Source organism: Bacillus sp. FCW2 (assembly GCF_021228595.1).
GTDB classification, from domain to species: Bacteria; Bacillota; Bacilli; order Bacillales; family Bacillaceae; genus Bacillus; species Bacillus velezensis.
Genome location: NZ_CP089436.1, coordinates 624,539 through 682,209, shown reverse-complemented (window position 1 = coordinate 682,209; position 57,671 = coordinate 624,539). Strand labels below are relative to the sequence as shown.

At 38.6% G+C, this 57,671-nt stretch carries 58 protein-coding genes and 1 pseudogene; 24 read left to right on the top strand and 35 right to left on the bottom strand.

Going from position 1 to position 57,671, the window contains the following annotated elements:
- Positions 1-12: 12 nt before the first annotated feature.
- From K3G25_RS03440 to K3G25_RS03415, 6 genes are all read right to left on the bottom strand, one after another.
- Positions 13-285: a YlbG family protein gene (locus K3G25_RS03440; RefSeq protein ID WP_014417705.1), complete on the bottom strand. Its 273-nt coding sequence runs from the start codon at positions 283-285 to the stop codon at positions 13-15.
- Between the two features lie 58 nt (positions 286-343).
- The gene (locus K3G25_RS03435) at positions 344-793 is read right to left on the bottom strand and encodes a regulatory iron-sulfur-containing complex subunit RicF (RefSeq protein WP_003154472.1); all 450 of its coding nucleotides are present in this window, start codon (positions 791-793) and stop codon (positions 344-346) included.
- Positions 794-863: 70 nt separating this feature from the next.
- Positions 864-1,103 carry a YlbE-like family protein gene (locus tag K3G25_RS03430; RefSeq protein ID WP_003154475.1) on the bottom strand — a complete coding sequence of 80 codons (240 nt, stop codon included), beginning with the start codon at positions 1,101-1,103 and terminating at the stop codon, positions 864-866.
- Positions 1,104-1,118: 15 nt separating this feature from the next.
- Positions 1,119-1,529 (bottom strand): YlbD family protein, encoded by a 411-nt coding sequence (locus K3G25_RS03425; RefSeq protein ID WP_007409691.1) that lies wholly within the window; start codon positions 1,527-1,529, stop codon positions 1,119-1,121.
- A gap of 163 nt (positions 1,530-1,692) precedes the next feature.
- A complete protein-coding gene (locus tag K3G25_RS03420; protein ID WP_029973706.1) occupies positions 1,693-2,733 on the bottom strand; it encodes a CAP domain-containing protein in 1,041 nt (346 codons plus the stop codon).
- Between the two features lie 84 nt (positions 2,734-2,817).
- Positions 2,818-3,261: a CBS domain-containing protein gene (locus K3G25_RS03415; protein ID WP_014417702.1), complete on the bottom strand. Its 444-nt coding sequence runs from the start codon at positions 3,259-3,261 to the stop codon at positions 2,818-2,820.
- Between the two features lie 140 nt (positions 3,262-3,401).
- On the opposite strand from K3G25_RS03415, the gene K3G25_RS03410 reads away from it, so the two are divergent.
- Complete coding sequence (locus K3G25_RS03410; RefSeq protein WP_007409688.1) at positions 3,402-3,761, top strand: YugN family protein; 360 nt, start codon at positions 3,402-3,404, stop codon at positions 3,759-3,761.
- A 33-nt stretch (positions 3,762-3,794) separates the two neighbouring features.
- Here K3G25_RS03410 and ctaG read toward each other — a convergent pair whose 3' ends face one another.
- The 6 genes from ctaG to cyoE all read right to left on the bottom strand — a co-directional run bounded on the left by ctaG (position 3,795) and on the right by cyoE (position 9,767).
- Positions 3,795-4,679, bottom strand: a complete 885-nt coding sequence (ctaG, locus tag K3G25_RS03405; RefSeq protein WP_025649488.1) for a cytochrome c oxidase assembly factor CtaG — start codon at positions 4,677-4,679, stop codon at positions 3,795-3,797.
- 24 nt (positions 4,680-4,703) lie between these two features.
- Positions 4,704-5,036 (bottom strand): cytochrome c oxidase subunit IVB, encoded by a 333-nt coding sequence (ctaF, locus tag K3G25_RS03400; protein WP_007409686.1) that lies wholly within the window; start codon positions 5,034-5,036, stop codon positions 4,704-4,706.
- Between the two features lie 2 nt (positions 5,037-5,038).
- Complete coding sequence (ctaE, locus tag K3G25_RS03395; RefSeq protein ID WP_003154482.1) at positions 5,039-5,662, bottom strand: cytochrome c oxidase subunit III; 624 nt, start codon at positions 5,660-5,662, stop codon at positions 5,039-5,041.
- Positions 5,662-7,530 (bottom strand): cytochrome c oxidase subunit I, encoded by a 1,869-nt coding sequence (gene ctaD, locus K3G25_RS03390; protein ID WP_232489589.1) that lies wholly within the window; start codon positions 7,528-7,530, stop codon positions 5,662-5,664. Before ctaD ends, ctaE begins: the two co-directional genes overlap by 1 nt.
- A 31-nt stretch (positions 7,531-7,561) precedes the next feature.
- Positions 7,562-8,632: a cytochrome c oxidase subunit II gene (gene coxB / locus K3G25_RS03385; protein ID WP_014417699.1), complete on the bottom strand. Its 1,071-nt coding sequence runs from the start codon at positions 8,630-8,632 to the stop codon at positions 7,562-7,564.
- 217 nt (positions 8,633-8,849) lie between these two features.
- Positions 8,850-9,767 carry a heme o synthase gene (cyoE, locus tag K3G25_RS03380; protein WP_003154486.1) on the bottom strand — a complete coding sequence of 306 codons (918 nt, stop codon included), beginning with the start codon at positions 9,765-9,767 and terminating at the stop codon, positions 8,850-8,852.
- A 343-nt stretch (positions 9,768-10,110) separates the two neighbouring features.
- On the opposite strand from cyoE, the gene ctaA reads away from it, so the two are divergent.
- A complete protein-coding gene (gene ctaA / locus K3G25_RS03375; protein WP_017417720.1) occupies positions 10,111-11,037 on the top strand; it encodes a heme A synthase CtaA in 927 nt (308 codons plus the stop codon).
- Between the two features lie 96 nt (positions 11,038-11,133).
- Here ctaA and pyc read toward each other — a convergent pair whose 3' ends face one another.
- The 15 genes and pseudogenes from pyc to K3G25_RS03300 form a co-directional block, all read right to left on the bottom strand.
- Positions 11,134-14,580 (bottom strand): pyruvate carboxylase, encoded by a 3,447-nt coding sequence (gene pyc / locus K3G25_RS03370; RefSeq protein ID WP_021493726.1) that lies wholly within the window; start codon positions 14,578-14,580, stop codon positions 11,134-11,136.
- Between the two features lie 75 nt (positions 14,581-14,655).
- Positions 14,656-15,867: an FtsW/RodA/SpoVE family cell cycle protein gene (locus K3G25_RS03365; RefSeq protein WP_017417718.1), complete on the bottom strand. Its 1,212-nt coding sequence runs from the start codon at positions 15,865-15,867 to the stop codon at positions 14,656-14,658.
- 204 nt (positions 15,868-16,071) lie between these two features.
- Complete coding sequence (locus tag K3G25_RS03360; RefSeq protein WP_003154494.1) at positions 16,072-16,353, bottom strand: Fpa/YlaN family protein; 282 nt, start codon at positions 16,351-16,353, stop codon at positions 16,072-16,074.
- A gap of 107 nt (positions 16,354-16,460) precedes the next feature.
- A pseudogene (gene glsA / locus K3G25_RS03355) lies at positions 16,461-17,117 on the bottom strand (glutaminase A); the annotation flags it as partial.
- Positions 17,098-18,807 carry a recombinase family protein gene (locus K3G25_RS03350; protein WP_127010380.1) on the bottom strand — a complete coding sequence of 570 codons (1,710 nt, stop codon included), beginning with the start codon at positions 18,805-18,807 and terminating at the stop codon, positions 17,098-17,100. The gene K3G25_RS03350 and the pseudogene glsA, both read right to left, overlap by 20 nt.
- Before the next feature lie 266 nt (positions 18,808-19,073).
- The gene (locus tag K3G25_RS03345) at positions 19,074-19,523 is read right to left on the bottom strand and encodes a hypothetical protein (RefSeq protein WP_101293919.1); all 450 of its coding nucleotides are present in this window, start codon (positions 19,521-19,523) and stop codon (positions 19,074-19,076) included.
- Positions 19,523-20,056 carry a hypothetical protein gene (locus tag K3G25_RS03340; RefSeq protein ID WP_101293918.1) on the bottom strand — a complete coding sequence of 178 codons (534 nt, stop codon included), beginning with the start codon at positions 20,054-20,056 and terminating at the stop codon, positions 19,523-19,525. Before K3G25_RS03340 ends, K3G25_RS03345 begins: the two co-directional genes overlap by 1 nt.
- Positions 20,044-20,232, bottom strand: a complete 189-nt coding sequence (locus tag K3G25_RS03335) for a hypothetical protein (RefSeq protein ID WP_101293917.1) — start codon at positions 20,230-20,232, stop codon at positions 20,044-20,046. The genes K3G25_RS03340 and K3G25_RS03335 overlap by 13 nt, the downstream gene beginning before the upstream one ends.
- A gap of 32 nt (positions 20,233-20,264) precedes the next feature.
- Positions 20,265-20,846 carry a hypothetical protein gene (locus K3G25_RS03330; protein WP_101293916.1) on the bottom strand — a complete coding sequence of 194 codons (582 nt, stop codon included), beginning with the start codon at positions 20,844-20,846 and terminating at the stop codon, positions 20,265-20,267.
- A gap of 79 nt (positions 20,847-20,925) precedes the next feature.
- Positions 20,926-21,483: a hypothetical protein gene (locus K3G25_RS03325; protein ID WP_101293915.1), complete on the bottom strand. Its 558-nt coding sequence runs from the start codon at positions 21,481-21,483 to the stop codon at positions 20,926-20,928.
- Between the two features lie 6 nt (positions 21,484-21,489).
- On the bottom strand, positions 21,490-21,768 hold the full coding sequence (locus K3G25_RS03320) for a hypothetical protein (protein WP_101293914.1): 279 nt from the start codon (positions 21,766-21,768) through the stop codon (positions 21,490-21,492).
- Between the two features lie 16 nt (positions 21,769-21,784).
- Complete coding sequence (locus K3G25_RS03315) at positions 21,785-22,132, bottom strand: hypothetical protein (protein ID WP_014471796.1); 348 nt, start codon at positions 22,130-22,132, stop codon at positions 21,785-21,787.
- 188 nt (positions 22,133-22,320) lie between these two features.
- Positions 22,321-22,479 (bottom strand): hypothetical protein, encoded by a 159-nt coding sequence (locus K3G25_RS03310; RefSeq protein WP_157829251.1) that lies wholly within the window; start codon positions 22,477-22,479, stop codon positions 22,321-22,323.
- Between the two features lie 224 nt (positions 22,480-22,703).
- A complete protein-coding gene (locus K3G25_RS03305; protein WP_157829250.1) occupies positions 22,704-22,847 on the bottom strand; it encodes a hypothetical protein in 144 nt (47 codons plus the stop codon).
- Between the two features lie 29 nt (positions 22,848-22,876).
- Positions 22,877-23,842 (bottom strand): AimR family lysis-lysogeny pheromone receptor, encoded by a 966-nt coding sequence (locus tag K3G25_RS03300; RefSeq protein ID WP_101293912.1) that lies wholly within the window; start codon positions 23,840-23,842, stop codon positions 22,877-22,879.
- Positions 23,843-24,385: 543 nt separating this feature from the next.
- On the opposite strand from K3G25_RS03300, the gene K3G25_RS03295 reads away from it, so the two are divergent.
- The 9 genes from K3G25_RS03295 (at position 24,386) to K3G25_RS03255 (ending at position 32,210) form a co-directional block, all read left to right on the top strand.
- Positions 24,386-25,282 (top strand): hypothetical protein, encoded by an 897-nt coding sequence (locus K3G25_RS03295; RefSeq protein WP_127010382.1) that lies wholly within the window; start codon positions 24,386-24,388, stop codon positions 25,280-25,282.
- A gap of 344 nt (positions 25,283-25,626) precedes the next feature.
- Positions 25,627-28,473 (top strand): hypothetical protein, encoded by a 2,847-nt coding sequence (locus tag K3G25_RS03290; RefSeq protein ID WP_232489588.1) that lies wholly within the window; start codon positions 25,627-25,629, stop codon positions 28,471-28,473.
- A 404-nt stretch (positions 28,474-28,877) separates the two neighbouring features.
- A complete protein-coding gene (locus K3G25_RS03285; RefSeq protein WP_101293910.1) occupies positions 28,878-29,072 on the top strand; it encodes a helix-turn-helix domain-containing protein in 195 nt (64 codons plus the stop codon).
- 10 nt (positions 29,073-29,082) lie between these two features.
- Positions 29,083-29,652: an HNH endonuclease family protein gene (locus tag K3G25_RS03280; RefSeq protein ID WP_224960742.1), complete on the top strand. Its 570-nt coding sequence runs from the start codon at positions 29,083-29,085 to the stop codon at positions 29,650-29,652.
- Positions 29,653-29,690: 38 nt separating this feature from the next.
- The gene (locus K3G25_RS03275; protein WP_101293909.1) at positions 29,691-31,013 is read left to right on the top strand and encodes a hypothetical protein; all 1,323 of its coding nucleotides are present in this window, start codon (positions 29,691-29,693) and stop codon (positions 31,011-31,013) included.
- Entirely contained in the window at positions 31,010-31,393 is a 384-nt protein-coding gene (locus K3G25_RS03270) for a hypothetical protein (protein ID WP_101293908.1), read from the top strand. Before K3G25_RS03275 ends, K3G25_RS03270 begins: the two co-directional genes overlap by 4 nt.
- A complete protein-coding gene (locus tag K3G25_RS03265; protein ID WP_014471786.1) occupies positions 31,394-31,555 on the top strand; it encodes an XkdX family protein in 162 nt (53 codons plus the stop codon).
- On the top strand, positions 31,552-32,031 hold the full coding sequence (locus K3G25_RS03260; protein WP_101293907.1) for a hypothetical protein: 480 nt from the start codon (positions 31,552-31,554) through the stop codon (positions 32,029-32,031). The genes K3G25_RS03265 and K3G25_RS03260 overlap by 4 nt, the downstream gene beginning before the upstream one ends.
- Positions 32,032-32,042: 11 nt before the next feature.
- Positions 32,043-32,210, top strand: a complete 168-nt coding sequence (locus tag K3G25_RS03255) for a hypothetical protein (protein ID WP_169061554.1) — start codon at positions 32,043-32,045, stop codon at positions 32,208-32,210.
- Positions 32,211-32,317: 107 nt separating this feature from the next.
- Here the strand turns inward: K3G25_RS03255 and K3G25_RS03250 are convergent, their stop codons facing one another.
- Both K3G25_RS03250 and K3G25_RS03245 read right to left on the bottom strand, forming a co-directional pair.
- Entirely contained in the window at positions 32,318-33,811 is a 1,494-nt protein-coding gene (locus tag K3G25_RS03250; protein WP_127010384.1) for a DUF4062 domain-containing protein, read from the bottom strand.
- Between the two features lie 85 nt (positions 33,812-33,896).
- Positions 33,897-34,775, bottom strand: coding sequence for a tyrosine-type recombinase/integrase (locus K3G25_RS03245; RefSeq protein WP_127010386.1), 879 nt, complete (start codon positions 34,773-34,775; stop codon positions 33,897-33,899).
- Positions 34,776-34,949: 174 nt separating this feature from the next.
- On the opposite strand from K3G25_RS03245, the gene K3G25_RS03240 reads away from it, so the two are divergent.
- The 5 genes from K3G25_RS03240 to K3G25_RS03220 all read left to right on the top strand — a co-directional run bounded on the left by K3G25_RS03240 (position 34,950) and on the right by K3G25_RS03220 (position 47,954).
- Positions 34,950-36,083 carry a GIY-YIG nuclease family protein gene (locus K3G25_RS03240; RefSeq protein ID WP_127010388.1) on the top strand — a complete coding sequence of 378 codons (1,134 nt, stop codon included), beginning with the start codon at positions 34,950-34,952 and terminating at the stop codon, positions 36,081-36,083.
- 745 nt (positions 36,084-36,828) lie between these two features.
- A complete protein-coding gene (locus K3G25_RS03235) occupies positions 36,829-43,677 on the top strand; it encodes a phage tail tape measure protein (RefSeq protein WP_232489587.1) in 6,849 nt (2,282 codons plus the stop codon).
- Between the two features lie 50 nt (positions 43,678-43,727).
- Entirely contained in the window at positions 43,728-44,483 is a 756-nt protein-coding gene (locus tag K3G25_RS03230) for a phage tail domain-containing protein (protein ID WP_106503122.1), read from the top strand.
- 14 nt (positions 44,484-44,497) lie between these two features.
- Complete coding sequence (locus K3G25_RS03225) at positions 44,498-47,137, top strand: DUF7359 domain-containing protein (RefSeq protein WP_161619867.1); 2,640 nt, start codon at positions 44,498-44,500, stop codon at positions 47,135-47,137.
- A gap of 118 nt (positions 47,138-47,255) precedes the next feature.
- Positions 47,256-47,954: a hypothetical protein gene (locus tag K3G25_RS03220; RefSeq protein ID WP_127010393.1), complete on the top strand. Its 699-nt coding sequence runs from the start codon at positions 47,256-47,258 to the stop codon at positions 47,952-47,954.
- Positions 47,955-48,242: 288 nt separating this feature from the next.
- Here K3G25_RS03220 and K3G25_RS03215 read toward each other — a convergent pair whose 3' ends face one another.
- Complete coding sequence (locus tag K3G25_RS03215; protein WP_161619868.1) at positions 48,243-48,818, bottom strand: DUF6037 family protein; 576 nt, start codon at positions 48,816-48,818, stop codon at positions 48,243-48,245.
- A gap of 201 nt (positions 48,819-49,019) precedes the next feature.
- On the opposite strand from K3G25_RS03215, the gene K3G25_RS03210 reads away from it, so the two are divergent.
- Positions 49,020-49,850 (top strand): SHOCT domain-containing protein, encoded by an 831-nt coding sequence (locus K3G25_RS03210; protein ID WP_127010397.1) that lies wholly within the window; start codon positions 49,020-49,022, stop codon positions 49,848-49,850.
- A gap of 80 nt (positions 49,851-49,930) precedes the next feature.
- Here K3G25_RS03210 and K3G25_RS03205 read toward each other — a convergent pair whose 3' ends face one another.
- Together K3G25_RS03205 and K3G25_RS03200 are read right to left on the bottom strand one after the other, a co-directional pair.
- The gene (locus K3G25_RS03205) at positions 49,931-51,064 is read right to left on the bottom strand and encodes a DUF3800 domain-containing protein (protein WP_127010399.1); all 1,134 of its coding nucleotides are present in this window, start codon (positions 51,062-51,064) and stop codon (positions 49,931-49,933) included.
- Between the two features lie 33 nt (positions 51,065-51,097).
- Positions 51,098-51,463, bottom strand: coding sequence for a DUF1433 domain-containing protein (locus K3G25_RS03200; RefSeq protein ID WP_014417672.1), 366 nt, complete (start codon positions 51,461-51,463; stop codon positions 51,098-51,100).
- Positions 51,464-51,512: 49 nt separating this feature from the next.
- On the opposite strand from K3G25_RS03200, the gene K3G25_RS03195 reads away from it, so the two are divergent.
- Both K3G25_RS03195 and K3G25_RS03190 read left to right on the top strand, forming a co-directional pair.
- A complete protein-coding gene (locus tag K3G25_RS03195; protein WP_127010401.1) occupies positions 51,513-52,937 on the top strand; it encodes a lipase in 1,425 nt (474 codons plus the stop codon).
- 12 nt (positions 52,938-52,949) lie between these two features.
- Complete coding sequence (locus K3G25_RS03190; protein WP_224960729.1) at positions 52,950-53,258, top strand: hypothetical protein; 309 nt, start codon at positions 52,950-52,952, stop codon at positions 53,256-53,258.
- A 33-nt stretch (positions 53,259-53,291) separates the two neighbouring features.
- Here the strand turns inward: K3G25_RS03190 and K3G25_RS03185 are convergent, their stop codons facing one another.
- Positions 53,292-54,008 carry a hypothetical protein gene (locus K3G25_RS03185; protein WP_232489586.1) on the bottom strand — a complete coding sequence of 239 codons (717 nt, stop codon included), beginning with the start codon at positions 54,006-54,008 and terminating at the stop codon, positions 53,292-53,294.
- Positions 54,009-54,510: 502 nt separating this feature from the next.
- Between K3G25_RS03185 and K3G25_RS03180 the strand changes: the two genes are divergently transcribed.
- Complete coding sequence (locus K3G25_RS03180; protein ID WP_088037120.1) at positions 54,511-54,756, top strand: MerR family transcriptional regulator; 246 nt, start codon at positions 54,511-54,513, stop codon at positions 54,754-54,756.
- A 51-nt stretch (positions 54,757-54,807) separates the two neighbouring features.
- Here the strand turns inward: K3G25_RS03180 and K3G25_RS03175 are convergent, their stop codons facing one another.
- Both K3G25_RS03175 and K3G25_RS03170 read right to left on the bottom strand, forming a co-directional pair.
- Positions 54,808-55,089, bottom strand: coding sequence for a hypothetical protein (locus K3G25_RS03175; protein ID WP_057079915.1), 282 nt, complete (start codon positions 55,087-55,089; stop codon positions 54,808-54,810).
- A 125-nt stretch (positions 55,090-55,214) separates the two neighbouring features.
- Positions 55,215-55,451 carry a helix-turn-helix domain-containing protein gene (locus K3G25_RS03170; protein WP_232489733.1) on the bottom strand — a complete coding sequence of 79 codons (237 nt, stop codon included), beginning with the start codon at positions 55,449-55,451 and terminating at the stop codon, positions 55,215-55,217.
- A gap of 136 nt (positions 55,452-55,587) precedes the next feature.
- On the opposite strand from K3G25_RS03170, the gene K3G25_RS03165 reads away from it, so the two are divergent.
- From K3G25_RS03165 to K3G25_RS03150, 4 genes are all read left to right on the top strand, one after another.
- Positions 55,588-55,989 (top strand): hypothetical protein, encoded by a 402-nt coding sequence (locus K3G25_RS03165; RefSeq protein WP_057079913.1) that lies wholly within the window; start codon positions 55,588-55,590, stop codon positions 55,987-55,989.
- Between the two features lie 147 nt (positions 55,990-56,136).
- Complete coding sequence (locus tag K3G25_RS03160; RefSeq protein WP_232489585.1) at positions 56,137-56,502, top strand: hypothetical protein; 366 nt, start codon at positions 56,137-56,139, stop codon at positions 56,500-56,502.
- A complete protein-coding gene (locus K3G25_RS03155) occupies positions 56,492-56,887 on the top strand; it encodes a hypothetical protein (protein ID WP_057079911.1) in 396 nt (131 codons plus the stop codon). The genes K3G25_RS03160 and K3G25_RS03155 overlap by 11 nt, the downstream gene beginning before the upstream one ends.
- Before the next feature lie 194 nt (positions 56,888-57,081).
- Positions 57,082-57,495, top strand: a complete 414-nt coding sequence (locus tag K3G25_RS03150) for a hypothetical protein (protein WP_127010403.1) — start codon at positions 57,082-57,084, stop codon at positions 57,493-57,495.
- Positions 57,496-57,671: the final 176 nt, after the last annotated feature.

Sequence of the window (57,671 nt, the reverse complement as noted above, 5' to 3'; positions counted from 1 at the left end):
GCGGGGATTTTTTTATATGCCGATTTTATAATCGTACTCTTTCGCTTTATCAAGCTTTGATTCAAATTCCAGCTTTAAAAAAGGTTTATAAGAAGGCTCTACCTTCTTCACATAAGAATAAGAAGAAATCTTTTCCATTGTTTTTTCGATTAGATCCATATCGCAATACAGCACAACGTATTTCAGCCGCTTGGAAACATAATGAACGTTGCCGAATTTTCTCAGCATTTTGCTGTGTTTTAAAGAATGCAGATATACGATTATGCCTTGGCGCTTATTTTCCATCATGATCACCCGCCTGACTTTCTGTTCATTTTATGTAAAAGACGAGACGGCCGTCTCGTCAGGAAACTTTGCATCCGCAGCCGCCGCCGGAACCGCACCCGCCGCCGCAGGATGACAGGCCGTCAAAATAAGGATTCCCCGTCGGAACTTTTACATGCTCCGAGACGGCCGTTCCGAGTTCAATGCTGATCTCGTCAAGCAGCGACTGAAGCTCAGTCTCCGCTTTTTTAAATTCGGCCACCTTATCGTTTAAATCCAGTTCCCGCTTCATTTCTCTCATTTTGCGGGAAATCTCTCTATAATCAGGATGGTATTTGCCAAAGCGCTGCACATCCTCATACTGCTCTTTAACGCTCATAAAAGAACGAATGATCCGCCCTGCCTCTTCATCTTCACGGAGACGCTTGTAACAATCGCGGTAATTTTCAGCCGTCTCAGACTGCAGAATCATGCCGGCAAGCTGCTCCGCTTCACTTTGAAGCTTGACGGACTCAATTGTTGCATACATAAATACGCACCTCCAGTTGCTAGTTTACCATGAAACCACCCAATTGGAAAATGCGGCGTTTAAACGCTTTTTAATCCTGTGAACGCATGGCGTGAACCATCTGCATCATCATCTGCGCCATTTGAATCCCGTTTGAGAATTGGCTTACCCGATGCGGTATCGTCTTTTCATAAAAATTCATCATGTCAAGCTGAAAGGAATTGAGATCGTCCGGTTTTCTCGCAAGTCTGCGGTACCAGACGGGACGCTGCCGTATAAACCGTTTCCGTTCCTCATCTGCGGATATGAATTCCTGAACCTCTTTTCGCATACACGATCCCCTTCTTTAATCCTTTCTGAACGAAAAAGGATGTTGTCCGGAGCCTTGCCGGGGCTGCTTCGTGCTGCTCCCCGAAAATTGGCTTAAAAGGCTTTGCAATGATGAAATGGACTGGCTCATTTTATTGATCTGCTCATTCATTTGGTTGATATCCATCTTTTTGACGGCAGTGACCATTTTTGAAACGAAATCGTTTTTTTCAGCTGGTTCCTGTTTGGTTTCCGCGTCGGAAGAAGGCTGAACGGCCTCGTCTTTAAAAGGATCCCATATCGGATCATCCTCGCCCAGAAGAACCCAATTTTCATAGACTTCCTGCCAGCTCCTTTGTTCCTTGCGAACATTTTGGATCAGTTTGGGATGCTTTTTTACGAATTGTTTAAAATCATCGATTGATTGCCGTGATTGCTGATTCGCCACAATTCTCACCCCCTCCGAAAAGTTTTGCCTGCTATAATGTATCGGTTCATTCGCCTTAATGTTCGCCTAAATTGCGAAAAAAAGCAGGTATATTTTTTTCAGCAGGAGCGCCGCTCGCGAAAAAACATAAAAAAACCGCGGGGGACGCGCCCCTCTGCGGTTTTTACTGCCAAGGCTTAATGAAGTTTTGCGTATAATACTTCCGGTCCACGCCGACACCGAGGTGCGTATAATCCGGGCTTAACAGCGCCTTTCTGTGGCCTTCGCTGTTCAGCCAGCCCTCCACGGCGGCAGGACCGTCCACATAGTTGTAGGCAATATTTTCACCGGCCTCCCGGTATTTCACATCGCCTTTTTCTAAGCGGTCCTTCAGAGTCCCGTATTTCTTTGAGACGTGAGAGAAATACTTGTTATCCTTCATGTCCCTGCTGTGGCCGAATGCCACTTTTGCGGCGCCTTCGTCCCATTTCAGCCTTGCCAGTCCGTGTTTCACGCGGATGACATTTGTAATGTCGAGAATCTGCTGCTCACTCGCTCGTTCAATGTCGTTCCATTTTTCATCAGAAACTGGCTCGGGTTCTGTCAGCTTTCCTCTGTACATGACTTCATACGGCCTTTGTTTCACAAGTGTTTCCGCATCAAATGCCCTGATGCTTGACAGATTCCCGTCAAATTTGTCCATGTACAGCTGAACATACATTCCGCCTATCTTGACGGTGGGACGGGTATTGATATCTTCTTCAGAAAACTCGAACCGATACGTGTTTCCCTTGTCAGTCACATTGACAAAAGGAGAAACCTGCGTCGTTTTAAAAACTTCGCCCGTCGATTCGCCGATCTTAAACGGTTTTGCGTTGATGCCGCTTCCCGAAGCGTACAAAGTCACGGCTTTATCATTCAAAATACCGACTTGTACGTATTGGTCTTTCCCCTGGTTGTACACCCACCACTCGTAATCGTAGGCAGAAGGATCTTTCCGGGACGGTTCCCCAAGTTTCTTTTTCACATCGGCGGCAGATTTCCCCATGAGAGAAAGCAGTCCGGATGACGGCATTTTCAGCCGTTTTCCGCTCTCTTCTTCATTGGAAACCTGAGGCTCCTCCTGATCCGTCTTTTTCTGAGGAGCCGATCCATATTGTATAAACAGAACATACGCTCCGTAAATAAGCAAAAGGATAACGAGAGCCCTTGCGATATTTTTCAACCTCTCACCCCCATATGTTCAAACCGTTCTGTTTTTGTTTACTCTTATACAGTACAGCCTATTTGCATCGTCCGTGATTTATGTTTAATGGATAAACCCCTCCGGACCGCCGTCTTCAGAAATGTCAGACAGCGCCCGGCCTGCTTGCTCATTTGATTGCTCGGCCAACGAAAGATCGCCGAGCGTAACAATGCCGACCAGTTTTTTATCCTTTGTGACGGGAATTCTTCTGAGCTGATGTTCAGCCATCAAATGGAGCACCTCCTCCACAGAGGCGTCTTCTTCTGCACTGATAACCCGCTCTGTCATTGCGTCGGTTATTTTTTGAGAGTTCGGCTTTTTTGAAGCAATTCCCCGTAATACGAGATCTCTGTCTGTCACGATCCCGACAAGGGTCGCGCCGTCTTCATCCACTATCGGAATGGCGCCGACATCCGCGTCTTTCATCTTCACCGCAGCTTCATATACATTATCTAATACTGTACAATATTGCAAGTCTGACGTCATGAGCTTATTGATCTTTGTCATTGCGGAATTCCTCCTTTTTTCTGCTACTATTGTCGTCAAATTTTTCTTTTTGCATACTTTCACCGTATGAATCATTGAAAGTGTAACGCTTTCATACTATGATTGTCAGGAAAGGGCATTTTTAAAAGGAGGGGGAAGGTTTGAAGTTTGAAAACAGCGGTCTTGAAGGGGTAACAGCGGAACTCAGCCGCTTGAATGATCTGATGGAAGGCAAAGGACTCATTCTGGCTGGACAATGGGATTATGAAAGAGTGACTTACGACAAAAAGTTTTCAGTACCTGAGGGGACATTTTATCTGCGGATTCAAGGAACGGCAAAAGAGGGCGATGTCGGCGGCAGCCGGGCCGTGATTCAGCTGAAGGCCCCTCTTTTAGGAAAGCATTATTATCCGCACGGCGTAGAATACGGCAGCGCTGAAGAATTTCCGGAACATGTCGTCGCTGAAAGCAAAGCTTTACTGCTTGAATTGGAAGAGTCATTAAAAACAGTGCAAATGTAATAAAAAAGTACAGCATATTCTGCTGTACTTTTTTTACGAGACGGTATGCTCGATATACGGCGGCTCTGACAGCGTATCTTTTTCCCGTTCCGTTCTGACCCACTGAAAAAAGATGACAGCCAAATATGTTCCGTAGACCGCCTCTTGAATGATTTTCATCAGTACTGCACCAAGCTGCTGATCTTCCAGAGGAGGGAGCGTGTTAAACATCTCCGGTCCGGATAAAGGGATCTCCTCCAACAAGTCTAAAGGAACGCAAAGCTTCATTGCTTCGGCCCAAGCCGCCGGATCTGTATACGTGGCATACATGGGCGCCCCGCTGAACATAATGAGCGCGCAGGCCGGTGTTAACAGAATCCCGTCTGCCATAATATACCCCAGCTTCATTAAACCGCTGAGACGGGGCAGACCGTCCACCTTATGCACAAGCGGCCACCACATAAAAAACGCCGTTACAAAGATGAGTCCGTTCATCAGCGTATGATACAGCGAATCCGTTTTGACGAAATCAAATATAAACGGGATGTGATACAGTGAAAAAATACCGTTAAACAGCACTAATGCGATAAGCGGCATTGAAAAGAACGAAAACAGCGGCTTTACGACAGGACGGAAGATCAGTTTTTTCCATGCCCAGCCGGGAATTCCGGAAATCAACAGCGGCGGTACGACTAAAAACAGAACCGCCATCTGCGTCATATGGGCGCTGAACATCACATGGCCCAATAAATCAACCGGACTTCCCGCAGCCGTGTAAAAAAATAGCGCGGAAAGCACAAACAGCACCTTCTCCTTAGCGGCCACACGTCCTTTATGCCGGCTGCACCAGTAAAAGTAAACACCTGTTATCACGGCAGTTATACAAAACAGATACGGGCTCCACATTGCGCGAAACCCGAACATTTCCAAATTAATCAAATCTCTCACTCCCCGCCGCCCCGATTACCACCAAATAATCGTGACAAATGCAAGCACGGTGATAAACGCGACAAATATTCCCGAATACAGAAATAATGACGGCGCTTCATGCCCCTTCTGGCTCATATGCATAAAGTAAAACAGCTGAAAGATGACCTGGATGACCGCAAGCAGGATCAGAAACGGCATCGTAAACCATCCGGCAATGCCGTCAGCAGCCACCGTCAAAAACGCGACAAGCGTAAGGCCGATCATCAAACCGAAGGATATGACCTGATATTTCATCTCCTCGGCATTTTTCTTTTTCCGATATTCGAGATCCGTACTGACAGTCCCTCTGTTTTTGTTATCGTCCATCGTTATCCCACCATCCCCATCAAATATACAACGGTAAAGATAAAGACCCACACGACATCGATAAAATGCCAATATAAGCTGGCCACATAATATTTCGGCGCATTATAAAGGCTGAGCCCTCTTTTCGCATTCCGGATCATAAGCGCGCTGATCCACAACAGCCCGAACGCCACGTGTGCTCCGTGTGTGCCGACGAGCGTGTAAAACGCTGAGCCGAGCGCAGAGCTTGTAATGGTAAAGCCGAATTCGTGAGTGTAATGCATAAATTCATAGATTTCTACCCCTAAAAATCCCGCTCCCAATAATACGGTAACCAGAAGCCACACCTGCATTTTTTTAAAGGAGAAATTTTTCATATGATACATCGCATACACACTCGTTAAGCTGCTCGTTAAAAGAAGCATCGTCGCGATAAACACGATCGGCAGCTCAAACATCTCAGCCGTTGACGGCCCTCCGGCTTTAGATTCCCGTAAAGCAAGAAATGTCGCAAATAGCGAGGCGAACAGAACCGTTTCGCCGCCGAGAAACAGCCAAAATCCCAAAAACTTATTTTTCCCCTCCAGCGTTGCTTTTTCAGGAGAAGCCGGAAAGGTTTCAGCCGTCATTTTTTCCTGCAGCTGCATTACGCCTTCACCCCTTTATCATCATTCGGCAGATCTTCTTTGTGAATATGATAGCCGTAATCATCGACCACAGAGCGAAGCAGCATGGTAAAGAATGTGATGCCGAGCCCTATGAAGATAACCGGAAGCCCCCATGAATAATCGGAGTGGTATAAAAACCCAAACGCTGCGACAAACAGCCCGAAAGATATGATAAACGGCATGATGGAGCCGTTCGGCATATGAATGTCCTCTACAGGCTCTGCAGGCACCATCCCTTCATTTCCGGCCTGCTTTTCAATCCACAGCGGGTCAAGTCCCCGGACAAACGGAAGCTGTTTAAAATTATATTCCGGCGGCGGCGAAGAGACCGCCCATTCAAGCGTACGACCGTCCAGCCACGGGTCGTTCCCGACGTATTTCCCCTTTATTGAGGTATAAATAATATTGACGACGAGTAAAACTGCCGCGCCCGCCATGAAAAACGCGCCGATTGAACTGATCAGGTTGCCGGTATCAAGCCCCTGGCCGGGCAGATATGTGTAAACGCGCCGCGGCATTCCCATCAAGCCGAGGAAATGCTGAATGAAGAAGGTAAGATGAAACCCGATAAAAAATAAGACGAACGAAATTTTTCCCATCGTTTCATGAAGCACCTTCCCGAACATTTTCGGCCACCAGAAATGCACGCCCGCCAGGATGCCGAACACAACGCCGCCGATAATGACGTAGTGGAAATGCGCTACGACAAAATACGTATCATGGAACTGATAATCTGCCGCTGCGGCCGCCAGCATGACACCCGTGACTCCTCCGAGTACGAAAGAAGGAATAAAGGCGACGGCATACAGCATAGGCGTCGTGAATTTGACATTTCCTCCCCAGATGGTCAAAAGCCAGTTGAAAATTTTAATGCCCGTAGGCACCGCGATCGCCATCGTCGCAACCGCAAATATCGCATTAGCGATCGGTCCGAGTCCCGTCGTAAACATATGGTGAACCCAAACCATGAACCCGAGAAAGCCGATCAGCACGATCGCAAAGACCATAGACGAATAACCGAACAGACGTTTCCTCGCAAATACGGGAATGATTTCTGAAAAAATCCCAAAGGCGGGAAGAATTAAAATGTACACTTCCGGATGCCCGAAAATCCAAAACAGATGCTCCCAGATTATCGTATTGCCGCCCAATTCAGGATTAAAGAAATTCGTTCCGAACAAACGATCCAGCATCATCAGCGCCAAACCGACGGTGAGCGGAGGAAATGCGAATAAAATGAGTGCCGACGCCACAAATGTCGTCCACGTAAACAGCGGCAATCTCATATACGTCAAACCCGGCGCCCTCATATTAATAATCGTGGCGAGAAAATTGATCCCCGCAATCAGCGTACCTAAGCCTGATATTTGCAGGCCGAGCACGAAAAAGTCTATGCCGTGCCCTTTCGAATTCAGCGCAAGTGACGCGTACGACGTCCATCCTGCATCAGGAGCGCCCCCTAAAAACCAGCTCAGATTCAAAAAGATGCCTCCGAAGAAAAACAGCCAAAATCCGAGCGCATTCAAAAATGGGAATGATACGTCACGCGCCCCGATCTGCAGCGGCACAACCGCGTTCATCAGCCCGAATAACAGCGGCATCGCCGCCAGGAAGATCATTGTCGTGCCGTGCATCGTCATAATTTCATTAAACTGCTGCGCACCCATAAAATCGTTCCCCGGCCTCAAGAGCTGAATCCTGATAAGCATGGCCTCAAGTCCGCCGACGACGAAGAAAAATCCCCCGGCGATCATATATAAAATCGCGATTTTCTTATGGTCAACCGTCGTCAAATAATCCCAAAGCAAAGAGCTTTTTCTTTGCTGTCCTGTAAGCGTATTCATCATTTGCGACCTCCCCCCTGATATCTCCCTGTCCTCACTTGTTCTCCGCTTTCAGCCCTTTTAAATATTCATACAGCGCATCCGTTTCAGCGTCCGAGAGCTTCGGATAAGTGCCTGTCATTTTATTGCCCGGTTTAATGCTGTCCGGATTTTTCAGCCAGGCTTTTATATTCTCTTTATTCGCATCCTTAATGCCGGCCACTTTGACCCGTTCACCGAAGGTAGCGAGGTTCGGAGCCGTTCTTGCCGCTTCAGCCCGTTTATCATTGGGCTCAACCGCATGACAGCTCAGGCAGTTTTTTTCCTTAAAGAGCTCTTCTCCTTGCGCGGCTAAACCGGAATCTGTTGTATGCTTATAATTTTTCATCGCTTTCGTCCATTGTTTAAATTCTTTTGACGGCAGCGGTTTCACTTTGAAATCCATCAGCGCATGTGAAGGTCCGCACAGCTCTGCGCATTTCCCGAAGAAATATTCTCCCGCTTCTTTGCTGCGTTTAGAATCGAAGGTCAGAAAGAAAGTATTGTCATTATCCGTATTCGTATCGATTTTTCCCCCGGCTGACGGAATCCAGAAAGAGTGTTTCACATCTGAGGACTTCAGCTTGAAATAGACGCGTTCATCTGTGGGAACGATCAGCTCCTGACTTGTCACAAACCCGTAATCAGGATACTCGAATTCCCACCAGTATAAATTCGCCCTTACATTAATCACGAGCGCATCCTCTGCTTTACGGTTTTTCTTATCCATCGGCGACGTATCCGCCAGCGCCAATGTGTCGATGACAACCGGAATGACAAGAATAATCAGAAGCAAGATCGGAATAACGGTCCAGGTGATTTCTAAAAAACGGTTCCCCTCCACCTGTTTCGGTATCGTGTCTTCCCCTACACGCGACCGTCTGAACCTCACAATGACGTAAAAGAAAATAACTGCTACGACCGCAACGACGACAACCATGATAAGTGTGCTGAGCACCGTCAGATCATATTGTTTATCAGCCACTTCGCCGGCAGGCTTGAGTGTGGACAGAAACGGTTTTCCACAGCCGCTCAATAAAAGCGGCACTAAGGCTAATAATGATAAAAGACGCCAACGCTTTAACATTTCACCCAACCCCTTTTTTGAATCAGTACGAGATGCACAAGCAGTAAATCTGCTTCCAGCCGAAATACTTCATTTCCTCATTTCTTAAAATATGAGATTTTTTACTTAAAATTCCATCTATGTATAAAAGCAAAGCCGCCTGATTAAACAAAAGGTCAAGGCGGCGTTTACTAGTTGTCATTGTTTGTTTTGGCGATCAAACAAGCTCATTATTCAATTAAAACAGCGTGAAGACCACCATCGCTACAAAATAAATGGTCATGTAATTAAGCGAATAGACAAACATAAGAGTTGCCCACTTCATGATGTTTTTCATGCGGAATCCCATCAGTCCGAGAACAAGCCATCCGACATTCAGCAAAGTGCCGAGAATGACGATCGGAAGACCGAGACTGCCGAGGAAAAACGGAAGCGGCAGCAGGCATGCGACCCAGACGATAATCTGTCTTTTCGTCACTTCAAAGCCGTGCACTACCGGAAGCATCGGAATATTCGCTGCTCTGTAATCTTCCGTCTTTTTAATCGCAAGCGCTAAAAAGTGCGGAATCTGCCAGATGAATAAAATCATGAATAAAACCCACGCGACAACACCGATGTGCCCTTCAACCGCTGTCCAGCCGATTAACGGCGGCACGGCGCCTGATACACTTCCGACAACCGTATTAATCGTATAACGGCGTTTCGTCCACATTGTATAAAGAACAACGTACGTAAACACGCCGATAAAACCGATGACTGCTGCCATCACGGTGGTCATCAAAAGCATGATAAGTCCTAAAGCAATGAGTAAAATTCCTGACCACAGCGCTTGATTCGGCTGAATCTTTCCGGTTACCGTCGGTCTTACTTTCGTGCGTTCCATTAAATGATCAATATCACGATCGTAATAGTTGTTAACCGCACAAGAACCGGCGATGATCAAAGAAGATCCTATTAATGTAAGAAGCACGGTGTTTAAATTGCCTAAAAAACTCAGACCGGATATATGTAACGCAAGCCACATGCCGGTAAAAGTCGTAATTAAATTCGAATTGACGATTCCTATTTTGATAAGCGAAAGGAAATCCTTCCATGCCGTCGTCTCTTCAATCTGTCCGTCTATAGCTGTATCGTTTAAAATTCTGGAATTAGCCATAACGTAAACCTCCCTTACAAACCTAAAGCAGGTTTTTTAAGACCTGCAACTCTATCATACAAGATAATGACCTGTAAAAAAACATTCTCTTAAATATTAAACGAGAAACAGGAATTTATTTGTGAACTTTTTATGAATTTTACCAAATCCGCCGGTTTCTTAATAAAGCGGTTACTTTATTTCTATCAGACCCATCTGGAATAATCAACCCCATTATCTAAGAAGTCCTGATTCTATTATATTTTTGTGAACAAACAGAATTGAGAATTGCCACAAAACACATATTCGCTTACACTTGGTACGTATATCATTTTGTCCAGTTTGTTAAGAAGGTGAATGTAAAATGAATAAAGCTTTGAAAGCGCTCGGCGTACTGACGACATTCGTTATGCTCGTCGTGCTGATCGGCGGCGCTCTTGTCACAAAGACAGGATCGGGTCTCGGTTGCGGAAGGCAGTGGCCGCTTTGCCACGGCCGGTTTTTCCCGGAGCTTAACGCCGCTTCTATCATTGAATGGAGCCACAGACTCGCAAGCGGTGTCTCAATCGTTCTCGTGCTGAGTCTCGCTTTTTGGGCATGGAGAAAAGTCACGCCTGTTTTCCGTGAAACAACCTTTCTCGCCATTATGTCCATTATCTTTTTATTTTTACAGGCGCTTCTCGGCGCATTAGCGGTTGTTTTCGGATCAAATGCGCTCGTTATGGCGCTTCATTTCGGCATATCGCTGATTTCTTTCGCTTCTGTTCTGATTTTGACGCTGCTCATATTCGAAGCTGATAAATCAGACAAAAAGCTCGTCAAGCCGCTCAGAATCGGCAGAAAAATGCAGTTTCATATGATCGGTCTTTCGATTTACACGTATATCGTCGTTTATACGGGGGCTTATGTACGCCATACGAAATCAAGCCTTGCCTGCCCTGACGTTCCGCTTTGCAGCAGGCTGAATCACGGGCTTCCGTCCCATTTTCAGGAATATGTGCAGATGGGTCACAGAACGGCAGCACTGCTTCTGTTCGTATGGATTCTTGTCGCTTTTGCGCATGCGGTGCGCTCCTACAAAGATCAAAAACAGATTCTTGGGGGCTGGATAGCGGCTCTTGTCTTTGTTTTATTACAGGCGCTGTCCGGAATCATGGTTGTTTATTCAGAAATGGCCACCGGTTTTGCACTTGCCCATTCGCTCTTTATTGCCGGCCTGTTCGGCGTCTTATGCTATTTCTTATTATTAATCGCCCGCTTCCGCTATGAATCAAAACAGCGGAACATCTGAGGCACATGAAAAGGCCGAAGCATTAGAGCTTCGGCCTTTTTACATATAAAAAACCTGATCGCACACGGGGGCGGATCAGGTTTTTTATATTCATTTTTACGCTTTTTCAATTTCGATCAGTAAATCACCTGTCTGAATCGGTTCACCATTTTTCACATGAATCTGCTGTATCGTCCCGGAGAACGGCGCCTGTACCGTCGTCTCCATTTTCATCGCTTCATTAATCATCAGATGATCGCCTTTATTCACCTTTGCCCCGGTTTCCGTTAACAATTTAATGACGGTTCCCGGCATGGATGCCGCAATGTGGCTTGGGTTTGTCCGATCTGCTTTTAATTTTTCCTGTACGGACGATTTAATGCTTTCATCTTTAATGACCACCTCGCGCGGCTGGCCGTTCAATTCGAAATAAACGACACGTGTCGCATCTGGCTGCGGTTCACCGATAGATACAAGCTTCACGATCAGCGTTTTTCCGCGCTCGATTTCCACTTCGATTTCTTCACCGAGTGTCATGCCGTAGAAGAAAGTCGGTGTGTCCAATACGGAAATATCACCGAAGCGTTCAGCCGTTTTAACATATTCTGTAAACACCTTCGGATAAAGAGCATACGCGATTGCGTCCTGATCACTCAATTCCATCTGATGTGTTTCTTTCCATTCTTCTTTAATACCTTCAAAAGATACCGGTTCAAGCAGCTCACCCGGTCTTACCGTGATCGGCGTCTGTCCTTTCAGAACGAGCTTTTGCAGTTTTTCCGGAAATCCGCCGTGCGGCTGGCCAATCTGCCCTTTAAAGAGCTCAACGACTGAATCCGGAAAATCAAGCGTTTCGCCTTTATCATAAACATCTTGTTCTGTTAAATTGTTTTGCACCATGTAAAGCGCCATATCTCCGACGACTTTGGAAGAAGGTGTTACTTTCACGACGTCGCCGAACATGCGGTTGACGACGCTGTACATGTCTTTCACCTCATTCCAGCGATCACCGAGGCCGACTCCTTTTGCCTGCTGCTGCAGATTGCTGTACTGGCCGCCCGGCATTTCATGATTATAAATCTCAGTATGCGGAGACTTCATCCCGCTTTCAAATTCACTGTAATACTGACGGACGGATTCCCAATATTGTGACAGTCTTTCCACCTGGCGGACATCCATTTCAGGACGGCGGCTGTTTCCTTCAAGGGCATGATAAAATCCGCTTGCGCTCGGCTGTGAAGTCAGACCCGCCATTGAGCTGACGGCGACATCCACGATGTCCACACCCGCTTCAACAGCTTTGGCATAGAGAAAGACGCCATTGCCGCTCGTATCATGCGTGTGAAGATGAACGGGAATATCAATCGTTTCCTTCAGCGCTGAGATAAGTTCGTATGCGGCTTGAGGTTTCAAAAGACCGGCCATGTCTTTAATACCGAGAATGTGTGCACCAGACGCCTCAAGCTCTTTCGCCATAGAAAGATAATACTTCAAATCATATTTCGTCCGGGTCTTATCAAGAATATCTCCCGTGTAACAAATCGCAGCCTCCGCCACTTTTCCGGTTTCACGGACGGCATCGATGGCCAGCGTCATCCCTTTTACCCAGTTCAGGCTGTCAAAGATCCGGAATACGTCAATACCTGACTCCGCTGACTGCCGGACAAATTTTTGGATGACATTGTCCGGATAGTTTGTATAACCGACGGCATTTGATGAACGAAGCAGCATCTGGAACAATGTGTTCGGCACTTCCTTGCGAAGATCTTCAAGGCGTTTCCAAGGGTCTTCTTTTAAGAAACGGTACGCTACATCAAATGTCGCGCCTCCCCACATTTCAAGGCTGAACAGTTCAGGCCACAGGGCAGCCGTAGGATTCGCGATTTTTTTCAAATCATTGGATCTGATCCGTGTTGCGAGCAGGGACTGATGGGCATCCCTGAACGTTGTATCGGTCAGGAGCACGGATTTTTGCTCTTTCACCCAGTCTGCAAGCCCCTCGGCGCCTCTTTCATCAAGGATCTGTTTCGTACCGCTTGCCGGCTTTTCCCCGATATCTAACGTAACGGTCTGAGGCTTATCAAATGCAGGTTTTTCTTTTTTCCCGATTCCCGGAAAACCGTTCACTGTGACATTGCCGATATAGGAAAGCATTTTTGTTCCGCGGTCCTTCTGTTTTGGGAAAACAAACAGCTCAGGCGTTGTGTCGATAAACGATGTGTCGTATTGGCCCGTCAGGAATTTTTCATGCTTTGCCACGTTTTCAAGAAACGGAATATTGGTCTTAATGCCTCTGATCCTGAATTCCTGCAGGTTGCGGACCATTTTTGCTGATGCCTGTTCAAACGTCAGCGCCCATGTCGACAGCTTGACGAGCAGTGAATCATAATAAGGCGTGATGACGGCGCCCTGGAAGCTGTTTCCCGTATCAAGGCGGACGCCGAAGCCGCCGCCTGAGCGGTAAGCCATAATTTTACCCGTGTCAGGCATAAAGTCATTCAGCGGATCTTCAGTGGTCACACGTGATTGGATCGCATACCCGTTTGTAAAAATGTCTTTCTGCTCAGGGATATTGACGGCACGGCTGTGCAGTCCGTGGCCCTGCGCGACGAGGATTTGCGTCTGAACGATATCAACCCCCGTTATCATTTCCGTAATCGTATGCTCCACTTGCACGCGCGGGTTCACTTCAATAAAGTAAAATTCACCGCCCGCTACGAGAAATTCCACGGTCCCCGCGTTGATATAGCCGACATTTTTCGCAAGCGCCACAGCCGCTTCACAGATTTCGTCCCTTAATTCAGGCTGCAAAGATACACTCGGCGCCACCTCAATGACCTTTTGATGGCGTCTCTGAACGGAACAGTCCCGCTCATACAGATGGACGACATTGCCTTCTTTATCTCCGATCACCTGAACTTCAATATGCTTAGGATTTTCGATCAGTTTTTCAACATACACTTCATCGTTTCCGAATGCGGCTTTCGCTTCTGATTTGGCCCGCTCAAACGATTCTTTCAATTCGCTTTCGCTTCTGACGATTCTCATTCCGCGGCCTCCGCCTCCGAGCGATGCTTTAATAATAAACGGAAATCCGTGGACTTTTGCGAATTGTTCGACATCTTTTAATGTTTCAGCCGGTCCGTCACTCCCCGGAATAACGGGGATGCCGGCTTTTTCTGCCTGCTCCCTCGCCTTTACCTTATCTCCGAACATATCCAAATGCGCTGACGTCGGTCCGATAAATACGATGCCCTCTTCTTCACAGCGCCTCGCAAATTGGATATTTTCAGAGAGAAATCCGTAGCCCGGATGAATGGCATCAACGCCGTTTCTTTTTGCGATCTCAATAATCCCTTCAATATCAAGATACGCGTCAATCGGTTTTTTGCCTTCTCCCACAAGATAAGCTTCATCCGCTTTATAGCGATGATAGGAGCCCGAATCTTCTTTTGAATAAACGGCTACCGTTCTGATGTTCAATTCTGTGCACGCCCGGAAAATCCGGATCGCAATTTCTCCCCTGTTTGCTACTAACACTTTTTGGATGGATTGTTGTGACAAACTTTTCTCCCCCTTGGCCTAATAAATATGTAGTTTATAATAAAGGAATATCCGTCCTGTGTATACACTTGTTTTTTAGAGATACACAGATTTTTCCGTCTGCCGTCTTTTTACCCCCTTAGACGGAACGGGCTCCCTCTTTTTCTTCTTTTCTGAGTACTTGACATGCATGCTGACATTCACCAATATACCGGCACTCGTTAATAACAAAAACATTGATGAGCCCCCGTAGCTGATAAACGGCAGCGGAACACCTGTGATCGGAATTAAACCGCTGACACCGCCGAGATTGATAAAGGTCTGAATCGCAATCATGCTGGATATCCCGATTGCCAAAAGGCTTCCGAACGGATCTTCACATTTTCTCGCAATATAAAAACCTTTTAACACGACAAAAGCCAGCAGTACAATGACAAACAGGACGCCGAAAATGCCGAGCTCCTCTGAAATAACCGCCATAATAAAGTCTGTATGCGATTCAGGCAGATAACCGTATTTTTGAATGCTTTCTCCAAGACCGAGACCGAAAAAACCGCCTGAGCCGATCGCATAATACGAATTTATAATCTGCAGGCCTGATGTGCTGGCGTATTTAAAGGGATTTTCAAGACTTTCAAACCGGCTCATACGCCCGGGTGTCAAAATATCGTCCCATTTCAGATAGATGATCGGGCTGACAAGGAGCAATACGATTCCCGCCATGAGAACCAGCTTGAGCAGGGTCCTTCCGCTGAATCCCGAACACATAATGACGCAAAGCGCGATCAGACCGATAATCATCGCCGTTCCGAAATCAGGCTGAATGGCGATAAGCGCACAAATGACTACGGTGACGATCACCGGCGGCGCAACCCCCGTCAAAAGCTGATCGATATAGCTTTGTTTCTTTGCGTATACCGCGGCAAGGTACAGTATCAGGGTCAGCTTGACAAATTCCCCCGGCTGAATGGCCATTCCGCCGATTTTAAACCAGCTTTGCGCGTTTCCGGCAACATGTCCGAAAACAAACAGCGCGCAAAGCGCAGCCACTGACGCAAGCAGTACGAATTTCTGAATCTTTTGATGAGCGAACACTTTGTACGGAAAAACGGCCGCGATAATAAACAGCACAAACCCCGCGATGACGGCGAACAGCTGCCGTTTAAAGAAATAGTCGCTGCTCACGCCGTAACGCATAACGGCGGTAATCATGCTTGAGCTGTATACCATGACCAATCCGAAACTGCACAGCAGAATGATAGCGCATATCAATGAATAATCGTAAGATTTTAACATTCTTTTAAACATAACATCCTCTTTCCTGCTTAAAGCTTACGTTTAATACCTATTGCGTATTATATTTTACTATAATTCATAAACAATTTACGCAGTTTCTTTATAGTTTTTCGGATGAAATGCAGATTAAGAGACCGTCTTACGAAAAGAAGATGCAAAAAAACGGTTTACGGTTATAAAAAAACCCAAACCGTTGAATAGTTTGAGTTTGATCATTTATTTTCCTGTAAACGCGTCATGCAAAGCAGACAGTTCTCTTTCAAGTCTGTCCAGCAGCTCTTTGCCGTCGTTTTCGTCAACTAATCCCAGGCGGACAGCAAAATCGATTTCCCTCGACAGTCCGAACATCTGAGTATCCAAGACCTCTTCATACAGAGGACATTGAGGCATCGTTAAGTTATCCATTTGTACTCGGATCAGCTTCAAAATCTTCTCAGCATCTAACTTCAACAGCTCGAATGCTTTCTGCTGATGGTCAACTATAATCTCTGAAGCCAAAAGTATCCCTCCGTTCCCCAGGCGAGTACCTAATTCTTCTATTTATCATAAAGGGTATCAGGTGAAATTGCAAGAGGATTTAAGCAGATGTTATGATAAAAAATGTTTCAAAAAATACTCAGCCTGTATTTCTCAGACATGATTTCCAAAAGCTTCACACCCGCGATGCTGTTGCCTTTTTCATCAAGCGCCGGGCCGAATATACCGATTCCGAAGTTGTACGGCGAAATGCCCATGATTCCTCCCGAAACGCCGCTTTTAGCGGGAATGCCGACCTTAATCGCGAATTCCCCACTCGCATTGTACATGCCGCAGGTCACCATAAACGTCTTGCAGATTCTCGCCACATCTTTTTTAATGACCTGCTCCCCGGTTTCCGGATGCTTGCCGTCAAGGGCGAATACACAGCCGATTTTGGCTAAATCCAGACTGCTCATCTTAATCGCGCACTGTTTTGTATACAAATCCATGACCCCTTCAACATCGCCTTTAAAAATGTCATACTGCTTCATGTAATAACACATGGCCCGATTAATCATGGAAGATTTGAATTCCGATTCCGCGACATGGCTGCAATATGTAATGTCCTGATTATTCGCAAGTCTTCTGATGAATCCGAGCAGGTAATCCAGGCGGTCTTTCGGCGAATGCCCTTTAATTAAACCCGTAACGACGAGGGCTCCCGCATTAATCATCGGATTTAAAGGCTTGCCCGGATTCATTGTTTCAAGCTTAATCATGGAATTAAACGGGTCGCCGGTTAATGGAATGAACATAACTTTTTTCATCTTTGGGTATTTCAAAATTGCACAATATATTTAGTTTCCCATCTTGCGATATGTCTATTCGCTTAATTATCGAATCCAGCAATATTTTCCGTTGAACTTGACTAGCTTCCTTAAACACAATAGAAAAATTCTTTAATGCATCTAAAACAATATTTTGTTCAATCTCTTTATCATTGTTCTCTTTTATTGATTGTTGTAGAGACTCCAGCTTTTCTTCAATTTCTTTTTTCTTTAAAAGTGTTTCAGTGTAACTCTTTTCGTAATCAGTTATTATTTCTTCATAAAGCGGACTCTCTGGGCTTACCCTTTTCATCAAGTTCATTATTGAAACAAGCTCACTTTGAAGCTCTTTTAACTCAGCTTGAGCGGAGACGATATCCGTTTCAATTGTGCTTTTTCCCTGGTCTATCCCTTTTAGTATTTCTTCTTTTAAATTGTCCTTATTAAAGCCGTCAAACATTTCAAGTAATTTACTGACAACAAAATCCTCAAGGATATTCTGTTTAAAATTCTTACTTGGACATATTTCATTTCTGCTTGTTTTGTCTTTATTCTGTTTAGAAGCACAGACATAATAGCAATACTTCTCATTGTTCCGTTCTTTTTTTAAAACAGTTCTTGATTGTATAGGGCTTCCGCATTCGGAGCAATATACTAATCCAGTTAGTAAAAAAGTTGTACTAAATTTACGGGGAGCTGATATGGATTTCTTAGATTTCATTTCGTAAATCTTTTCTTGTTTGTCCAGTGTTCTTATCGCCTCATGGAATCCTTTTTCCCGAACAAATTTGTCTTGGTCATACTGTAAGTGTTTATTGCCTTCTTTTGAATATTCTATGATACCAGCATAGAAAGGGTTGAAAAGAACACCTTCAACTGCACTCTCAGTCCAGTACGTTTTTCTCCCCTTATATACAACTCTTTTTATATCCGCTCCTTTCTTTCTTTTACCCAAATGCTTCACTTCGTGCCCGTTCATATACCTTGTAATTGACCCTACTCCAATACCATTTAAATAAAGATCCTCAATTTCAATTAATGAAGGGATAACTTCTTTTATGACTACAATTTCCTTGTTTTTATTTAAATCATATCCATATGGTAATGTTCCGCCTGTCCATCTTCCTTTTGCTGCTATACTAGCCCTTGTCTCTTTTACCCGCATTGAGGTATTGTTTGACTCCATGTTTGCCAAGAAACCTAAAACTGGTTCCATTATCCCCCTTACCATTGGGTTTGAGGAAATCGGCTGTTCTTCCGCTGATGTAAATTCAATGTCACAATTATTTTTAAAGATTGTATCAAGGATTGTAAGCCAATCTTTTTGTATTCTGGATAGCCTGTCCCTTTTATACGCAATTACTTTATTAATCTTTCCATCTTCTATATCTTTAAGAAGTTCCTGAAGCACTGGCCTTTGTTTAATGGAATTCTTTGATGCGGATACCGCTTCTTCAATATACTCTTTATAAAGAATGCCATCACGTTCCTTGATAAACTTGTAGGCTCTTTCTCTCTGCATCGGTATTGAATCCTTAGTTACCTGTTTAACATCAGAAACCCTAATTAAAACACCGTAAGTGTCTTTCTTTGTCTTTTCCTCTATTGTGTCAATTTTATCGACACGACTTTTATGATGTTTAAAAACGTCTTTAATGTCAGTCAATTTAACCCCACCCCAAAATTCAACTATACGTATTATATAATATTAAAAAGGGCAGCCATTAAAGCTCACCCTTCATTATTTTGTTTTTTATCTATGTAATCAATAACCATTCTGCTGACTTGTTTAACGAACTGTTCATATTTCTCGTTCTCATTATCACTATAGATAATCTCCCCCATTTTCGGTCTATTTCGGACTCCTCCCATTTGTTCACCTCACTTAGTCTAAAGATGTAGTTTATAATTCATGCCGAACGAGCGGCTGTCTTATTCAGTCTTATTTCTGATCTTCACAATTTCTTTGATAACAAGCACAAGATCGTTCCCAATATTATTTATCCGCCCTATATCCGATGCGTTATTCAATTCCATCAATAAATGAGCTTTCTTTTCCTGGAGCCATCTTAAAGCACCTTCCAGATTCTCTCCGTTTTGTTTTGCGTGCGATTGTCCCGCAGAAAAATCGTCCAGCATCGCTTCAAAGAAATCTCGATATCTCTCATCTAATTTGTCCGATAAAATCATTGTTTTAACATAGCTTTTAAATTCATCGGTGACACCTTTGGCTTTCATGAAGTCTCTAACAATTTCATACGAGGTGAAAAGTTGGTCTTCAATTGTATTGAACCTTGTTTTCCAAAACTTTTCACTCTTCTTCAAATCGTGGTTCTCAATCATAACTTCTTTAAACTCTTTCTCAATCAGTGTTGTGTTCATTATGTAAGCTCCTTTTTAAATAAAATTGTGATCTCACTGCCGATTTCATTCTCAAATATACTTATGAATTTTCTTATCCCCTCACCCTCATATCCCTTTCTGATCGGGATATAAAATACATGTTTATCAATTCCGCTCCTCTCCAAAAATGGCGAATCATCAAGGATTTTGCTCCATAGCTCTTTCTTGACAGCCTGGACTCTTTCCACGTCATCTACAGTTGTTTCTTCTGCATATTCCATGATGAAACAGTCATCAATTATGTAATCCACTGTGTAGCCAGCAACTTTTTTCATGTGCTCGTAGTATTGGCCATCAAGCATACCGCTTATTACAATATCTAACACAGTTCTGTTTTCACCTTTAACCAATTGTTTTAGGTCTTCAATTTCCCGTTTCAATACAACTTCTTTTTGTTCGAGCGGGATTCTTGGCTCTAATTCATATTCTTCATCTATTTGTTTTTGCAAATCCTTGAGAGCTGCTTGTTTATTCTCAAGTGTTTTTTTATGAAAATTTATTAGAGTGCCCATTTATCATGCTTTCTTTCTGGATGATTAGAGATCAACCGTTTTACTTCTGTGATTTGTTCCTTTAATTCCTCACGTCTCAGAACTAGAATGTCATGGTCTACTAGTTTTTCTTCAACAGTCTTTAAATTACTTTCTGCCTCTTTAAGCTCATCATGTAGATCAAAAATATCTTCCATTGTTTAAACCCTCCATAATTTTATTTTCATCCTTATTTTTGATTAGCATATTTTTCAACAGATTCCTTGATACATTCTCTCAGTTCTTCAGGGCTGTGGATGTTGTCTTTGATTTCATCTTTAGCCTCTGAAAGCATTTTTGAAATATCTTCAACGAACTTTTCTCTATTTGTGCGATTAAAAGCGAAACTTTCGAAGCCTTCAATTGCTTCTTGTCCTCTTTCAATTAGAAAACTTTTCAAAAGACTTAGAAGTCCATAGTATCTTCCGTAAGCATCAGAAACAGTATTATTGTTTTCGTATTGCTCAGATGCAAACACTAGATCGTGTTGTCCAATGATATTGTTGTATGCGTCTTTGTAAATGGATTCAATCTTAACTGGAATATAGTCTTCTGTGTCATCTTCGAAGAAAAAAGCACCTTCCTTGCAAATTAGAAGAAATCCTTCCGAACCAATAGATTCAATATCACCCAATGTTGATTTTCTTCTTGTATTCTCATTTATAAGTTCCTTAATTGAAATTAAGTCTTGTGTTAATACAGGTTGAGCAGAAGCATAAAATCCAACCCCGCTAGAACTTTTAGTAAACCATCGAATATTATCAAATGTCATTTTCATTCTCCTCTAATTTTATTTTAATCCTAAAAATATCGGTTATTTTATGCTACTATAAGTTTCAACACCAACATGTTCAGCATTCAGGCCATGAAATTTGTGCTCTTTGTTTAATAGATGCTAGGTATATTAATTTTCCGTCTTTTTTCTGTGCCTCTTGTAAAAGCATTTCGCCTATTTCGAAATCAGTAGCGCAACTATTGAAATTATCATAAGGTACTAGATTATCGCTTTGATCAAAACTGAAACCAAGCTGTTCAAGAGTGTAAGTATCTTCTTTATCAGTCAACTCATCATCTGTGTCCCTGAGCTCGTAATACTTAAGAATTTTATCGAAGTCAACGGATATTTCATCAATGATATAATCAATATCAGTTACTTTGACGATATCCTCGTTTTCTACATGGAAGTTGTCAATAATGAAATGAAACCTTTTTCCTTTTGCGAAAATTTCAAATGACAGAGTGATTAGTTCTTGCTTTAGACTTTTGCAATCCGAAAAATCAACTTTTTTTTCTCTTCTATTATCTAAATAAATGTTAACTTTAGATATAGCCGTTGAATTATTTAGAATAAACGCGTTATGTAAGGAGTACAAAATGTCTTTTTCAAGCGGTTTTCTAACTTTTTTCATATCTTTCTATCTCTCCTTATTTCTCGTTTTTAATTCATTGCTGTAAATCTCTTCTAAGTCTAATATCTTGTCCCTTTGTTCTTTTGTCATTGCTTCCCTATGTAGCTCAGTTACATTCGACCGCTTTGCCAGCTGCTTAAACTCATGATATTTAGGCGGATAATATCCTTTAAACCACTTTTCAACCTTAACCGGTGACACTTGTCCGAATCCAAATTTAACAAGGGCTGCTTTACGAAAAGATGGGTCTTTCATTATCTGTTCATAAATAGTTAATTGCTCCATTCAAACACTCCAATTCTTATAAGCTATTTTTAATGTGAATTGTTTCAGCCACGTAAGGCTGACCTGTTTCGTCTGTTTCAACTTTACATAACAACTTCTTCTGATAATGCCCATCCCTTTTTATCTCACTCAGTAATTCTTCACTAATTTTATTTTTATCTACAAAAGCTTTAGGGCAATATTCAGACCTCACAAATCCATAATCCTTGTTTTTGCCCAATTGCCATAGCTCCATTTCGTGAAAACCATCTTCAGTAAAGGAATTAAAGGCGCTCAACATTGCTTTAATGTCTTTTTTGAGATTTTCTTCATAATGTCTATATTTTATTTTCTTGCATACTCCGTGTTTTAAGTTGTACGGCATATCAATAATTACCCTTTTGTCACCAAGTTCTTTAATTATTTCAACGTATACCCCAGGATAGTTGTCATAGAATCGCAGGTGTGCTTTCAAGGAATCATTGTAAAAAGTATTGGGATTATTTGATAAGCTAAAAAACCTATTGTCATTCGCAATTTTGCTTTTATTAATAACTGATCACCCTTTACAGTTTATGCCCATTCGATTTCTCTTTTCTCCCTCTCCTTAACACATCCCTCATATACTACAAGGACTCCATTTTTCAACAAGAATTTCATCACACTAGGTGCTTTTGTTTCATTGTAAATTTCAATTAAATCGTCAATTTGGTCTTTGCTTAACTTTCTCATGCTATTATTCTCCTATGTTAAATTTATTAGAGTTGATGGATTCTAACACACCTAAAGAGCGGCTTTTAATCACTCTTAACCTGTCTTATAACCCATATTGAAACACACTGCCCTCATTCCAATTCTTAATAAAATCGTTATTTTATTTTTATCCTAAAAAACTGTAATAAAGGGGAGAGCTATGAAATAGCCCTCCTGTACTTGGTTGGATACACTATGTAGCCTTATCCCCCACGTCCAATTGTTGCAACTTTAAATTGTGGCTCTTTAGCGTCTGCAGCAGCATTCATAGTCTTATTAGCTACAAAACCAATTACGGAAACGCTCAAAACAGCAACAGCCAAACCAATTTTCAACTTGTTTTTCATGTTCTCACCTCCTTTAAGTTGCCTTTCCCTCACAAAGTGATTAATTCTAAAAGGGCTTTATTCTCACCCAATTTCTCCAGTTCGTCCAAAGGGAGTTTTACACAATACTTATCATCTGATAATTTAAAGTGTTTAACAGACTTGAAGAAATAATCTTTGCTTTTAGTCGCCAACCCTTTATAAAAGAAGTGAAAGCCAAGTAAGTTGTTATTTTGCTTTTCATTTTCAATTCTATCGAGAATTTGAAGTGCTTCAGCAATCTTCCCTTCATTTATAAATGAATAAGCCACGCCCTGCTGCTCCCCAACTTCTAATGAGTTATAATCAAGGTATTCATTTTTTTCACCATAGTAATTTTCCAGGAAGGATAAAGATCTTCTAAGCTCTTTATAATGGGATTTTCCCTTTTCAGAATGCTCTAAGCCTTTTAAGAAGCTCTTTTTAGCCTCTCTATAATCTGAAAACAACAAAGTATTACCATGTATTAGATAACCATAAGCAAGAAAGCGGCTATCAGTGGCATTTTCAATGGTTAATCCTGCGTAGAATTGCGCTTTTTTCAGATCGCCTAAGCCTAAATAAGCATTAGCTGACATAATCAGCAGTCTGCAACGGTATGACGCCTTAAAGAAGTTTTCATTTTCAATAGTGTCTAAATCAATCTTGTTGGCAATTCCATTCATAACCTTATATTCTGATAGGTTCAGATACTCAGGAAGGAGCATTAGTTCAGAAAAGACTTTTAGTTCAGGTACGCTGATATCCATACGTCCAATCATTTTGGATGCTTCATTAACTGTTAATTCGCCTTTGGCCAGTTTTCTATGTATGCTGTAAACTTCACTATACTGTTTTGCCTCAGTATTCTTCGAAAAACGTAGCTTTTCAATTAAAAGTTCCATTTCGTCAAAGTTTTCATTCAAATCTGCTAGTTCCAAAAATCTGATATCTTCGTTCAAACTTTCTTTTTCTAAACCTCTGTCCAATAAGTTCATTAATTGCTCCCCCTGTCAGATACCCGATACTTATTTTTTGTTTTTGTCTCTGTTAACAATATACCTCAGACTCTCGCTTAGAGTCAATAACTTATTTTATTTTTATTCTAAAAATCCTTATTTTTCACTTTTATCGTCATCTAAACGGTGTTATAATTCAATTAGGCAGGAACACTGTAACTATTTTTAGAATAAATTTAAAATAGTTTAGGTTGAGTTTCTTCTATTTAAAGCAAATATCTCATATCCCCTGCCCCGCTCTTTGACAACTTCATATTCATTAAGAGTAAAAATAAAATGTAGAAAGAGGTGACAATATGAAGCAATCGAAGTATTTCTATTGCTACTCGGTAAACTTACACCGAAAGTTGAAAGCAGCAGGAGCATCATCAATCTGTGAAGCTTTAAGCACTCGAAATAAGCGGTTCTGGCTTTATGAGAAAGACGAAACCGTTCAAAGGGTACTAAATGAAATGTGATTACTAGAAGCTCCCACAAGGAAGTCTAAGCACCAGAATAATAAGCACAAAAGGAGAATGTTTATTGAAATCAAAGCGAAAACATATTAAGGGGAAAGAAGAAATCCAAAAAATTGTAGAGTCAAGCGGCATCAAGTACCTCTTGGTCAACAATAAGATATTTGATGAACTATATGTTAATGAAGAGCTCAAAATGTCAGAGTTAGACTTAATCACATATATTCATCTTCAAATCATGATGCTAAACAAGATTACTTTAAGCGCAAAAGAATTGGCTTCTTGGATTGGCTGTAGCGAAAAACAAATAAGAGTAGTAATTAATAGACTGAAAGAATACAAAGTATCGTGCAACTGTCGCTACTCTCCTTATGAATCAAAAGTATTTCTAACAGATGATGGAGAGGAAAGAATAGTAAGCCTGATAACTGAAAAAAATCAAGTTGTCTATAACCCTTCTACAAAAAGCAATCAGAAAGTAAAACATTGGTATCCAAATTTAATTCCAGATCATAAAAAAGGCAAGGATAAGCCCGTACCTGTAAATTTCTTTCTCGTATCATTAAAAGACCTTAATTTGTTTACGCAAGGACAATTGAGCCGCACAGAGTTCATTACATACTTATTTTTATTAAAAACATATGCATATGGCAAAAAAGACAAAGACCAGGTATGGATGAGATATAGCCTTATCGCTTCAAAAACACGTAGGAAATTACCGCAGACAACACAAGATCATATTGAAAAATTGAAATCATTAAATATTGACGGTGCTCAGCTGATCCGACAGATGTACCCTAATAACTATCAAATACAAATGGAATCGGGACATGAAACCTCATCAAAGTTCATACCAGACTTTAATATAAAGACCATGGGGGAACTGAAGTTAGAAAAAGAGGAAGTCAGTTTTTATAAAAAGGAAGATGATATTTTATTAGAAGAAGTTGATTTGCCTTTTTAAGAAGTCAGTTTTTTTAATAAAGAACCTAATTTCAAAAATCAGAAACCGATTATTTGAAATGTGAATTCAATTTTTTTGATGGGTTTTCAACCCCATGGGACTCTAAGGTTCAAGGGGGGTCGTGACTCGCTATAATAACTTAATAATATACTTTAGAATAGTTTAAATAATAGCCTTTAGAAAAATCTAAGAATACCCTTTAGAAGATTCTTTAGAATCTTCTGGCCAACAATTAAAAATTGCTGTCCTGTCTCACAATTAAAATTGTTCGCCAACTCTCTTGTTTTGGTTGTATGTGTATTGTTTATCCATAAAAATAAAAAATAAGGAGTCGATCCAAGCCCTTGAATAAAACAACTCAAAACCTCTCTAAGCAAATTTACATGTATGCTGTAAAAACCGAAGCATTTCACACGCCTGAAGAACAGAAGCATCAAGTAATAAAAGATGCGTATTTGAACATGAAAGGTAGAATTAAGAAGTATAAGAAGCGGTTAGACAAGTTTATTTGGGAATACAATAGTATCATTAAGAGTAAAAATAAATTAAGTAAACATGATGAGCAGCTGCTTCATGATCTTCAGAAGAAAACTTTTAATCATAGGAAGTACAACGAGATTTTTCTTGAGTACGTCATTTGCAGCATAGACAAGCAAAAACTTGTTCCCAATCCCGATTCCCGTTTGTACAAGTATTTTGAGGTGTGCGAAACTGCAATTGATGATTGCACTAAAAAGCTAAAAGAATGTTATCCAAAGAACAAGAAAATCCGCTCTCTTCGTCCTGATGCCCTTAATATGAAGAATATTATAAACCAATTTGATTCCTCCTTAATACGGACATTAGGTATTAAAGAAAACGAAATTACAAAGGATATCATATCTGTTGAGGTATTCAGTTATGCGGTATTCAAGGATATTGTCACTAAAGGGTTTAAGTACAATAATCAAAAATATGAATATTTCACATCAAGTGCTGGAATGATTCGCAATAAAAAGAATATCTTCATCCGCTCCTCTGTTTTAAAAAAGAATAAAAATAAAATAATGTGCGGCCTTAATGAAGATGTTATTAATAATAAAGGCGGAATGAATGTAAACAAGTTCAACGCCTATTTAGCCCTTTGTCTTACTGCAAGCACTGTCTGGCAGGGTTTTGATATTAACAAGTGCATTGTTGTTGATGACTTTAAAACAGTCCTAAAAGGCAGGAATGTCGATTACATAGATAAGCAGTATAGTATTCAAAGAAAGCGCATGGACATTGCTATTGAACATATGGATGGAGCGGGAATAATGCTGCCCAAAGTGACTGAGAACAATAAATGCTTTCAGTTTAGATTGCCCTTTTTTAAAGGATTGCTTGTCCCCTTCCCTTTTGATGACTTTATAGCTGAGTATGTCAAGGAAGATTCTTGTTTAGTCAAAGATATATACGGCAAGGAATGGGACGTAGTGAAAGATGATGTTCAAATTATCTTCACCAAAAGCCAGTTTAAAATGTGGAAGTATTATGATTCATGGCAGCATTACAAAAACACATTTATTAGTGAGGGCTGTGAAGCTTCAAAATGTGATGTTGAACCCGATAAATTCAAAGATCAACCGCTCAACTACCAAGTGTTACAGACTTTAGGTGACATGAGTGATGAAGATTTAACGTATTTTGCTCAAAATACAAACGATGAATTGTCCAAAATTGGTGAATCAGAAGAAACAATGCTCCGTTTTTTACGGGCTGATGATTCAAATGAAAAAAAGGATTTTTATCAAAGCGCAATTGCAATATATCCCCCTCTGCTTTCAGATGAATATTCAAAACAGATTATCAAAGACTCTAAAAGAAGTATGGTCAATAATGCTAGAGCGGGTAAAATTAAACTTAAAAATTCAAAAAGAACCTATATTGCCCCTGATGTATTTGCTTTTGCCCAATGGCTATTCTTAAAACAACAGGAGCCGGCCGGTCTTTTAAAGAATGGTGAAGTTTATTGTAGCCTCTTCGCAAAACAGGAGTTAGACGTCCTCCGCTCCCCTCACCTTTATAGAGAACACGCTATAAGAAAAAATACATTGGGTGAAGAGAAAGCAAAGTGGTTCATCTCTAAAAGCATTTACACAAGTATTCATGATTTAATCTCAAAGTTATTAATGTTTGATGTAGACGGAGACGATGCTTTAATTGTTAGCAATAACCGCTTTATTGATATTGCCAAAAAACATATGAAAGGGATTGTTCCACTTGAGTATGAGCTTTCTGTGGCAAAGTCACAGGAATTAAATAAACAGAATATATATGATGGTTTAGTTGCTGCCTATTCAAAGCAAATAGGCATTGTATCAAATGAGATAAGCAAGGTTTGGAACTATGTTGCTCAAGAAAATGCCACTGATGAAGAAAGAGCGGCGCTTGATGCTGAAAAACTGGATGTAGTCAAATTCTTATGCATGGAATCAAATGCAACTATTGATTACGCTAAAACCTTATGGATGCCTGAAAGACCTCATGAGGCTAAAAATAAAATAAGTGGATATACAAAACTAAATCTCCCCCACTTCTTCGTGTATGCAAAAGGAAAAGCGAAAGATGAAGTTGAGCCATTAAATAGTTCTGTGGTAAACCGTTTAAGGAAAATTATTAACCCTTCACGTATCTACTTTAGAGATATTAAAAAGAAACTGGATTACAAAAATCTTTTAAACGTTCAGAAGGGTTCTAATTCACAGGAAGATATAGAAGCAGCACAGGCAATTGTAAATCTTTATTGTGAGCTCAAAGACAGCAAAAGGAAGTATCTTAAAGATAAGCGGAAGAATAAAGAATATAGAGATAAGAAGAAAAGTGAAATGAATCAATTCTTTTACGATCATATTAAGGAAAAACTTTTGGATAAAGGTAATGAGCATAATAAAGATATTGACTTTGTAGTGAATACGCTTGTGACCTATTTGTACTCTACAAAGGACAAAGCGCCTTATAAATTAACCCTATGGCGTAGCTTTGGCCATGTTCTTTTACGGAATTTAAAAAGGAATGTCTTAAATATCACATCTTGTCTTGATTGTGGCTGTGCGATTGAGAACCCTCAGAGAAACCAGTCGAGATGCCAAGTTTGCAAGAAAGCTCATGATACAAAAATGAACAGAAGGAGAAAAAACAAAAGCAGAAATTTTAAAAAATGTCACGGTTAATTAGCTATTTTAAATTTATTCAGATGAGAAAACCCTTGGTATGACTAGCTTTTCCACTTGGATATATAGCCGAGATAATGGACGTAAGGGGAGAATGCTTCGCTCCCCCTAGCTTCCTATTATTGGCGTTCAATTGCTGTGTTACTTGAAGATATTCTTGCTCTTCGTCTGATTAAAGGGTTCTTGATTCCTTAGCTTTTTGCAGTTCTTTGTACTGGCTAATCTGTTTGTCTTTCCAGTTCTCGATCTCTAGTCAATAATAGGAAGCACTATCACCTTTAGGTCTTAGAGGTGCATTCAAGGGCTTGGCTCGATCAGCAACTTTAAGCTTGGGGTTGCTGATCACCTTTTTTTCATTAAATTAATTACATTCATAAATTTAATTTAAATAGGAGGATTTAAATTTGCTAAATATTGAGGATCGTTATTTGCTTCATATGCAACTGACAAAACAAAGAAAAATGAAAATTAAAGAAATCGCAGAATCAGTTTATCGCACCCCTTCCCTTATCTCAAGATATTTCAATGGAAAGTGTAATGTATCTGCTGAAGTTGAAAACGCCTTGGTCAACTTAAATAAAGATACGCCTGGAATTTAGGAGAATAAAAATGAATACTCCTATCTCAAACTCCCCCGATTTACACCCAATCCCACCCACTGGAAACTCCACGTTTTCAGGTTACCGTGTTGACTTTTCAGGTTACGGTAGGGTGTACTCCCTTAAAACAAAAATGTACTTATCCCATTTCCCAAACAACACAGGTTACGTTTACGTTAATTTAATTGATGATAATAAGAAGGTCATCAATGTTGCTTTACATAAAGTGATCTGGAGTGCTAAAGAAAATATGCCGCTCTCTTATTTAAAAGAAAATAATCTTGATATTCATCATATTGACGGTTTTACATTCAATAATAACCCCGCTAACCTCACAAGCCTTTCAAGGAAAGACAACCTTTGTGAAAAAATCACTATACAGAGAAAGAAACTTCAAAACAGATTAGATACTGCAAAGAAAATCATCTCACTTAGACAACAATTTGAAAATGAGGGCTATAACATGTTTGACCCGGAAGACTTTTTCAATGTAGCACGGTTTATTAGTGTCACATTTAATAAGTCATATAGAGCGGTTTCAGAAATATTAAAAGAAAAGAAATATGCAAACGTTATTTAATCGGAGCTTTTTAAATTAATTAACTCAAAGGAATGATTATGTCTAATTCACAATTTATAGGTCAGCTTAAACAAAACAATATACAAATCAATAACCTTAAAGATCAATTTTACAGAACTGAAGCTCATATGTCTGCTCACGAAAACCGTTTATCTGAAAAAGTTGATGATTTTATGGAGAAGCAGAATTTTGATTTAAAAATGCATATTCAAAACAATGAGAATCCACATCATGTCACTAAAGAACAAGTCGGATTATCAAATGTAATCAATGAAGAACAGGCCACCAAAGAGGATTTAAACATTCATCTGAATGATAAGGAAAATCCCCATTCAGTTACAAAAAGCCAGGTTGGTTTGTCTAAGGTTGATAACATTCAGCAAGCAGCGAAAATTGATTTTGACGCTCATTTAGAAGATAAAGACAACCCACATGGTGTAACAAAAGCACAAATAGGGTTATCAGCCGTCACTAACGACGTGCAAGCAAAGAAAGCAGATTTTGACAAACACACCTCAGATACTTCAAATCCTCACAAGGTAACTGCTGAACAGGTTGGACTTGAGAATGTAGACAATGTAAAACAAGCTACTAAAAGTGACTTTGATAATCATCTGAATGACACTAATGTCCATATCGACAAATCTGATCGGGATAGATGGGACGCTGCTCAACTCTCTAAAATAACCAAGGATAACGGTTCTGTTCTAATCAATGTATCCCAAGGAGTTGATTTTCAGAGTGTCGCAATAGGCCAGAGAAAGACATTTACCTTCTATACGGCTGAAACAGGTATTAATACACCACCCGTACCAACCCGTGGAATGTACCTCTACTCTTCCTCAACGCATGGAGAAGCTACAGCTTTCGGTAATGATGGAAGCTTATGGAGAAAGTCTTTATCGAGCGGCGTATGGTCTGATTGGACAAATTATGAAACAGAACAGGGATCAATTAAGCGTTTAGCAGCTCACTCGGATAATACAAATATTCACGTAACAAAAACTGATAAAGATAGATGGAATGGAGCCGTCAAATATGCCAACATCATGCTAAAAAATGGAGCTACAGTAGGCACACGAACGCCCATTTACGCAAAATGGGGAGCGCTGTTAGTTTTAAGAGGTCATGTTAGAACTGAACCAGAGATTGTGTTCGGCTCAATACCTGCAGAATTAGTACCATTTGGCGGTGCAGTAAAATCAGTACCGCTCAGCGGAACAGGTGGGACAGCCAATCTGATAATTTACGATAATGGTGATTTGAAAATAAAATACCCAGACCCAGCTGACTCAAACAAGATGGGCGGAGGTTATTACCTTGATGTAGAAGTGGGCTTTCAAGAAGGAGACATAACATGATTCAGGTTTATGAGTATGATGAAAATTTCATTCTAACCAAACCCGTTATTATTGAACCGGATGAAGAAGGAGACTATTCAATCCCTGAGAATTGCACGGTCATTCAGCCTCCTTCTTTCATAAAGGCGATGTATCATCCATCAGATAAGTTATGGACAGAAGCCGCAACGGAGGAAGAAAAAGAGGAACTAGAAAAACAAATTGAAAATGGGCGGGTTTCATCACCAGTTGACCTTTTGAAAATGCAGAATGCTAAATTATCATTGCAAGTGGCAGCTGCTGAAAAGGAAAATGCTCAACGAAGACAAAGAGAAGCTGATACAGCTCTATTAATCGCACAACTACAAAAAGATATTACTGACTTGAAGGAAGGTAAGTAAATGGCTTCATACCCCGAATTTGCAGATATTAAGCAGTTCTATGACTGGAAGTGCTATGATGACGACGATATAAGGACGTATGTTGAAATAGACTGGATTACACCCGAACAGTATGAAGAAATTGTAGGCAAGCCTTACGAAAACAAAGGAGAAATTAAATGACATCTAAAAAATTAAATCTCGGATTGATCGAAGAAAGTGTAAGCAAATACGACAAGAAAGAAAAAGTGCAACTTACTGATGACGTTCATGTTTTTATTTACCCTTACTTCTCCCCTTCTCGTTTATCCAACTTGTTTAAACAGATACTTTCTGACCAAAAACAAGCTGAAGAAAAAGGGATTGACTTTAAGAAAATCAATTTTGTTGATTGGATTGCTTTTTCACTTATTAAAGAATTTGCGGATTTAGGAATCCCAAATGATATTAAGAACAAAGTCAAATGGTTTCACAGCCTTGTAGAATCTGAATTTTTCCCTTTGATTCTAAGCAGCTTTCCTGAAGAGAGCATAAAGAAACTTAATGAAGCAACAAAGATGTTGCAAGAGAATTTAGACAAACTGTCAAACATATCTCAAGAGGAAATAAATGATCTCATCCTTAATAAGGTCGAAGAGATTGAAAATTCAGCTGAATAACGGAGGTTACTATGTCCCGTAAGAGAGATTTAGAGGAATTCTTAAAAGAGTTGTATCGAATAGAACAAACATACGGATTCAAAGTAGGAACTGAAAACCCGCTCGACTTTTTAGTTTACATAGACAGCACTGACGAAAAGCTGTATTCGTACAGTTCTGGCAAGATTTCTGAATGGTGATAATCAATTAAAATCCATATTTTATTGAGACTAAACAGTTGAAATAAAGGGTTGTTATGAGTGAGCATATAATAACACCGCTCAATTTGAACGGTGTTATTATGCTTTTAAATTTCAATTTTGATTTCCCCTGTAATAACATTAGGAGAATGTTTAGATCTAATTTCATACCGTATATTATCAGGCGGGGAATTGAATACTAATTTAGATGGTAAATAGATATTCGTATTATGTTTTATATAGTTTTGTGTGTAAATTAATATATCCATACTATCCTCATTATAATAATCATATATAAAAATATCGTTGATTTCTTCAATATAGTTTTTTCTGTGAATCTCTGCTTCTTCGCTGTCAGTTGGCATCATTTTTCCAAATGCGTACTCAAATTCATCATCAAGGAGCGTTGGATTCACGTTTTCACTCTCATACTCTTTAACCCAAAGAGATTTTCCTTCTTTGTAAACATTCTTTAGAAGCTCATCCATATCATCAAAGCCCATGGCATTTTTCATTCCGATTCCTGGAAAAGGTAATTCTTCTTTTTTGCATAATAACCCTTCGTCAACAAATAACCTAACTTCTATTTCTTCATCAGGATGTGTACCATGATTGGAGAGACATAAACTCAAAAAATGTTTGCTATCCATTTTTGTGAAATAATTTATAAAATCTTGGTTTTTTTCAATTGCAGTTAATAAATTGTGAATCCGTCTAAATTTCGCTTTTTCTTCGACGTTACCAATTAATGAAAATGTACCTAGATTTTCAAACTCAGATAAATTTCCAAGATAAAAAAACTCATCTGGATTTAATTCAATGTTATTTTTATTGGCATAGTCACATAACAAACTTTTATTTCTTTCTGATATTACTACCGGTTCTTGATAGTGCGGCTTTGTAGTTTGAACAGGCAATTGTATATTTTTAATTTTTTGGAACTCTGACACAATATCCTCTTTGGCTTGTTCAATAAATTTTAGGCTTAAAAAGTCGTATTGATATAGTTTAATTTGATCAGCTGGTTTTCCTTTATTAACACCTTGAATTGACAATTGAGCTTGAGCTTTCATGGGTTTTACTTGTTTTTCATGAGGGAGTGAATCAAAGTATTGTTTAAGATGATCCGAAAACTGTTTTTCGAATTCCTGTAATGTTTTATATGTCGCGTAAATCCCTCTGCCTTCGTATTTTTTACGAAATTTCTCTACCTTTCTATATTGACTTGGATCATATGAGGAGGGACTTAATGCCTGATCGCTAAAATAAAGAAAAACTTGCTTACCGCTTTTTAGTAGTTCTTCTATCTCTTCTTCAGTTCCTGATCCGTATTTTTCGGTAGGAGTTCCAAATCTAGTCCAAAAAACTGCAACTACGAAATCACAGTTTAAAACAAATTGTTGATTCAATAACTCCTGTGGTCTCCCGCCAGATTGTGGATAAGAATCCTTACTCCAGTGCTTTGTGATTATTACTGTATTGTTTTTATCTCCATCGCGTTTATTATATTCCTCGATTGTTTCCCTTATAATTTTTATCTCATCCTTGACGTCAGATGGACAAGATATTAATAAGTTATATCTTGTAACAACTTTGGGCATTTGGTTCTTCCTTTCATTAAAAATAAACTCTAATACCTATTTTATCCTATTATTCAAATGATGGCTATTTATCAACCTGTGATTCTCAGTTGATCGTATAAATATCAGCAGCCGCATCTGCCATTTGTTTTTCTGTAGGTATTGTATAACGCTGTACAACCGCCACGGTATTACCCAAGAACCTTGCGATCGTAGATAAGTCCCAGCCTCTCTTGGCTAATTCTGTAGCAAGCGTATGACGTAACATGTGTGGTGTTATCTCATATTCATTCAAGAGCATTTGAACCGTCCTTGTTGTTAGCTTCTTATTGGATCTACTAACAAAGACATATTCGGAATCATCATTTCTTGTTTCAAGATACCGGCGAATATATTGAAACTTTTCTTTACTTATTGGAATGTCTCTAACTTTCTTCCCTTTTGATTTATTAATGTGAATTAGATAAGGATTCCCTTTCAAAGTCAGATCTTCTTTCTTTAGATCCACAAGCTCTGAAACTCTCATACCAGTAAGACGCAACATATCAATGATAGCCAAGTCTCTATAATTAATTAGCTTAGGCTTATTCTTTCTGTCTCCTATCCGTTTTCTTATTGATTCAATGTAATTAACATCAACGGATTTTGGAGTTAATTCTGAGATGTGTTGTGTCTTAGTGATACGAATATCCTTAAAGGCTTCAAATTGTTCAGTGTAAATACAAAATGAGCGTATGCTGGCGTATATTCTGTTTATGCTTGCTGCCTTGTACCGTTCCCCTTTATTTGTTTTAATTGTGCCGTTTTCTAAAGCATCAATAAACAACTGAACAATCGTAGACGATAAGCGGTCAATCTTTAAGTCGTCATCACTCAAGTATTTATTTAAAAGTTGAAGATCACGCTTATAGCTTTGTTTCGTATTTTCAGCTTTCTTCAATTGGAAAATATATTCCTCTATAAGCTTACTATTATAATCTTGCATTATTCCACCCCTCACATTACTTATGCGAAATTGAGTCTCCCTTTAAATCACCCTTTATTTTATTAAATCATATCATTCTGTTTCGCATAAGTAAATGATCTATTTCGCATAATTACAGTTATGCGAAGTTATATCAAACCTTCTATTCTATTCAGCAAAGGAGCAACAAACCTAATGGCAAATAAAAAATTACGTGGTATCTATAAGATTGTTAACACAGCCAATAATAAAGTTTACATTGGTAGCTCGGTTGATATTGAATCAAGACACCAAGAACACAAAAGAGATTTAAGAAATGGGAAACATCATAATTACTTACTACAAAGAGATTGGAATAAGTATGGAGAAGAATCGTTTGAGTTTGTCACTATATCCACTCATGATACAAAATGTAAGCTTAGTGTATTAGAGTTTGAGACAATTGAAGAATATAAGAAACACCACACAATTTATAACATAAGCAATCCATTGGAAGAGCCGAGCAGGAGAAATGACCGAAGAGTAACCAAAGGAAAGAACACAAAAGGTGTTGTTTATAAATATACTCAATCCTATGTCCTCCGATGTCTGACGGAAGAACTGTTCGATAAAGCAAGATCATTACATAGCAATATAGGAAAACGTGTTTATTTCTTAAAGTCTGATGTTGATAAATGGATGATGAACTCTCTTCATAATTCAGAGATAACAACGGATGATCGGCTGCCTGGTTTACTAAATAGATGGTATAATCAAGTTGGCTTTGCTATCCTTGAATCATCAGCTTATAAAAGACAATTGACTAAACTTGGTGTTTCTGTTCCTATGTTCAAAAACATTCTTGTCCCAAAAGATTTTGTTTCCGTATTAATCAGTATGAAAAAAGATCCCTCATGGATCCCAAGAAAACCAAAAGGGTTAACCCCTATTCAACTGGATGCTTTACAACACACCTTGCTGGACTATAAACATGTTAAGCTTAGAGATAAGATTTCGATATGCTGTGACTTCTTCTCAAAGGAAATGACGAAAGCAAAGGAACAGATCAGTGAGCGGAAGTATTACAATAAGGATTCATTTGATGCCTATTTTAAGGATAAGATTAAAAGGCGTAATATCATTATGGATTGTGACATTGATAAGGTGTTACGCAAGATGTATTCTGAATTTGGCTTCAGAGCCTTTAAACGGATCAGTTATGAGCATATATTTGATCTATTGGGTATCACTGACCCTGATTGTAAAACCATAATTGCAAATGAACAAGTATTAGAACAACTTCACATTTACCCTTCTGTGGCTCATTTAAGCACCTCATCGTCCATTTAAATGACTATCTGTGACGAGTTTCTTCTATTATAATAGCAACCGAAAACAATCCCTCATTCTATATTCATAACTTATAACAAATTGTACTATGAATCAGTGTAAAGCGTGTATTTATATATTCGTAAATATGCATAAAAATAAGTGTTCGATTTAAATAACCTCGTTACGATCACGATAAACAATAAAAAAATATACACCGTTATACAAACAAAAATGCAAAGTTTTTAAAATTTATTCTTGATTTTTATTTCAATGTGTGTTCTTCATTCAATTTTGAGGAAATCCATAAAAACCCCGTGAAATGCACGTATAATGTATGTTATATAGGGAATTCAATACCAATATATAGGGGGTATATTAACATCTAAAGGCCAAAAAACAGGAACAAATGTACCCCTAGCACTTCCATTTCCACACCCAACTTATTTTTTAAGGGTTATTCTCTATCGTAATCGCTATCGTAAATCCCCATGATATCAACGTTTTTGCAACCTTTTCACCCTCTATTTTTAATGAACTCCACCAAATAAAGCCCTAAAACATTGATATTACAGGCTTTTACGATAACGCTTATTATATTCACCTTAATCACGCCCTATTATCGTTGATATAGTAGGCTTTTTTGCATTTTTAGACTGAAATTACGAACACCTTTTATGGGGGGTTAATTTAGATCAAAACACATTACGGAGCGGCTTACTATAAGCGGCTCTTTTATTATTTTTAGAAAGGATGTTTAAACAAAATGAGTCAAGATTTAAAGATCATACTCACACCCAAAGCTGATACCTCTTCAAAGACTGTCGAACAGTTAAATCAGCAAATTAAATCTTTAGGGAAAAAGCTTAATTCCCTTAATTTAAAGACCAATATTGATGCCTCTGCTTTAAAGACTCTCAACGATTTCTCCTCTGCAGTCGACACTTATCAAAAACATCTTAAATCCTTCAATCAAACAGTTAAAGAAACTACAACGATTACCAGAAATGCCGATGGCACTGTTGAAAAGCTGACGCAGCAATATAAGAAAAATGGCGAAATCATTCAGCGTGAAACAAAGACCATAGACAATCGCAATCAATCATTACGTGAACAAACGCAAGAAGTTAACAGGCTTGCTCAAGCGACTGAAAAACTTGGTCAAGTACAGAAAAGAACAGAACAGAAGAATTCTCAAGGACAAACAACGAGGGTTACTCAAAAGAACCGCAATGGCTTCGATGATATTACCTATACAACTGATCCAAAAACAAATGCTACTACATCTAAAGTAACAACGAACTATGATCAGCAACGAAAAGCCATTGAACAATTAAAGCTGGATTTAGAAAAACTTAGACAGCAAGGAATTGTAACTGACACCACCCTCTCTTCCCTTGGACGGAAATTAAATACTGCTCAAACAGCACAGCAAATTGAAGCATTACAAAACAGAATTAAGATGCTCGATGATAAGTCTGCTGCTGTGGCGAAAAATAATGAACTCAGAAAAACTATTGAGTTGTATCAACGTCAAGCGCAGGTAAACGTACAAAACCTTAATACACGTTACGGCGATACAATGGGTGACGGCAATAGACAAGCTGCTCAAGATTATTTAAATGCAGTAAATAGTCTTAATGTAAGTGCCGGCGGTAGAAACAACATAAGATCACAAATGCAAAGTTTGAACATGCAATTCAGGGAATTGGCTTCAAATGCTCAAACAGCTGCAAGTCAAGCCTCTTCTTTTGGTGCAGAGCTAACTCAAGCTTTCAAAAATATGTCAACATACCTGATTAGTGGAACACTCTTTTATGGAGCGGTTCAAGGAGCAAAATCCCTGGTTGATCAAGTAATACAAGTTGATACTCAAATGACAAACATACGTCGGGTAATGGATCAGCCAGAATATAAATTTAATGAACTTCTTCAAGAGTCAATCGATTTAGGTGACACACTTTCAAACAAAATCACTGACATTCTCCAAATGACCGGTGATTTCGGGCGTATGGGCTTCGATGAAAGTGAACTGTCCACTCTAACAAAAACCGCTCAGGTACTTCAAAACGTCTCTGACTTGACTCCTGACGACACAGTTAACACTTTAACTGCCGCAATGTTAAACTTTAATATTGCCGCAAACGATTCCATTTCAATTGCAGATAAGCTTAATGAAGTCGATAACAACTACGCTGTAACTACAATGGATCTGGCTAACAGTATTAGAAAAGCTGGTTCAACAGCTTCAACATTTGGTGTTGAACTAAATGATTTAATTGGTGATACTACAGCAATTGCAAGTACTACTCGCGAATCAGGAAACATTGTTGGTAACTCACTTAAAACCATTTTCGCACGTATTGGGAATAATGATAGCTCGATTAAAGCCTTAGAACAGATAGGAATTTCGGTAAAGACTGCGGGTGGAGAAGCTAAGTCAGCAAGTGACCTTATCGGCGAAGTTGCAGAAAAATGGGACACTCTGAGTGATGCACAAAAGCAAAATACCTCAATAGGCGTGGCTGGTATTTATCAGCTTTCAAGATTTAATGCCTTGATGAATAATTTCTCTATTGCCCAGAATGCCGCAACAACCGCCGCTAATTCCGCCGGGAGTGCATGGAGTGAACAACAGAAATACGCTGACAGCTTACAAGCAAGAATAAACACGCTCCAAAACAAGTTTACTGAATTAGCGATTGCTTCAGGAGATGCTTTTGTAAGTGATGGGTTGATTGCTGCTGTATCTGTAGCGGGGAATGCCCTTTCTGCTATTTCTGGATTAGTTAAGGGTATTGGGTTTTTACCTATTGCATTTATGACAGCCAATTTAGCTGTAGTTGGTTTTAACAAGAATATCCGTGCTCTTCAAACTGCACTCATATTTGGGGCTGAATCACTTACAGAAACTCAACGTGCCACTTTAGCTCTTCAATCTGGAATGTCTAGAGCAGCAATTGCATCTAAAGTTTTCTCGGCAAGCATTAAGAGTATTGGGTCTGCAACAGCGATTGGCGCTGTATTGATGGGTGTTGGTCTGGTAGTAGAAAAGATAACATCAGGATATGCAGAGGCAAAAAAAGCTAAAGAGGATTTTGAGCAATCAAAGTCCACAAGCATTGAAGCAATTACAACTAATAAAGATGAAACTGACAAACTTATAAGTCAATATCAAGACCTTCAAAAAGCTAAGGAAGCAGGTTCTTTATCATCTGAAAGAGAACAAGAATATCTACAAGTCACGCAACAATTAGCACAAACATTTCCTATGCTGGTTTCTGGTTATGATTCTCAGGGCAATGCAATCATTAAAACCAATGATGCTTTAAAGGATGCCATTAAGTACACCAAAGACTTAGTCGAATTAAACAAAGAAGACATCAAAACAAGTGCTAAAGGTGATTTTAAGGATCAGCTCAAAGAGTTGGAAAAATTAAACGACCAGATGAGCCAGTATGAGAAAATGGCCAGCACGTATTCAAAAGGTAAAACTGCTTGGTCTTTCCTGGAAAGTCCTTTCTCTAGTGATGATGATTACAAAAATGCAGGTGTTAAAGCAAAGGAAGAAATCAAAAGACTTGGTCAAAGTCTATCTGGTGTTCAAATTGAAATAAGGGAACAAGTTCAGAAAACAGTTGACGCTTATAACTCAATAAAAATTGACCCTAACATAAAGAAAGATATTAACGATGCATTTAGCAAAATTGATTTTACTAAGCTTAGTGCTGATGAACTAACCTCCTTTTCTAAAACAGTTTCTGACGACTTGGTAAGAATACAAAAAGCACTGAACTCTGGTGATAAAGACGGATTTGCTTCCGCTTCTAAGAGCCTGGAAGAACTCGTCAATCAATACATGACTGGTGAAAACAAGAATAATGGCTTGGTTCTCTCTTATGACAATTTAAAAGAAGCCATTGACTCTACAAACGATTCTGCACAAACTGCAAAAGTAACATGGGATGAAAATGGTGAAGGTGTAGATGCATTAGGTGAGCAAGTCGGGAATTTGTCTGACAAGCTCAAAGAAGCTAAAGGTGATTTTGAAGCAATTAAAGGAATCATCGATGACTTAGTTGAATCAAAGCAAAATGATGCTGCTATATCTGCCATTCAAAATGAAGCTTATGACACTATGTCTGACAGCATCTCCCCTTTAAATAACCTCCTTGAAAAAATGTCTGAAGGTAAAAGCATATCTGCAACAGAAGCCATGAAGCTTATTCAGAAAGAACATGATCTTGCTGATGCAATTTCTGTTGAAAATGGTGTTGTAAAAATCAACAGAAATGCAGTTGTTAAGCTTCGGGACACAAAACTCAAAGCTTACAATGATATGCAACAATCTGTAAGACAAGATCTAATTAATCAGGCTAATGCATTAAATAAAAAGATCAACATGTATAAGTCTGAAGTCAAGGCTATCAAGACTGTCCAAGACGCTTATAAAATGAAGTCTGAGCTTGAAGACAACAAGAAAAAGATATACGACGAACTAAAAAAAGGGAACAGTGGTGCGCTACAGTTCCTACCGAAAACACAAGATGATTTAAACCAGGTCACTGATATCACCGATCAACTTAAAGAGCTTGATAAACTAGCCGATTTGGCTTCAACTTCCCTATCTGAAACAGGAACATCTCTTGATGACCTTTCTTCTTCAAGTGATAAAGCCTCTGAGGAAATGAAAACATCTATGTATGTGGCTGATAAATACAAGGAAGCTCTGGAGAAAGTCAACGCTGAAGTTGAAAAGTACAATAAGCAGGTAAACGACTATCCAAAGTATTCTCAAAGTTATCGAAATGCCCTGCAGAAAGAAATTAAAGCTCTTCAACAAAAGAAAAAGCTTATGCAGGAGCAAGCCAAACTCCTCAAGGATCAAATCAAGTCAGGGAACATTGCACAATACGGTATCGTAACCTCTTCCCTTTCCTCTGGTTCATCTTCTGGTGGTACTTATTCTTCCGGTGGCGGGTCTTACTCCGGTAAATACTCCAGCTACATTAATTCTGCCGCAAGCAAATATGGTGTCGATCCAGCTCTAATTGCAGCTGTAATCCAACAAGAATCAGGATTCAACGCAAGAGCTCGTTCTGGAGCAGGCGCAGCCGGATTAATGCAGTTGATGCCTTCCACTGCTAAAAGCTTAGGGGTAAACAATGTTTATGATCCTTATCAGAGCATTATGGGTGGCACGAAATATTTAGCCCAACAACTAAGCAAATTTGGTGGTAATGTTGAGAAAGCACTTGCTGCTTATAACGCAGGGCCTGGTAATGTAATTAAATATGGTGGAGTCCCTCCCTTCAAAGAAACACAGAATTATGTTCAGAAGATCATGTCAAATTACACCAAGTCAATGACTTCTGCTAATTCCTCTATTGCAAGCTACTACACGAAGAACAGTGCGTTTAGAATAAGTTCTAAGTATGGTGCACAAGATGGCGCTTACCGATCAACTCCACACAAAGGTATCGACTTCGCAGCAAAAGCTGGAACCGCAATTAAATCGGTTCAGAGTGGGAAAGTTCAAATTGCTGGTTATAGCAAGACTGCCGGTAACTGGGTTGTCATTCAGCAGGATGATGGAAAAGTTGCTAAGTATATGCATATGCTTGATACCCCTTCTGTTAAAGCCGGTCAAACTGTTAAAGCTGGCCAGACCATCGGTAAAGTTGGCAGTACGGGTAATTCAACTGGAAATCACCTTCATCTTCAAATTGAGGAAAACGGAAAGACAATTGACCCTGAGAAGTATTTAAAAGGTGTGGGTACATCTATTTCAGATGCATCTCAAGCTGAAGCAGAACGACAACAAGCAATAGCGCAAGCTAAATCCGACCTCCTCTCCCTCCAAGGTGACATTGACTCAGTAAACGATCAGATACAGGAACTCAGATATGAAATCGTTCAGTCGAAGCTTGATGAATATGACAAGCGTATTGGTGATTTTGATGTAAGAATCGCTAAAGACAAAGCGCTCGCTAGTCATTACCTGAGCGACAGTAAAGAATTCCGCAAGTATACAAACGATCAGAAAAAAGCTTTAACTGAACAGCAAAAGATTCAGAGTCAGAAGGTTTCTTTTATTGAAAAAGAAATCAAAACAAACAAAACTCTGAATGCCGCTCAAAGAGCGCAGCTTGCTGAGGAATTAAAACAAGCTAAGATTGATCTCATCAATTTCCAAGAAGAAGTAAGAGAACTCCGAGGACAGCTCATTCAGTCTGAGGTTGATGAAACGCTTAACAAAATCGAAAAGTCTTCAAAGAAAACTGAATCCAAAATCAAAGATGTTGACAATAAGATTCAGATGACTACGGAAGACAAAGATAAAGTTAAGTACTACAGTCAGCAAGTCAAATTAGTACAGCAACAGCAGGCTGAGACCAAAAAATACATCAAGCAATTAGAGGAACAGAAAAAAGCAGCAAAGGGCTTTCCTGACATCCAGAAACAAATCACAGAGGAAATCGAAAATTGGAAAGATAAGCAGAAAGATTATAATCTTGAGCTTTATAACACCAAAAAGTCGATCAAGGACATCTATAAATCCCTTGCTGATGAAGTTGTCTCCATCTATAAAGAGATGTACGAAAAGATGCGTGATATTGAATTAAAAGCGCATCAAAAAGCTACGCAAGACTTGATTGATGAGATTGATAAAACTGATGATGAAGCTAAATTTCAAAAACAGTTAAAAGAGAAACAAGATGGAATTCAGGAAATACAAGATAAGCTAAACAAGCTTGCACTCGATGATTCCGAAAAAGGCAAGTCTGATTATAATGATCTGAAAAAGGAATTAGAAAAACAACAGATTGATTTAGATGAGTTTCTTAAAGATCGCGAGAACAGCAAACGAAAAGAATCGTTGCAGGATCAACTTGAAAAAGATCAGGATGCCATAAATGATAAATATGATAATCTGACAAATGACGAGAGAGCTTTTAAAGAGCTTGAAAAAAAGCTAATGGATGGGAAGATTACTGATATTGCTAAGCAGCTGAATGAATTCTCTAAGTTCATTAACAGCAATATGGAGTCCATTGGTAAAAGTATCTCTAATAACCTTATCGATAAGCTTAAAGAAGCCTCCAATGCCCTGAATACTGTGACCAAAGGTAATACAACAGGCAAAAAAATATCCTCATTTGAAACAGGAGGATACACAGGAACAGGTTTAGGTTCTGGCAAGCTTGCTATTCTTCATGATAAAGAGCTTATTCTGAATAAGACTGACACCAAGAACATGCTTGAAACTGTAAAGCAAGTTCGCAATCTGTCTGATAACGATTTGAATAATGAAACACCTAAATGGGGTCAAGGTGGAAAATTAGTAACCTTGATTAACAAAGGAATCACCACTATTCCATCAATAATTCCGAATATTAATCAATCAAGTCTTTCTAATAGTTTGATACCTAGCATTCAAAACATTGGTAAACCGATTTCAACACTCAATAATACTAAGGAAACAACCAAAAACATCTCCCCTGTATTCAACAATAATGTTACATTACACGGGATTAATGATCCTAAACAGATTACTAATCAGGTAATGAAGGAACTAAATGAAAGACAAAAACAATACGGCATGGAATTTTAATCATTTAGAGTCGGTCTTAGGATCGGCTCTTTTAATTTTGGAGGTAGCTTATGTTTCGTGAAAAAATGTATTTCATGTATAACGGTAGACGATCAACCGATTTTGGCATAGTCAATTGTTCAGTTGATGATGGTTTATTTAGAGAAGAATTTTTAAGCAGCCGCTCAATAAATGAGACGTCAGTAGCAGGCATTGATATACCGCATTTTGAAGGAGTGAAACGAGAACCGAGACAGCTCAAACTCCGCTTTTGGATGAGTGAATCATGGGATGAAAAGAAAATTAGTGAAATTGTAGATTGGTTGGATGTTGATTACTATCAGCCACTCTCCTTTATGCCTGAAGACTATGTTTATTATTGTCTCCCTGTAGATGTGACTGAAATAGTTCATAATGGCTTGAAAGAAGGGTATTTAGAGTTAAATATGAGATGTGATTCCCCTTATAAATATAGTCCCATTACTAGCCTACATCAAATCGTTGATGACTATAAGACTGTTGAGATAAGAAACACGGGCAGAATTAAAATAACCCCTGAAATCACAATAGTTAAAAAAGGTAACGGAGATATTACCTTATCTAATCTTTCTAACTTTAATGGAAAACCACTCACCATAACCAACCTTGAAGATGGTGAGACAATTATGATTGATGGAGAGTATGAAACCATTCAGTCAGACAAATACGGCAATTCACGATATAAAAATTGTAATGAAGAGTATTTGTGGCTTGTATATGGAGTAAATAGAGTTAAAGTCGAAGGCGGATGTCACATAACCTTCACGTATCAATGTACACACAATTAAACGGAGGTTGGCTTATGAGAAAACGAATAAATAGAAATATTAAGGTCGATAAATTAAAGCTGTCATTAACAACCACAAATAAAATAAAAATAGCCAACGTCCTCCCCTTCTTTTCCGCCTCCACAACAGAAAATTTCGGGAGCGGCTATAATGAACTTTCATTTGAAATTCCGACAACTATTCTAAAACGTCATGTCAAGAAACGCAATCATATTGCGGATATTCTTAAAGTGGGATTCTTGATTAAGACTAATTATAAAAATGAAGAACATTGGTATGTCATTACGAACGTGGATAGGAAACAAGCAAGCGATTCTAAACGGATAGGAGTAAGCTGTAAAAGTCTTCACTATCTCCTATACAGAAAGAAAATTGATGCGTATGAAAACTTATCTCGAAATCTAACTGAAGCTGCTACGGATTGTTTAAAAACAACTGGATGGAATATTGGCTATGTTTATGAGGAATTCAACATTAAACGCCGCTCATTTGATGAAACCAGTACAAACCGGCTTGACCTATTGTTTAAAATCGCTGAAACATTTGATGCAACATTGAAGTTTGACACTAAGAATGAAATTATACACTTCCATAAGAAAGAAGAGCTGTGCGAATTTAAACATGTAAAGTTTAAACCAGGGCAATTTTTGATTGATGTTTCAGATCCGGACGACCTAGAAGAAGTTGTTACAAGGCTTAGAGTTGTAGGTAAAGATGGAATTGGAATAAACTCAGTTAATCCAACAGGACAGCCCTATTTAGATGACTTTTCATTTTTCCTTTATCCTTTTGAACGTGATGAAAATAGAAATGTAATAAGGTCAAGTGAACGAATAAGTGATGAGCTGGCACATCGGATATTAGATTATAATGTGCTAGTAAATGAGAATTCAACACGATTCAAAGCGCTATTGGATGAAAAAACACAACTTGATAAACAAAGATCGCAATTAGAAGCAGAAAAAGCAGCACTTGAAATTGAAAGAAAACAGATTTTAGATAAGATTGAAGTTGCTAAGAGCGCAAAGGATCCAATTGATGATCTTAACAAACAACTGAGTGATAAACTTGTAGAGGTAAACAAAAACCAGAAAGAAATTGAAAATGTAATCAGCAGCATTGCGAAAAATGCAACTGACACTGAAAACCTTAGAGGATTGTTGTCCCAAGAGAATTTCTTCGGGGAAAAGCTAATGAGTGAACTGTCCAAGATCATATATGAAGATACCTGGACAAATGACAATATCTTTGATGAATCTGATCTATATGAAGCTGGTCTAAAAGAAATGGCAACAAAAAGTTCTCCGCCCATTAACATAACAAACCTTAGCGTATACAACTTCTTCAAGTGCATTGATCATCAATTTTATTGGGATAAATTTGATCTAGGGGATATTGTTCAGGTTGTCAATGAAGAGCTCGGCATAAATGTAAAAGCAACGATAACGCAGATTGTCATTAATCATGATGATTCAACTATGGCATTGTCAATAACGAATGGTAAGCGTGCAGAAAGTGCCCTGGATAAACAAATCAAGTCCCGTTACAAAACTCAAAAAGCAGCTTCCGAATTTAATCAAAGAAAACTAGACTACGAAAAAGTGTATTACAATTTCACGCAGAGAAATGATCAAATTTCTACTCCCGTTGATCCCCCTACCCTATCCTCTAAACAAACTTTGTCACACATTGTAAATGATAACGGTTCTGTTGACATTACTGTTGAGTGGGAATATCCCGATGATTACACAATTGATAAAAATAATATAGACGGCTTCAGAATAATTGCATATGCCAGCGATTTACCGGATCAATACATGTTTGGAGCAACAATGGCACATGAAAATAGCTTGACTGTTGATAGAGAAAAACGTAAAGCGGTTTTCACAAGCCTTACTCCTAACAAGTATTACACATTTGGAGTACAAGCATATAGAAGCGTTGATCCCAATATTGCTACTGATGGATATATTAGATCTGACATTGTAGTCTCAAGTATTAAATCAGAAAATCCATACCTCCCCTCTAATTCCGTTGAAGTGAAAGGAAGTCTCGATGGAAAAGTTAACGGACTTTATACAATATCTACAGAGACAAAGCCTATTGCGCCAGAAGCGGGAACAATTTGGATCGATCCAAAGACTAATAAACAAGAGCTTTTCAATGGTGAAGAGTGGATTGTGTCTTCTGCGGGCTCGGCTGATTCATTAAATGGTTACACGACTTCAACACTATCCACGCCTAATACAATACCTGTACGTAATGACCAAGGAATCATTATAGGTTCTATAGATGGCAACGCTGAGTTTCTTGGGGGTAAACTACACTCAGAATATGCGCTATCCTCTGATGTTCCTCAGATGGCTAAAGGAACGTATGTGGGTGATGGAACAATTAGTAAACAGATATTACTGCCTTTCACTCCAACACATGTGAAAGTGTGGCCAGTGTCTTCTAATGATTCCATGTTATTAATTGATGAGACAGGAGGTTATACGTATCAGGTAAATGAAATGGGAATATACCTGGTTGGGGGAAACTCTACATACGGAAGTATGAACGAATTTGGATTTATAACAGGCTCAGACAGCAATCAAAGAGGGAATAAATTAAACATCAAGTATATATGGGAAGCATATAGGCATGTAAACTAAACAGGCGTATCCTTATTGGATACGTCTTTTTTTTGATTTTACAATGGAAATATAAAGAAGTCGCTCCGTAATGTAGGTTATAATAAATTAAATTAACAATTAGGAGAGGGTAAAATAAATGGAACAATTAATCTCAGTACTCATTTTTTCTTTACCAGGGTTATTAGCTTACTTTTGGATACAAATATTCGGTATAAATCCAGCAGTTAAACACAATGCTGGTGAACTTGTTGGTTTATCAGCTCTATTGTGGATTCCTGTTTCTTCGATAAACATATGGGTTATGAATATCCTTGCCAAGAGCGGGCAATGGTGGTCATACATGAAGACTGTGGAAGATATTAAGAACAACGCCGAGGATATTCGCTTTTTAACCTGCTTTACAATTATAACACTATTCTCAAGCTTGCTTGTCTCAGCTATTTGGGCAGTCTCTTTATACAACATTTTCCTTTGGGTGATTAACAAAATTAGATTGTTTAGAAATATGGTTGTTTTAGATGAGACCACGTCCATTTGGGACACTTTTTTTCTTGCTTTTAAAGAAAACAAAAAAGGTGACAATGAAAAGAAAAAAAAGACTCCTTCTCTGATAGTAGAAATGTACTATTTAAATAATCCAGATAACAGAATGTATGGAGCTATTTCAAATATGTCCCGCCCTTTTGAGGCGGAACGTGCATTAATTTTACAAGAACCTGATGAATGGAAACAAGCATACGAAAGATATAAGTATCCTGTTAAAAGAACCTATGTTGATACCAAATCAGGGCTGGTAGTTAATGAGTTAGATAATACCGAACATATTATTAAGTAATTATTTTTGAGGCGGTCTTGGTGCAGACGCAGTATCTCTCCGACCCGACCTTGTCTCACTACTGCCTTTATGAACTTTTGGAGCTTGAGGAACCGGCCGTTTACCGGATTCATTTAAGGGAATGTATTGTTTTGTTGTCAAAGTAATCACCTCTTCATCATCTTAGAATAACAGGACTTTATACTATTCGACAAAAAACGGTTATTTCCTTCTAAAATGAGGAAAGATTCCCTTAATGATTCTCGGCTAAGACATGTTTGTATAACTTTCATAAATAACTGTAAATGTTTATACTTTATACAAATAGAACTCTTTTGATTCTGCCTTGTGCTTCGTCCATACACTACTAATATTATGTTCTTTACAGATTTGGTAGGCTTCTTCACCTAAACACTCTCTAGTTTTTTGCAGATTTTGCACTTTTTCACCTTTGATATTATTATCCTTCCACCCTTTGAAATAAATCTTCTCTCCATCTTCATAAGCTGGACGATTCAATTCAGCTATTTCGTGAATTGCAACTCTTGAATTAACATTAACCCTTTCAGGAATCTGAATATTTAATTCTTCGAAAAAGTACTTTGGTTTAAAAGGATTATTCGGATCGTACTGTAATCCTAAAATCTCAACTAAAGCCTTATAATGGTCTCTGTCAATAGAGGTCTTTATATCATAGTCAGTACTTACAGACACGGAAAGGCAAAATAATTCAGAACGTACACCAATTAAAAGTTTATATGGGTCAATATCAGCTAAGAATATCGCTTTAAAAAGTTTTCCGTTTTTTCTAAAATCAAACGTTACACGTTCTAAATTGTTTTCTTTCATATTCTGATGAAGAATTTCTAATCCATCTAGTTTCATGGCCATCTCCTTTTTTTGATGTTTATCATTCAATCAATTTTACTGTTCCATGGTCTATTTTTCCACTAAACAGATGACTTTCTAAATAAAATTCTCCTTTTATGCAAAGACTTGACCGTTTTCATACGATAATAGTTAGAGAGAAAAACATTTCTCTTTTCCAATTTTGTAATATAATAAAAGAAAAAAGGAAGTGTATCCATGCCCCCTCTGGTTTATGGAAGTTTAATTGCATTCATTTGTTTTATTACTGCCGTGGTTTTAGCTAATCATGACAACATACCTGGAATGTGGCTTGCTTTATTCGGAGTTTTTGCTGCCATCATATTAACCGCTTATTTGCAAAGAAAAAGAGAAAGCACATTTGCAAAAAATCAATTCAATGAATTAGAAAACCTTTTGAAAAATACACCTGACTTTAAGAGCGATAATAAGTTTCTCTCACCTGTCGCTGATAGCTTAATTGCAATAGACGAAACAAACGAAAAAGTTCTCTTAATTGAAAATAAACATGTAAATGCAATGCATTTCTCTAAAACGACTAGCAAATATGATTATTTACATAAAGTATTCTCTTTTGAGGATATTCTTCAAGTGGAAATGTTAGAGGATGGTGTAACAGTCAATAAGACCTCTACATCAAGTCAAATCGGTAGAGCGGTTTTAGGTGGTTTAATTGGCGGTGGAGTCGGCGCTATTATCGGAGGATTATCAGGGGAGTCAGTATCATCGCAGAAGATTAGAAAAGCACAGTTGAGAGTGGTTGTTAATAATAAAGAGAAGTCATTTTACACAATAACATTTATTAATTTTGAACAACCGCAATCAAAAGATAACCAATTTTACAAGCCTTTAAATGATCGTCTTATTCACTGTTTCAATTTGTTGACGCATATACTCAAAAAAGATGCTAAAGAAAATCCAGTTCAAACGGGAGTAGCTGACGAACTGACAAAACTAGCCGCTCTATATAAAGATAACCTATTAACTCAGGCTGAATATGAGAGCCAAAAGAAAAAATTATTGTCTTAAAATGTACGGATATCAACAAATATATTTCTTGATATTGTTTGATCAAGGAGTATCTATGTTGATATCCTTTTTATTTTAGATTAAGAAGGCAAAATTACGTTAAATAATTTCTCTCTTGTCTTATTGGAACATACGGAATCGCTTAATTTAATTTCCTGACTCACAAATGATGGAATCAACGTTCTCGCCAGCTCTAATAACTCTTCATTTTGCAAATTATCGCCATGTATCTCTTCTAGCAAACGTCCTATTACACCTGCTAATATGTCAGCAGCTTGTATCCATCTACTTCGCGTTGACCCCCCTATTGAAAACTCCTTTAAGTGCTTATATCCCATTAAGATACTATTGCCATCAGTTAAATTGGCCTCAAACGGCGGAGCTGTAGCAAACCTGCGGTATAGCTCGATATAAGAATCTTCAAATTGCTGCGTTTCATCATGAATAAGCGAAAATGTATTTTGAGTTTTTCTCCCCAATTCTTCAATCATCTGAATTAGAGATATAAAAACAGGAACATTGATAGCTTCCATCGATTTTTTAGGCAAACTTCTGTGAGCTGCTCTTTCAGAAGCCATGTTACTCTCAATAGTTGATAGTGCACCTTTAAACCATGTGCTTAATTCATCCAATCCTTCTGAAAGAGCGTATTCAGACAATCGGATAATGCATTGTGTCATTTTTTCTACATTATTGTCTTTGTAAGAATTTATAAAATCAGCTAATTGTTCATCAGGGAACAAATACACTTTTTCAGCTAATACCTTTTTCTTTAAATTGTCATAAGTAAACTGGGTATCTACTTTATCGTTGTACGCTGGATCAAGTAAAGTTTCAATAACTTTCGCAGCTATACAATATTTTTTTTCGGCAAATACAAACACGGGCACACAGCCCGACTCCCCAAGCCGCTCGAATAAGTTTATAAACTCCTGACGTGCTTTTTTTCTGTTTAGTAATTTATTACTTTTAAGCTCGCCCGGAACACCTAGTGAACTTGCACATTCATCAAGAAAAGCTGTATTTTTCAAAATTGTATTAGGCACAATCCAACCAGCAATCACAAAAAAAGGTTGATTTAAGTCTAAGTAGTTCCCTCCACTATTACCAGACTCATCACAAAAAACTGTATATTTATTTAGGTGTTCCATGCAACATTTTTTAAATTTAACTCCACTGCCACAAGAGCAGGGTTGATTTCTCAAGTTTGTCATGTTTTGTTCCCCCAAACTTTAAATAAACGAAATTCAATATTTACATGGCTTTTCTTCACAACCAGGCTTTTCTTTTGCATCAACGTATGATGAAGTTATGATATTGTTTGACTTGTCATATATTCCCCAAAATTCTTTTGTCTTATCACCGTTCAGATATCCTTCTGCGTTAATTCCACCCATAGGATCCATTTTATAATCAGTTGAAAAACTTATCTTCTCTATACCTTCGTAATTTGCATTTATGTAATCAGTCATACGCTTTTTTGCTTTTTCAAATAGCTCTAATTCAGCAGTTTTATTTTTTTCTTGTCTTTCATCATATTGATGTTTCATGAATATTCCCCCGAATGCTATAATGATGATTATTAACAGCAGGATAATAATGTATTTTTTCATAAAACCATCCTTTCAAGTGTTATTTTACATGAGGAGTGTGTGATTGTACATGAGCAAGAAGATCAGTGTACCCACATTATCTGATCAAGAGTATTACTCTATCAGTCAACTAACTTATCGACATGATTATTTAAAGAAACACTACTCGAAAAAGATTCCTGTTAACACCGTCTCAGGGAAGCGGTTTTACATAGATAAAATTAAAAATGATCCAGATACAGGCCTAGATGTCTATGTCTTTGTTCAAGCCGTGAAAAGAAGTGGCAAGTGGATTAAACCAAGCGAACCCAAGAATGTTGTCGTGGGATTCCAAGGAACAAACCAGGAGCAAATAAAAGCAGACATCATTAAAGCAGATGGCGGGAACGTTGTTATGGGCATAGACCCAAAAAAGAAAGGTCAATACCTTGTGAAAAAGGATGCTCTGCCCTATTCAAAAGCAATTGCGCCGTATACAGCAAGCATGGGACAAATTGCAATGGTGGAGAGCGGAAAGTACAAAGTAGTCACAAAAACATCTCAGTTTGATCAAGGGGATAAACTGCTGGCCAATGAAATAAAGAAATATTCAGGGAAAAATACAGTTATCTCTACAACTGGTCATTCACTCGGAGGAGCGGATGCGGAATATGCCGGCGTAAACAATAATATATACAGTGTCGCTTTCAATAATCCATCCATTGTTAAGCTTCATGATAAAGAAACTCAAAAAAAGATAAGGAATGGCGAGTTTGATGCATATCATAAGGCAATTATTAACCCTGATGATATGGTGGGCTCAGGATGGTTTTTAGAGTATGAGCGGCATAATGGAACAACCATATACACTAAAGACCCTTCTCTTTCACGTACAAGCCGCTCATTGAGATTAAGCCCCGCTCAAGGTATCACAGGTGTATTAAGCAGTTTAATTGCTGCATTCTATGGTCAGGCATTCGCTAAAAATCCTGATACTCATAGTATGATTGACGCTAACTTTAAATTTGATGAACACGGGAACATAATCAATGTTAATGGCAGTGAACAAGTTTTCAATCAAAACATCAATGCTATGACTGCTTATTCTGGGATGAATGGACAAACGATTAAAGTTGATGTTACATATGCAAAGCAATTGGCGGAAAAGCTTCAGTTAGCTATTGATGATCTAAAAACCAAAAAACAGAAGCTTGAACAATTCCCCCATGAACATGACAGTATGGTTAATGATGTAAGGCGTTCTTTTCAATCAAAAATGGGATCAAACCCTTATGAAAATTTGACCTCTGATGACGTTAATCAAGCTATTCTTTATCATGCTCCCTCCTCTTCTGGTGGATCACCTGTTTTCTACAATACAGATGAACAACTACAAACTGAAGCAATGCTCCATTACTTAATAAGGGATTTAGAAGATATCTGTAACTTCATTGTGAAAATGGCTCAGGATATGGACGCAAAAGATCAAGAATTAGCAAAATGGCTAAGATTATAAGGAGGCTGTGAATTGACACCATATGGGGTAAACATGGATGCAGATGAGTTTTATAAGAAGCTTCAGCAGAATGAGGCGCTAAAGAAGCAAGTAGCAGCGGCATTGCAATCTCATTGTTCAGAAATTAAAACAGATTTAAAACAGGCAACTGACTTTGCATCCGCTCAAGAAACCATAACTGAATTATATATCGCCCTTCTCTCTTCATTTGAAGGAAAATCAAAAGAGGCATTAACACAACGCCTTGCTGAAAATGCCAATATGCTTATGGATGTTTTGGAAAGCAGAAATAAACTTTTGAATAGCATAGAAATAAAATAAGCCCCATATACGGGGCTTTATCCTTTTTAAGTATTACTTATGAAGTCCCATACTCTTAAACTCTTTCCAAATTTTCTCTATGAATAAGATTGGGGGAAGATGTGTTGCACGTAGTAGCTCACTATCTTCTGGATGATCTTTAAAGTAACGTAAAGCATATGATCTTCTTAAACTTGCGTTTGTAGCATTCTTAAATTCTGGATCGTTAAAAATATTGTCTTTGATCTCCTGTGTTTTTTGAACAAGTGCTTTTTTCCGCTTCTCTGTTATTTCCATGATTTTTTCTTCGGGAATAGCATCTCCCACTTCCTCCACTAAGGCATACCCCACTGTATCGCCATCAGAAAGTTCGAATAGTTCTTCTCTTATTGTAGTGTTATAAAAGACAAAGCCATCTTTCACATAAAACATAATAAGTTCAGATGGTTGATCAAAATTTATATCATCTAATTTTTTATTGTACTCATTAACCTTTTCAGACAACAAACGCTGGATTTCTGAGTCCTCAAACCAAGTATGATACTCTTCAGGGATATAATAATCCTCTTTGTCCTCATAATCATACATGTAAAATAATAAATTATTGTCCACATGTTTATGAAAGTCTAAAAAGCCCTCTTGACTCGGCAATAGAATTTTTTGATTTTCAGTATCCATATCCCCTTCTATAAGTGTAAAGCCCATCTTAACCGCTCGATTTTCTAACTCATCCTTTGAAATAATCAGCTCTTTTTGATGCAATTGCCACACCTCTCCCTTTTCAATGTCTCAATTCAATATTACATTCCCTTTGTTCAAAAAGTGAAGAATCTCAGGGAAAAACTTTTAAGAATAAAAATAAAATAAATCCCATAAACCTATTCACAATTATTAATAGGTATGTTATAATAAATGTATAAGGAGGTGAGGAAATGCTAGACAATATGATAAAAGTCCTTCAAATTATCTTCTACGTCGTCTCTATCGGATGGATTGCACAACAATCAAACGATAGCGAGAAGAAAAATAAGAAGGACTAACCAGAGATTAGGGAAGCGAGCCACTAACTCGCTTCTCAATATCATTATAATCAGTCTAGCATAAAAAATGAAGAAAAATCAAAAGTTTATCTTTTCATTAATTTTATTGTCTGTTGCAGCAATTAGCATACGCTCTTTTTGGACAAACTCATTTACAACTGCAGTAATGGCTATTGTGGTTTTGTTAACGATTTGTGCCATCATTAAAGACATGATTTTAAGGAGAAAATAACATGGAATATCACCTAAAGAGTCGCAAGGAAGTTGAGGACTTCATCAAAACCGAAGTCCTTACTACTTCTGAAGCCAAAGAAATATTAGGCGTAACCACAACACGTATGAGTCAATTAATATCAGGTGGAAAGTTAACGCCCATAAAAAAGCTTAGGGGAGTCAGTTTATTCCTACGCTCAGACATAGAGCGGAAGAAAAAAGAGCTTGAAGAATCAAGAAAGAAATATCGTCCATACGACAAATAACCCCACTCACAAATAAATGTGATGGGGTGTTTTTATTTTCCACGAGTGGCATCAGTTATTGATTCTTGCCTCAAGCTCAAATACACGCTTGTTAAGAACGTCTGTCTTCTTATCTACGTTCTGCAGCTGTGTAAGGTGGGCTGTAATATCTTTTGGCTGGTTCTCTTCAAGGCGGTCTAACTTAACGTTAATCTGATTAAATTCCTTCTTTGTTTCTTCTCTGAATTCGTGCATCTCTTTTTTAAATGACTTCAAATCAGAAGCCACACCATCAATTTTGTTATCAATTTTCTTAATCTCATCTAATATCGCTTGAAGCATGTTGTTTTCCATCCTTCTCACCTCTCCGTACAGTATAACAGTAATTGCAATACTTTTGATCGTAACAATTTGTTACCAACGAATATTTCAATGGTTTTGTTTAACGAATTTCAAAAAAATAAAAGCAATACTTTTGCTTAAGAGTCTTCGGAATCATCGTCTGTAATGTATAGTAAGTCCTCAATTTTTATATCCAAGACATCGCAAATTCTGCCCAATGTCTCACGTTGATATTGTTTAGCAGTGTTATTGTAAAGCCTTCTGACAGTTTCAAAGCTAAGGTCATTACCGAAGGCGAAACCTCTAATTGATAAGCCACGTTCATCTAATATTTCTTTCAATCTTGTTTTAACAATTTTAGTCAACAGTTTCACCTCCTTTTTGATTATAACAAAAAACATGATCAAAAAGTGGCTTTTATTAAAAAATGACTTCAAAATAAAGTTGACTTCTTTTTGAAGTTGGTTTATGATTAAGTCAACATCAAAGCGAAGTTGGAAGGAGGTACAAATGAAACGGGCGACGATTTACAGTATTGAAACCATACATGACCAATTAGAGGTTTTTAAAGGCTACTTAGTCAATGAAAAGCAGGTTGTATTCGTAAATCAAAACACTTTGAATCTAGCTGATGCTTTACAGTACGGTTCCCCTTACGAAGACACATACATCATTGATGGTGTCAGCTACATTCTTGATGAAGGCAAACACGTTGAAGATGAATACACCTATATTCAGAAAACGTTAGACGCTTTTAAGGAAGTTGATGCATTCACCTACATCACAAAAATATTCAACAGTGATGATTACGGGACAATCATTCATAACGGTAAAGGTGTATTAGACCATTTTGTTCTACAAAGACGAAAAGCGGGCAATCCGATAATCAAAAAGAAAAAAAGATGGCGTTAATAAGTCGCCTTTCCCAACTTCTTGGGAACAAAGCCATTCACTTAATTAAAAATTAACTTGCATAATGAAACCTTTTGAATGAACTATCGTATTACTATAGACAGGTGTCGAATGACCTATCTTCAACACCTGACAGGAGGAATTCAAGTGAAACGCATTACAATTGAATACCATGATAATAGTGATGTAGATGTTTTTAAGGGTTACTTGATTAAAGACAATTTAGCTATCTACGCTGAACAAGGCTTATCCACTGTTCTAATCAATGTAAAGCCGGTAAACCACGATATGAGCCGTTACATTGAATCCGAGTACATCGGAGACTTAGACAAAGGCAAACATGTCAGAGACGATTTTCATTACATTAAAAGCCTTGTAGATGCTTTGAACGATATGAGCGGTTTAGAGTTATTGGAGAACTGCGGGAACATTAACTGTTCTCACGTGGAATTAGATGGCCGAAAAATAATTGAATATTCAAAACATAAGGAGCGCAATCAATATGCAAATTAATCGTCACACTGTAGGAACTAACGTAGCAAGCTTAGGGACAATCACAAACGAACAGCGTATTGAGGAAATGACGAATCATTTCAATTACTTCAGAGGGAAGATGTTTGAAGAAGAAAACAACTTCATTGAAACATACGACGATGGAAAGCCTAAAAAGCGTTTCAAAATCTTCACAGCTATGACAATACCGATTTGTGTTGAACTTGATGCGAATGATCGAAAAGATGCTATTGAAGAGTTAGTAGAAACAGGAGAAATGGGTGTTAATTTCCCTCATATCATGTTGGATATGGCGGGAGGTAAAACAGTTATCCCAACTATCACGGACAATGTGTTTTACATAGATGAAAAAGCAACTGTGGTAGAAGTAGATGAAGATGAGTAAGACGGATTTACATAACGAGCGGTTCTGTCAGGTTGTATTTGGGGGATTGATCATAGTTATACCAGCTTTAAGCATATTGTGTATAGCGTGGTTTGGGTGATTAGGAAGAGTGCTGGCACACTCTCCTAATCTGATGGGTTAGTACCCTCCCATTGTATTTAAACATAACAATTTAATCAAGGGGATGAATTGAAATGAACTTATACAAATTGGTAAACCTAGATGGAAACGTTGATTCTGTAGCAAGCGCCTATATTAGTGCAATGGAAACATTCCTAGAAGTCTTAAAAGAAGATCACAAAGCACTTAAACAAGCACTGAGCACAATTGATAAGCGTCTTACAACAACATATCATGAAATAGAGAAGTCTAATTTTAATGGCGTACAAGGATATTATTTTGCAAAGGAAATTAAAGAGATTTTGCAAAAACGTCGTGTTATAAAAGGTGGAAAGGCAAAATTAAAATCCATTATTAAAAGCCTTAGCTCTGGTGTCAAAAACGCAAACGCCACCCATGATAAAGTATCTAAGAAAGATCAGGAACTAAGGGGCTCGTTGAATACTCTTATAGGCTTATCTGATGTAGCTGAGGATATATGGAAATGAAAAACACATATACCACTTATGAATTTAAAGCATATGATAGGCGAAATAAATTGTTGAAAGAAAGGTTTACATGCAATTATAAAGATCATCTTTACTCAATCATAGAATGGATTATCAAGAAATGTCCTACCGTTGATGTGATTGAATGTATGGTATCTGAAGTCAGTGAGCTTGCT

What these genes read in the sequence shown, in the direction of transcription:
- K3G25_RS03440 (WP_014417705.1), bottom strand. Translation starts at nt 285, where the DNA reads ATGGAAAATAAGCGCCAAGGCATAATCGTATATCTGCATTCTTTAAAA.
- K3G25_RS03435 (WP_003154472.1), bottom strand. Translation starts at nt 793, where the DNA reads ATGTATGCAACAATTGAGTCCGTCAAGCTTCAAAGTGAAGCGGAGCAG.
- K3G25_RS03430 (WP_003154475.1), bottom strand. Translation starts at nt 1,103, where the DNA reads ATGCGAAAAGAGGTTCAGGAATTCATATCCGCAGATGAGGAACGGAAA.
- K3G25_RS03415 (WP_014417702.1), bottom strand. Translation starts at nt 3,261, where the DNA reads ATGACAAAGATCAATAAGCTCATGACGTCAGACTTGCAATATTGTACA.
- ctaF (WP_007409686.1), bottom strand. Translation starts at nt 5,036, where the DNA reads ATGGACGATAACAAAAACAGAGGGACTGTCAGTACGGATCTCGAATAT.
- ctaE (WP_003154482.1), bottom strand. Translation starts at nt 5,662, where the DNA reads ATGCAGCTGCAGGAAAAAATGACGGCTGAAACCTTTCCGGCTTCTCCT.
- ctaD (WP_232489589.1), bottom strand. Translation starts at nt 7,530, where the DNA reads ATGATGAATACGCTTACAGGACAGCAAAGAAAAAGCTCTTTGCTTTGG.
- coxB (WP_014417699.1), bottom strand. Translation starts at nt 8,632, where the DNA reads ATGTTAAAGCGTTGGCGTCTTTTATCATTATTAGCCTTAGTGCCGCTT.
- cyoE (WP_003154486.1), bottom strand. Translation starts at nt 9,767, where the DNA reads ATGGCTAATTCCAGAATTTTAAACGATACAGCTATAGACGGACAGATT.
- ctaA (WP_017417720.1), top strand. Translation starts at nt 10,111, where the DNA reads ATGAATAAAGCTTTGAAAGCGCTCGGCGTACTGACGACATTCGTTATG.
- K3G25_RS03365 (WP_017417718.1), bottom strand. Translation starts at nt 15,867, where the DNA reads ATGTTTAAAAGAATGTTAAAATCTTACGATTATTCATTGATATGCGCT.
- K3G25_RS03345 (WP_101293919.1), bottom strand. Translation starts at nt 19,523, where the DNA reads ATGAACACAACACTGATTGAGAAAGAGTTTAAAGAAGTTATGATTGAG.
- K3G25_RS03340 (WP_101293918.1), bottom strand. Translation starts at nt 20,056, where the DNA reads ATGGGCACTCTAATAAATTTTCATAAAAAAACACTTGAGAATAAACAA.
- K3G25_RS03335 (WP_101293917.1), bottom strand. Translation starts at nt 20,232, where the DNA reads ATGGAAGATATTTTTGATCTACATGATGAGCTTAAAGAGGCAGAAAGT.
- K3G25_RS03330 (WP_101293916.1), bottom strand. Translation starts at nt 20,846, where the DNA reads ATGACATTTGATAATATTCGATGGTTTACTAAAAGTTCTAGCGGGGTT.
- K3G25_RS03325 (WP_101293915.1), bottom strand. Translation starts at nt 21,483, where the DNA reads ATGAAAAAAGTTAGAAAACCGCTTGAAAAAGACATTTTGTACTCCTTA.
- K3G25_RS03320 (WP_101293914.1), bottom strand. Translation starts at nt 21,768, where the DNA reads ATGGAGCAATTAACTATTTATGAACAGATAATGAAAGACCCATCTTTT.
- K3G25_RS03315 (WP_014471796.1), bottom strand. Translation starts at nt 22,132, where the DNA reads ATGCCGTACAACTTAAAACACGGAGTATGCAAGAAAATAAAATATAGA.
- K3G25_RS03310 (WP_157829251.1), bottom strand. Translation starts at nt 22,479, where the DNA reads ATGAGAAAGTTAAGCAAAGACCAAATTGACGATTTAATTGAAATTTAC.
- K3G25_RS03305 (WP_157829250.1), bottom strand. Translation starts at nt 22,847, where the DNA reads ATGAAAAACAAGTTGAAAATTGGTTTGGCTGTTGCTGTTTTGAGCGTT.
- K3G25_RS03300 (WP_101293912.1), bottom strand. Translation starts at nt 23,842, where the DNA reads ATGAACTTATTGGACAGAGGTTTAGAAAAAGAAAGTTTGAACGAAGAT.
- K3G25_RS03280 (WP_224960742.1), top strand. Translation starts at nt 29,083, where the DNA reads ATGAATACTCCTATCTCAAACTCCCCCGATTTACACCCAATCCCACCC.
- K3G25_RS03275 (WP_101293909.1), top strand. Translation starts at nt 29,691, where the DNA reads ATGTCTAATTCACAATTTATAGGTCAGCTTAAACAAAACAATATACAA.
- K3G25_RS03270 (WP_101293908.1), top strand. Translation starts at nt 31,010, where the DNA reads ATGATTCAGGTTTATGAGTATGATGAAAATTTCATTCTAACCAAACCC.
- K3G25_RS03265 (WP_014471786.1), top strand. Translation starts at nt 31,394, where the DNA reads ATGGCTTCATACCCCGAATTTGCAGATATTAAGCAGTTCTATGACTGG.
- K3G25_RS03260 (WP_101293907.1), top strand. Translation starts at nt 31,552, where the DNA reads ATGACATCTAAAAAATTAAATCTCGGATTGATCGAAGAAAGTGTAAGC.
- K3G25_RS03255 (WP_169061554.1), top strand. Translation starts at nt 32,043, where the DNA reads ATGTCCCGTAAGAGAGATTTAGAGGAATTCTTAAAAGAGTTGTATCGA.
- K3G25_RS03250 (WP_127010384.1), bottom strand. Translation starts at nt 33,811, where the DNA reads ATGCCCAAAGTTGTTACAAGATATAACTTATTAATATCTTGTCCATCT.
- K3G25_RS03245 (WP_127010386.1), bottom strand. Translation starts at nt 34,775, where the DNA reads ATGCAAGATTATAATAGTAAGCTTATAGAGGAATATATTTTCCAATTG.
- K3G25_RS03240 (WP_127010388.1), top strand. Translation starts at nt 34,950, where the DNA reads ATGGCAAATAAAAAATTACGTGGTATCTATAAGATTGTTAACACAGCC.
- K3G25_RS03235 (WP_232489587.1), top strand. Translation starts at nt 36,829, where the DNA reads ATGAGTCAAGATTTAAAGATCATACTCACACCCAAAGCTGATACCTCT.
- K3G25_RS03230 (WP_106503122.1), top strand. Translation starts at nt 43,728, where the DNA reads ATGTTTCGTGAAAAAATGTATTTCATGTATAACGGTAGACGATCAACC.
- K3G25_RS03225 (WP_161619867.1), top strand. Translation starts at nt 44,498, where the DNA reads ATGAGAAAACGAATAAATAGAAATATTAAGGTCGATAAATTAAAGCTG.
- K3G25_RS03220 (WP_127010393.1), top strand. Translation starts at nt 47,256, where the DNA reads ATGGAACAATTAATCTCAGTACTCATTTTTTCTTTACCAGGGTTATTA.
- K3G25_RS03215 (WP_161619868.1), bottom strand. Translation starts at nt 48,818, where the DNA reads ATGAAACTAGATGGATTAGAAATTCTTCATCAGAATATGAAAGAAAAC.
- K3G25_RS03210 (WP_127010397.1), top strand. Translation starts at nt 49,020, where the DNA reads ATGCCCCCTCTGGTTTATGGAAGTTTAATTGCATTCATTTGTTTTATT.
- K3G25_RS03205 (WP_127010399.1), bottom strand. Translation starts at nt 51,064, where the DNA reads ATGACAAACTTGAGAAATCAACCCTGCTCTTGTGGCAGTGGAGTTAAA.
- K3G25_RS03200 (WP_014417672.1), bottom strand. Translation starts at nt 51,463, where the DNA reads ATGAAAAAATACATTATTATCCTGCTGTTAATAATCATCATTATAGCA.
- K3G25_RS03195 (WP_127010401.1), top strand. Translation starts at nt 51,513, where the DNA reads ATGAGCAAGAAGATCAGTGTACCCACATTATCTGATCAAGAGTATTAC.
- K3G25_RS03180 (WP_088037120.1), top strand. Translation starts at nt 54,511, where the DNA reads ATGGAATATCACCTAAAGAGTCGCAAGGAAGTTGAGGACTTCATCAAA.
- K3G25_RS03175 (WP_057079915.1), bottom strand. Translation starts at nt 55,089, where the DNA reads ATGGAAAACAACATGCTTCAAGCGATATTAGATGAGATTAAGAAAATT.
- K3G25_RS03165 (WP_057079913.1), top strand. Translation starts at nt 55,588, where the DNA reads ATGAAACGGGCGACGATTTACAGTATTGAAACCATACATGACCAATTA.
- K3G25_RS03155 (WP_057079911.1), top strand. Translation starts at nt 56,492, where the DNA reads ATGCAAATTAATCGTCACACTGTAGGAACTAACGTAGCAAGCTTAGGG.
- K3G25_RS03150 (WP_127010403.1), top strand. Translation starts at nt 57,082, where the DNA reads ATGAACTTATACAAATTGGTAAACCTAGATGGAAACGTTGATTCTGTA.